The sequence below is a fragment of the Paenibacillus sp. PastM-3 genome (assembly GCF_029893965.1).
In the GTDB taxonomy this organism is placed as follows: Bacteria; Bacillota; Bacilli; order Paenibacillales; family Paenibacillaceae; genus Paenibacillus_AQ.
Map to the genome: position 1 here is coordinate 1 of NZ_JARXXP010000008.1, position 56850 is coordinate 56850.

The window sequence follows — 56850 nt, forward strand, 5'->3', positions numbered from 1 at the left end:
TTCGCGGAGCGTCCACCCAAGTGAATACGTACATCCTACTCCAAACCAAGGGCCGTCCCAAGTAGCCATTTCATGGCTTTTGGGACAGCCCCTTCTCAAGGTTTTTTTTATTTTAGGCGCAGCCTGAGTGCGAGAAACTATTTTAAGTGGAAAAACGCTATCTAATTCCCCGGTGAAACCCTGTTTCCGGGAAACTAAGTGTAAAAGTGCTACTTAATATTAACGAAATTGCCCCTAGAGCAATAAACAGCCTGAAATAGGTTACGTTTATCCAACTATTCGTTCTAAATCACGGGAAATAGTTAAACTAAGTGGCGAAAATCCAACTAAATGAGTAGGCGCGGATGATTACTGTTAGCAATAAGCATGAGGCCGAAGCCTGCTCCACACAAAATAGATAAGCCTTCTGCAGTCCACCCGGACATGCGGGAGGCTTTATTTTATTGATACTGGATTACCCAAACCAATCTAGCACCGAAAGAATAGAGTATAGCAGATGATCCTGCGGCAGCTGCGTTTTAGTTATGTGCGCAGCCCGGGGATGGACAGGTTCACCCGGTTATAAACAGCCCTGATAACCAAAACCAGACCACAATAAACGGGGTGATATGGATGGATTTGAATGCATTGACTGGCCTATTTGCCAACAATAACGGTTCAGTCGTGCTAAATGTCCTTTTATCAGTTGCTTTAATTTGGACTATCCGGCAGATGGCAGGCAAAGAGAAGGTCATTCAGAATTACCAGAAACGGGATGAGGAGAACGAGAAACAGCTGAATGAATACAACCGTTCCCTGGTCAAGCTTTTAATTGAAAGAGAGGCCCTGGAACGCGCGAGAGCCGATAAAACCAATGGTGAGGAGGTCGTTAACAAGTGAAGCTCCTCGATATTTTTAAGAAAAACGAAGTCAAGCCCAGCTCTGTAAAGCGGGAAATTGAGAACCTGGGCAGAATCCGGGAGGCCTATGAAATGAATGATCTTGAAAGCCTGTTAGATCTGCACCGTAACGGCCTGGGCAAGAGAGGAGATGATTTACATGGCCATCGTTGATTTGATTCTTATTACTCTGGAATTAGCTGTTTTTATTGTGTTTGCCGCTTATGTGCTGAGATATCGTAAATTTTTTATCGGAAAAGGCCCGAACCGGACGTATAACCTGTATCTCCGGAGTGTATGGATAACTTATTTCATGGTTTCGCTGCTGTGCCTTAACCTGTTGTGGGGGCGGCTGAACATTGTTTTTGGTTATAACGTGGACAGCCTATCCAATACAATCAGAGAGCTGGTGATGATTCTGACGCTGATCCTGCTTCTGTTTGCCGGACTAACGCACAAGGAACTGTGGGACATTAACGAGCAGGATAAATAGGTTATGAGATCTGCTGAAAAAGGTGTAAAATGAAAGGAATGATGGCAGCGCCTGGAGGAACGGCGGAATATGTATCGAGTAGGAATTATCGGGCCGGCGGGCTCCGTCGAACGGATTGCCAAGCTGGCAGAAACGTTCGCGCAGGAAATCGAATTCATATCATTTATCTATGCAGAGCCGCGTGAGACGGGCCAGGCCTATATGTCCCTGATTCCAGACGGCTGGCTGCCGCCGCAAACGTCATAGATTCGTTTACTCATGCGAAGTAAATGCCTGCGGAACGCAGCCATTACAAGCAGGTGAACTCTTGCCTGTGTGTGCTTATAGAGAAACCACGGCAGGGATGGCAGGTAGTCATGGATAGCAATGAGGCATTCGCGGCTGCCGGGGATTTGCAGAAATTCAAGCCTGCTTAGACAGGACTTATCCTGCTTCGTGAGGACCCCGCCGGAGATCCGGTAAATACTGCTAGCTGCGCTGCTCCGCTCCGGCAGATAAGTCAATTCAAGGATTGCGCAGCGGCTGGCCCGCAGACAGACACGGTATCTGTTCCCGCCGTCATGATCAATCCGGACCAGCGGCTTCAGGATGCTGCCCAGCCATTCCAGATAGTAGCGGGCGGCCCAGCCGGCATCCGTATTTCCGGGCAGAACTACGCGCTGGACCGAGCGGACGTCTGAGGCCGGTTTTGTTTTTTTGCGGGACGGCGGCTGGACCGCTGTGCCGGTGCCGGGATGCGTGTCATTCCGGGGACCGGCCTCAACCGCTGCAAGCAGCGTCATGCCGGCGCCCGCCAGCTCCGCCGGTACCGGAATGGCGGTGTTCTCCGAACGCCCGGCCATCCGGCTGGACGACTGTCCGGTACGCAGTACCGTAACCGGCAACCCGCAGGAGCGGAGGATTTGTTCCGCCTCCAGGCTGCTGTGCAGATGACGGGAGCATTGCCCGGGCGGGATATTCCGGGAGGCAGGCCCGCTCAGACAGACAATATGCCGGATGCCGTTTATACAAGCTGCCCGGGCGAATATATCCGCCTGTATGGCAGCCATATCAGCAAAGCTTGCCTGGGTCAGCCTGGCCTGTGACATAACGGGAGGAACGAGATAGATGGCATAGTCTGCACCTTGCAGCGCGGCAGTGGCAGACGGTAAGGAGAACAGGTCGCAGGGGCGTTGTTGCACTTGCGGGCACAGATTTGTCTGGTCTTGGTACACGTCACCATTGTCTGCCAACACAATTAGATCACAATGCTCCGTCAGCAACGCCAGCAGATTATGATCGGTGTATCTCTCCGCCCCGGCTAAAGCGATAACAGGCCTGCGTCCGGTGCCGGCCCTGTGCTCCCTTCTAATGCGGGATATCTTGTTGTCTGTACGTTCCGCTGAATTCATTAGTTATCCCTGCTTCCATTCCGTTTCAGTTTCTTGTTTCATTATACAAGGGATTGCGCGGTGCTGATCATTTGGGGCTATAATGGGCTCATAACACAACCATTCTGAACAACAGGGGGGCAGACCGGATGAATGAATTACAGCAAGCCGGGCAACGGCTGGAGCTCGCCACCTTCGCCGGCGGCTGCTTCTGGTGTATGGTCAAGCCATTTGACGAGCTGCCGGGAATCATCTCGGTGATGTCGGGCTATACAGGCGGGCACACCGAGAATCCGACTTATGCCGAGGTCGGGACGGAGACGACTGGACATATTGAGGCAGTGCAGATTACCTTTGTTCCGGAGCTGTTTCCGTACCGGCGTCTGCTGGATATTTATTGGCAGCTGATTGATCCGACAGACCGCGGCGGCCAGTTTATGGACCGCGGGCATTCCTACAAGTCTGCCATCTTTGTTCACAGTGAGGAGCAGCGGGCAGCGGCAGAGGCCTCCAAGGCTGCACTTCAGGCAGAAAAAAGGTTTAAAGGACCGGTTGTAACGGAGATTCTGCCGGCGGCACCGTTCTACCCGGCTGAAGCTGAGCATCAGGATTACTATAAGACGCATCCGCTGGATTACAAGCTGTATCTCAAAGGCTCGGGCCGTGATGATTTTCTGAAGCGGCACTGGCAGAGGGGCGAAGACCGGGAACGGCTGCGTGCCCGGCTGACTGCCCTGCAATATGAGGTTATCCGGAACAAGGGTACAGAGCCGGCGTATGACAATGCCTATTGGGATGAATACCGTGAAGGCATATATATTGATGTGCTGAATGGAGATCCGCTGTTCAGCTCGCTGGATAAATTCGATTCCGGCACCGGCTGGCCGTCCTTTGCCGCACCGCTTGAGCCGGGGCTGATCCGCCGTGAGGCAGACTTAAGCCGCGGGGCAGCGCGGACTGTGCTGCGGAGCAGGTTAAGCAGAGCCTATCTCGGCCAGCTGCTGTATGACGGCCCGGAGCCTGCGAAGCTGCATTACCGGGTCAATTCAGCTGCGCTGCGTTTTGTCCCGAGGGAGGAACTCGCGGCGTACGGGCTGGAGCGTTATCTGGGGCTGTTTGCTTCAGAGGATGCTGGCCGGGAATGATCCGCCGTCTGAATGCCAGATACCAGCCTCGCCTGTTTACAAGGAAACCTGATCTCTACTAAGAGATCGGGTTTCTTTTTGCATTCTCTTAAAGGTTCAATAGATTCTCAGGCATTGCTTAAAATATGACAAAACCTGCGGATTTTCAGGTAGACTTGCCAAATAAGGTATAATAGGAGATAAGCATTATTTGTAATGCGCATACTGAAGGAGTGACTCAATGTATCCTAATCAGCAAAATGCAGGAGAGCGCCTTAAAATGATAGCCGAGCAGCTTGCAGAAGAAGTTACCTTGCGTCAATATGAACGTCAGCCTGAATTAAGGCAGCGCTTTGGTCCTTCCGGAATAGCCAGGACCAGGCAGGATTCCCTATATCATCTTCGTTATCTTGCACAAAGCGTTTCGCTGGAAAGCCCGCTTTTGTTCATTAACTATATTATTTGGCTTAAAGTACTGCTCATGCAGTATAAGATTACGGCTGAGGATCTGCGCCTCAATCTGGAACTGATGAAGGATGCAATCAGAGTCAAGGTAGAGCCGCCGGATAGAGAGCTGATCCTAAGCTACCTTGATATGGGTATGTATCATATGCGCGGGGAAGAGAGAGTGCCTTCGTTTCTGCAGCCGGATCAGCCCTATTTCCGGGAGGCGGAGCAATACCTCCGGCTTCTGCTGGATGGAGAACGGCGCCAGGCTGCGGAATTAATAATGAAGCTGTATGATGAAGGCATGCCGGTCCAGGATATTTACCTGCATATCTTCCAGCAGAGCCAGTACGAAACCGGGCGGCTGTGGCAGCTGGGTCAAATCACGGTCGCCCAGGAGCATTACTGCACAGCCTGTACCCAGAGCATTATCTCCCAGCTGTACCCCCGCTGGATTCAGGCACAGAGCGGCCGCAAGAGGCTGGTTGCAGTCGGTGTAGGTGAAGAGCTGCATGAAATCGGCCTGCGGATGCTGACGGACTTTTTTGAAATGAAGGGCTGGAATACCTTCTACCTGGGCTCCAACATGCCTGCTGAAAGCCTGATACGTTATTTGAAGGAACAGCCTGCCGATCTGCTGGCTGTTTCGGTTACGATGACCTTTCATGTGTCTGAGGTCGTCCGCCTGATTCAAGTGATCCGCGGTCATGCGGAGCTTGACGGCCTAAAGATCATGGTCGGAGGAATGCCTTTCAATGTAGACAGGGATTTGTGGAAAAAGGTCGGCGCAGACGGCTACGCCCCTGATGCCGGGAGCGCGCTCGAGATCGCAGCACAGCTTGTTCCCGGTACCTGGAGCCAGAAGAACTGATACAGAAGGCGGGGTACTATAATGATCGGCAGTGAGCAGGAAATCAGTGTTCTAAGGAAAACGATCGAATATGTGTCAGAACAGTTAATTGCAGGCAAGCATAGAGAAGAGCAGGCTTTGGCCGAGTTTTCCGCCATGAACAATGAACTCATTACGATGCACCGGCTGCTGGCCAAAAATAATGCAGAGCTTAAAGCGCTCAAGGAGGAAGCGGAAGCAGCGAGCAGGGCAAAAAGCCTGTTTCTGGCTACGGTCAGCCATGAAATCCGTACACCGATGAACGGAATCCTGGGCATAACCGAGCTGCTGGAGGCTGAGGACGTTACGGAAGAACAGCAGAATCATCTGCAGGTAATCCGGGAATCGGCACAGTATCTGCTGCAGATGATCCGGAATCTGCTTGATTTCTCCAAAATTGAAGCCGGGAAAATGGAAAGGAGCAGAGTCCCCTTCAGCATACGGAAGCTGGTTGAGCATGCGTTTCGGCTGCTCTCTCCTGCAGCGGCAAAGCAGGAAAATACCTTAACCTATCACATCCAGAACGGGGTTGCGGATCAGCTGGAAGGAGATTCACCCAAGATAATGCAGGTGCTTATTAATCTGCTGGGCAATGCTGTGAAATTTACGCAGAACGGAAAAGTAGAAGTTACAGTGAGTCTGGTCTCTGAGGAAGCAGTACGCCAGCGGTTATGCTTTGAAGTAAGGGATGAAGGGGTTGGCATATCACCTGAGGATCAGGGCTCCCTGTTCCGGCCGTATTCACAGGTAAGCAATGACCCGGAGCTGTCTGCCGAGGGAACGGGACTCGGGCTGTCCATCTGCAAGTCCATGGTAGAGCTGATGGACGGAACCATTATGGCGGAGAGTGTGCCCGGAGCCGGCTCGGTTTTCCGTTTTGAGCTTCCGCTGGATAAGCCGTCCAACCTTCCGGAGCCGAATCCGGCTGGCGGGGCAGCCCTGCCGGTGAGCGGTTTCAGCGTGCTGCCGGTGCTGGTCGCCGAGGATAACGGACTGAACAGTGCAGTGCTGCTGCGGCAGCTGCAGAAGCTGGGGGTAACGGATGTCCACCTGGCCCGCAACGGCAAAGAAGCAGTGGACGCCTGGCAGCGGCAGGAATACGGGCTTATTCTGATGGACAGCAGGCTTCCGGTCATGAACGGTGAGGAGGCGGTCCGCACCATCCGCCGGCTGGAAGCATCCGGGGCAAGGGCGCGGGTTCCGATTATCGGCGTGACCGGGGATGAAGGCGAGGAGAGCCGAGCGCAATTTATTGAGGCAGGTCTCGATGATTGGGCGGTTAAGCCGCTGAATCTGCAGATGCTGAGCAAGCTGCTGGTTAAATGGTACAGCATGAAGCCGTATATTCCCGTCCTGCAGGAGGAGACCCTGTCCGGCATCCGGGAGATGGACGATGAAGACGAGCCTGAGCTGCTGCGTATGCTGATCGGGATTTTCAAGAAGGATACTCAGCAGCGGCTGGCTGCACTGGAGGATGCTGCGTCCAGACAGGATCTGACGGAAATGGCGGCAGCGGCCCACAGCCTGAAGTCAGGCAGCCTGAGCATCGGGGTGCAGTATTTCGCCCATCTGTGTGCGTTGGTGGAACGCCATGCCGGAGCAGAGGAATTCGAGCCCGCTGTACGGCAGCTGCCGAAGCTGGAGACTGCATATGAAGAAGCCTGCAGGGAGCTGGATAAGCTGCTGTAGAGCTTCCGGCTGCAGAGAGCAGAAGGTACCGGTTACCGGGAACTTCTGCTCTTTTTGCTGGCGGCGATCATATCCGTGCAGCGGAAGAATAGGATATAATAAGGCATTTTCATGGCCAGGGGCATCGAAGAACGCATGCCGCAAGGATTAGATCAGATGGAAGCCGGTACCTCTTGCTAGGTATGGGCTTTTTCTAATACGCAGAAGCAGGTGACGCCCGTGCCGGAAAAAAACAGTACCGCAGTAGTTGTCCAGGGCCATTCGCTGACCCTTGCGGAAGTCGTCAGGGTTGCACGTTATCACCATCCTGTGGAGCTTGCGGATGAGAGCTGCCGCAGGGTGGAGCAGACCCGCAAGTATGTGGAGCGGCTGCTTCTGGAGAAAAAAGTGGTGTATGGCCTGACTACAGGCTTCGGCAAGTTCAGCGACACATACATCTCCCCGGAGGATACGCAGCAGCTGCAGCTTAATCTGATCCGCAGCCACAGCTGCGGAACCGGAGCGCCGCTTCCGGAGGAGACGGTCCGGGCCATCCTGCTGCTGCGGATTAACGCCTTGGCCCTCGGCTATTCCGGAATCCGCCCGGAGGTCATCTCGCTGATGGCCGGCATGCTGAACCGCGGCGTTGCACCGGTAATCCCGGAGAAGGGCTCGCTCGGCGCAAGCGGTGACCTGGCCCCGCTGTCGCATATGGCGCTGGTTCTGATCGGCGAGGGCGAAGCGTATGTTCAGGGCACACGCCTGCCCGGGGCAGAGGCGCTGGCGCAGGCCGGGCTTGCGCCTATCGTACTGGAGGCCAAGGAGGGGCTGGCCCTGATTAACGGGACGCAGGTCATGACGGCGGTCGGCGCACTGGCCTGCTGGGATGCCATGAACCTGGCCGACTGGGCGGACTGCACGGCAGCGCTGACCTGTGAGGCTCTGCTGGCGGTGCGGGACGCCTTTGATCCGGCGGCCCATGCTGTCCGGCCGCATAAAGGGCAGCAGCAGTCAGCCGGCAACATCCGGCACCTGACCGCCGGCAGCACCCTGATGACCAATCAGGGCGAGAAGCGGGTGCAGGATGCCTATTCCCTGCGCTGTGCGCCGCAGGTGCACGGAGCGAGCCGGGATGCGCTGGCCTATATTGCGGGGAGGCTGACGACCGAGCTGAATTCGGCCACGGATAATCCGCTCATCTTTACCGAACTTGCGCGGGTCATTTCCGGCGGGAATTTCCACGGCCAGCCTGTCGCGCTGCCGATGGACCATCTGGCCGTCTGTGCGGCGGAGCTGGCCAGCATTGCGGAGCGGAGGATCGAGCGGCTGGTTAATCCGCAGCTGAATGAAGGGCTGCCCCCGTTCCTGACCCGGAACGGGGGACTGCAGTCCGGCTTCATGATCGCCCAGTATACTGCTGCTGCTCTTGTGTCGGAGAACAAGGCTCTGGCCCATCCGGCCAGTGTGGATTCCATACCCTCCTCGGGCAATCAGGAGGATCATGTCAGTATGGGCACCATCGCTGCCCGCAAAGCAAGCCAAATCGTTGATAATGCCTATACCGTGCTGGCAATTGAGCTGCTGTGCGCGGCTCAGGCCCTTGATTTCCGCGGTCCGCAGCAGCTTGGACGGGGAACGAAGTGGCTGTATGACCGCTGCCGTGAGCTGGCGGCTCCGGTGAAGGAGGATCGTGTGCTATCCGGCGATTTTGCTACGGTTGTGCAGTGGATGAAACAGCCCGGTGTGCTGGCCGGGCTGTTTGCCAAGGTGACCTTTGACTCCTGTGTGGAGTAAATCCGGGGGAGCACCCGAAGGAATAAGGAACGGAGGGAGAGCAGCCATATGAGCCGTAACGAGGAGAGAATCTGCCGCGCCCCCAGAGGAAGCGCGCTGAATACCAAAGGCTGGACGCAGGAAGCAGCACTGCGGATGCTGATGAACAATCTCGACCCCGACGTGGCGGAGCATCCGCAGCAGCTGATTGTCTATGGCGGCATCGGCAAAGCAGCCCGCAGCTGGGAGGCCTACGACGCGATTGTCCGGTCGCTGAAGACACTGGAGAACGACGAAACCCTGCTGATCCAGTCCGGCAAGCCGGTGGCGGTATTCCGCACCCATCCGGATGCTCCGCGCGTCCTGCTGGCGAATGCCAATCTGGTTCCGGCGTGGGCAACCTGGGAGAGCTTTCACGAGCTGGACCGCAAAGGCCTGATCATGTACGGGCAGATGACCGCCGGCAGCTGGATCTATATCGGCACGCAGGGTATCGTGCAGGGCACCTATGAGACCTTCGCCGAATGCGCCAGACAGCATTTCGGCGGCACACTGAAGGGGACAATTACGCTTAGCAGCGGCCTCGGGGGCATGGGCGGCGCCCAGCCGCTCGCCGTGACTATGAACGGCGGTGTGTTCATCGGCATCGAAGTGGACCGGACACGGATCGCGAAGCGGATTCAGTCCGGGTACTGTGATGCTGTGGCAGAGACACTGGAAGAAGCGCTGGCCATGGCTGAGGCGGCCCGCAGCGCAGGCCGCCCGCTCTCCATCGGCCTGCTGGGCAATGCGGCGGAGCTGCTGCCGGAAATAGCGGCCGGCGGCTTTGTGCCGCAGGTGCTGACCGATCAGACGTCAGCGCATGATCCGCTGAACGGCTATGTGCCGGCCGGCTTCACTGCCGAAACCGCAAGGCAGCTGCGGGGCAACGACCCGCAGGCGTACATTGCCCTGGCCCGCAGCAGCATTGCCCGGCATGTTGAAGCGATGCTTGAGCTGCAGGGCAAAGGGGCTGTCACCTTTGACTACGGCAACAATATCCGGCAGGCGGCATACGATCAGGGCGTCAGCCGGGCTTTTGATTTTCCCGGATTTGTTCCCGCCTATATCCGTCCGCAGTTCTGCGAAGGGAAAGGGCCGTTCCGCTGGGTAGCCTTGTCGGGTGATCCGGAGGACATCAATAAAACCGATGCTGCGATTATCCGGGCTTTCCCCGGGAATGAGGGTCTGCAGCGCTGGATTACTTTAGCCGGGCAAAAAATCGCCTTCCAGGGCTTGCCTGCCCGGATTTGCTGGCTCGGCTACGGCGAGCGGGCCGCGTTCGGCAAGATCCTCAACGATATGGTTGCTTCCGGGGAGCTGTCTGCTCCGGTGGTCATTGGCCGGGATCATCTGGACGCCGGCTCCGTGGCCTCGCCTAACCGGGAGACGGAGCGCATGCTGGACGGCAGCGATGCCGTGTCCGACTGGCCGCTGCTGAATGCGCTGGTCAACACGGCCGCAGGAGCCGGCTGGGTGTCGATCCATCACGGGGGCGGAGTGGGGATGGGCTATTCGCAGCATGCCGGGATGGTGGTTGTCGCAGACGGCACGAAGGAGGCAGAGACCCGGCTAGAGCGGGTGCTGACGGCAGATCCGGGTATGGGCGTGGTCCGGCATGCGGATGCCGGCTATCCGCTGGCCGCCGAAACCGCCAGAGCCCATGGCATCCGCATGCCCATGCTGGAGCCGGAGGAGGAGCGGAATGATCCACATTGATGGCGCCGCGCAGATTGCCACGCTGGGCGGGGCAGGCATGAAGCCCAAGATTGGCAGGGAGATGGCAGAGCTCGGTCTGATTGAGGACGGCGGAATAGTCATTGAGAACGAGAGGTTTGTCTTCGTGGGCAGCAGCGGGGAGGCCAGGCGGTATGTGGAGCAGCACTCCGGGGGGAAGCCGGTCACGGTACTGTCTGCTGCCGGGAAGACGGTGACTCCGGGCCTCATTGATCCGCATACCCATCTGGTGTTCGCCGGCTCACGGGAATTCGAGCTCACGCTCCGGCTTCAAGGGGCTAAATATCTGGATATCCTGCAGGCCGGAGGCGGAATCCTCTCTACAACAGAGCGTACCCGTGAAGCCTCTGAGGAGCAGCTGATGGCCGAAGCGGAGCGGCGGCTGGACCGGTTTCTGGCCCACGGGGTCACGACGGTTGAGGCAAAAAGCGGCTACGGGCTGCGGCTGGCCGATGAGCTCAAGCAGCTTAGAGTGGCCCGAAGACTGAATGAGGTACATCCGGTAGAGCTGGTGTCCACCTTTATGGGCGCGCATGCAGTACCACCGGAGTATAAGGGGAACACGGATGCTTTTGTCCGGACAGTAATAGAGGAAATGATTCCGGCGGTGGCCCGGGCAGGGCTGGCGGAATACTGCGATGTGTTCTGCGAGGAAGGGGTGTTCACCGTGGAGCAGTCCCGCGAAATCCTGATGGCGGGCAAACGCTGGGGGCTGAAACCGAAGCTCCACGCTGACGAGCTTGTATCCGGAGGGGGGGCGGAGCTGGCCGCCGAGCTGGGTGCTGTCACCGCCGACCATCTGCTGCATGCTTCACCCGAAGGCATCCGCCGGATGGCCCTGAAGGGAGTAATTGCCGTGCTGCTGCCGGGCACCGCCTTTTTCCTGATGGCTCCGCCGGCCGATGCGCGTTCAATGATTGACGCCGGTGTGCCGGTCGCCTTGTCAACGGACCGCAATCCGGGCTCCTCACCGACGGAATCGCTGCCTTTTATTATGAATCTGGCCTGCTTAACGATGAGAATGACCCCGGCTGAGGTGCTGACAGCCTGTACCCTTAATGCGGCTCATGCGATTGACCGTGCTGCGGATACCGGCAGTATTGAGGCCGGCAAGCAGGCCGATCTGGTCATTTTCGATGCGCCCAATTATCAGTACCTGCAATATCACTACGCGGTGAATTTAACGGATACAGTGCTGAAAAAAGGCAGGATTGTTATCCTTGACGGAAAGAGGGTGACGGCATGAGCGGGATGCAGGTGAAAGAACTGCGGATCAATGCGGTCAGGCTGCAAAAGAATATCGAAGCGCTGGCCCAGTTCGGGCTGAATGAGGCTACCGGAGGCCTGGACCGGACGACGTTCACCGCGGCTGAACTCGCTGCCCGCGAATGGCTGGAGGATCAGCTGTTCCGGCTGCAGCTTGAGGTCAGGGTGGATGAGGCGGCCAATATCTGGGGGCGGCGGAGCGGATCAGAGGATGCGCTTCCTGTTATTGCTTTTGGCTCCCATATCGATACCGTGCCTAACGGAGGCAAATATGACGGGGCGCTTGGTGTGCTGCTGGCACTGGAGGTGATGCAGGTGCTGGAGGATCACAACGCCGTTACCCGGCATCCGCTGGAGCTGGTGTCCTTCAGCGCTGAAGAGCCGAATCCCTTCGGGCTGTCCACCTTCGGCAGCCGTGCAGTTTCCGGCAAGCTCAGCCGGGACGATCTCACAGGTGTGCGCAACGGGCAGGGGCAGCTGCTGACTGAGGCGCTGCGGCTTGCCGGAGGGAACCCCGGACGTTTTGAACGGGCCCGGCGCAGTCCGGAGGAGCTGGCAGCGTTCCTTGAAGTTCATATCGAGCAGGGTAAACGCTGCTGAACCGGGGGGTCCCGGTCGGAATTGTGACCGCTATAACCGGTATTTACCGGGAGGAGGTAACGGTCTCGGGAGAAGCCAACCATGCGGGAACCACTCTGATGGAGGACCGGAAGGATGCGCTGATGGGCGCGTCCGAAATCATGCTGGCCTTTGAGCAGCTCTGCCGCGAGCATCCGGCAGATGAAGTGGTGGGCACCGTCGGCCGGATCAGCAATGAGCCGAACGCCGCGAACATTATCCCGGGGCAGACTGTTTTTCATCTGGAAGTCAGAGCAGCGCAGCAGGAGCAGAAGCGCTGGGTTATGGAAGCCTGGGGTGTGCAGGCTGCATCTATTGCAAAGCGCCGGGGGCTGTCGCTGGGCCGGCGGCTAATCCTGGATCAGCCGTCCCAGCCGATGGCCCAGCTGCTGATCCGGCTGCTTGCCGCCCAGGCCGGCAGGCTTGGCATTAAGACTTATGCGCTGGGCAGCATGGCTGGTCATGATGCCGCGCACATGGCGTCTCTGACCAGCGCCGGCATGCTGTTTGTGCCCAGTCTGGGCGGAAAAAGCCACTGTCCTGATGAAGAAAGCCGGATCGAGGATATTGAACAGGCCGGAAATGTGCTGCTGCAGTCCATTCTGGCGCTGGATGTTGAATTGAGCCCATAACAGGCAGGGGGGAGCCGCTTGCGGACGTTATATTCGGCAGATGCGGTATACACGAAGAACCAGTTCCGGCCAGACCTTGCTGTGCTGGTCGAGAATGGCCTGATAGCAGAGGTAGGCAGCCGGGAGGTGCTGCTGCAGCGGTATCCGGATATCCGGCACATCCGCTGGGATGGAAAAGCGATTGTTCCCGGCACGATCAACGCCCACAACCACTCTTTCCAGAGCCTGCTGCGCGGGATTGCCATAGATAAGCCGTTTCTGGAATGGCGGGATCAGGCACTGTACCGCTATTCCCCGCTGCTGGATGAGGAGGCGGTTTATACCGGCGCCCTGCTGGCCTTCGGTGAAATGCTGCGTTATGGAGTAACCACAGTCTGTGATTTCTTCTATGTGCACGGCGGCGGTACGGCGCTTGATGAAGCTGTCATCCGGGCGGCGAAGGATCTGGGTATCCGCCTGGTATTCGCCCGGACGATGTATGATTGGGATGGTGCTCCGGTGGCCTACCGCGAAACGGTTCCTGAAGCGGTGGAACGGACGAGGCGGCTGGCTGTGAAATACCAGGGCAATCCGCTGGTTACGGTTCATCCGGCTCCGCACAGCCCGCATGCAGCTTCCCCGGAGATGATCCGGGCCGGACACCGGCTGGCGCAGGAGCTGGATACGCCGTTTCACATCCATGTTGCCGAGGAGATGTTCGAGGTTGAGGAGATGCTGCAGGCCTACGGGCTTCGCCCGGTGCATTACCTGGATTCACTGGGGGTACTGGATGAGAGAATAATCGCTGTTCATCTGGTCTGGCTGGAGGATTCTGAGATTGAGCTGATCGGCCGGAGAAAAGGAGCTTTGGCCTACTGCCCGTCCAGCAATATGTTTCTGGCGGACGGGGTGACCCGCATTCCCGACCTGCTGAGGGCCGGTGTCAAGGTTGCGCTCGGCACAGACGGCGGCTGCAGCAACAACCGGATCAGTGTGTTTGAGGAAATGCGCATGTGCTCGCTGCTTCAGAAGGTCAGCCGCATGGACGGTACCTGCATTACCGCCGGTCAGGTCTATGAGATGGGAACTTCACGCGCCGGTGAAATACTGCGGCTGCCGGCCGGTTCCCTGGAAACCGGCCAGTATGCGGATTTTGTTGCGCTTGATGTCCATGACCTGTCACTTGCCCCGCGGCAGGAGCTGTTCGCCAACATGGTCTACGCCATGCAGCCGGGAGCGATTTCAACGGTTGTTGTAGGCGGCAGGGTTGTGGTAGGCGGCGGAAAGCTGCTGACTGTACCGGAGGCTGCTATAGGCAGACGGGTGGATGAGCTGTTCGGAAAATGGGGCAGACGGGGATGAAATTGCTAATGTGCAGGTGCAGCTCCTGTCATTAACAGGGCTGCGGCTCTCCGGCGGAGCTGCTGCCCTGCCTGCCTTTCCGTTTCAAAAGTCCCGGTCTGCGGCTATAATCTAATTAGATCGGTTGTCCGCCCCGGGCGGAAGAAGGAGCTGCCATGTACATAAGATTACTAAATCCGGACGATGCGGAACAATACCGCGGGCTGCGGCTGCAGGCGCTGCAGCTTCATCCGGAAGCCTTCCTCAGCACCTATGAAGCAGAGAAGGAAATGCCGCTGGAGGTTACAAGCCGCAGGCTGGAGCCTGCGGAGGACAAGTTCACCCTGGGCGGGTTCACCGGGCAGGGTGAGCTGGCCGGCGTAGTTACTTTTATCCGGGAGAGCAGGGAGAAGCTCCGCCATAAAGGCAGTGTCTTCGCCATGTATGTGACTCCCTCAGCCCGCAAGCAGAAGCTGGGCCATTCCCTGATGAGTGAGCTGATCACGCGTGCAGGGCAAATGCCGGGGCTTATGACGGTGAATCTGACCGTATTTTCGGACAACCAGCCGGCAAAGCGGCTGTATGCTGCTCTTGGCTTCACATGCTACGGCACGGAGCGCAATGCGGTAAAGCTGGACGGGCGGTATCTGGATGAAGACCTGATGACACTGGAGCTGGATTCAGGGGAGCAGTGGCAGGAGCAGGATAGGGAGCGGGATAGGCACCAAAAAGACGGCCCGGTCATAAACTAAGCTGCCCGCCGCATAAATTGGGCCTATGAAATTCTGTCCTGACAAGAGGAGGAAATAACTTGGAGACTGCGCTGCTAGGCAGCTTTTTATCTGCAATGGCAACGGTGCTTGGTGCGGTACCCATTCTGTTCGTGCGGAGATTGTCAGAGCGCTGGAAGGATATACTGGTCGCTTTTACCGCGGGAATTATGGTATCTGCTTCGACCTTCGGCCTGATGCCGCAGGCGATTGAAGAATCGGGGATTACTGCACTGACGCTCGGGCTGATCACCGGGGTGCTGCTGCTTGACCTTATTGAAAAAAACATTCCGCATATCGATGTCGAAAACAAACCCGGCTTTGCCAATATGGATTCCAAGGCGCTGCTCGTCATGATTGCACTGTTTATCCATAATATTCCCGAAGGCCTGAGCACGGGCTTCAGCTATGCCAGCGAGGAGGCCAGTCTCGGTCCCATGGTGGCGATCGCGATCGGGGCGCAGAATATGCCGGAAGGTCTGATTCTCGCTGTCTTCATGATGAACTCCAAGTCTACCCGGTGGAAGGCGCTGGGAGTCGCCACGCTGACCGGACTTATGGAGATGGTGTCGGCGGTTGTCGGTTATTTCACAGCAAGCTCGCTGCAGCATGCAGTAGGCTACGGGCTGGCTTTTGCCGCAGGAGCGATGCTCTTCATCGTCTATAAGGAGCTGATTCCGGAGAGCCACGGGCACGGATATGAGCGGCCATCGACCTATTCCTTTATTTTCGGGCTGCTGGCGATGGTGTACATTACGCAGATTTTCGGCTGATCCGGCCGGGAGAGCCTCCGCATTTGCATCAGGCCTGCAGAGCCGATATACTGTACGCATTCGAAGGCTTAAGGTAGGGAGTGGACAGGATGGACAGACTTATACAGCAGGCTTCGTTATCTTTTGTTCTATTGATTCTTTCATATCTCAGTATGTATTACGCGTTACCCAAACGCACGTCTTTTGCGCGCTATAGTGTACTGGTACTGCTGTTGGCGAGCGGTGCTCCGCTTGCAATCCTGCTGGTGCAGGAGAGCCTCCGGGAGGCTGCCGATGCGAATATCGGGCTGGGGATGGCTTTCTTGCTGACCTGGGCAATTACGGGACTGGTGTTTCTGGTGTCGCTGGTCTTCTGGATTCTCCGTTTGCGGAAAAGAAGATAGCAGGGCCCAGAGACGTTACCGGATTAACCCGCTTTCAGCATAAAAAGAGGGCGTCTGTTCAGCTGGTATTGCAGCTTGGCGAATCTAACGGACTGTAATGATGCTATTTCCCCATTTGGCACACTTCTGCAGGCTAACGGACCGGGGCGCCTTTATTTACCGGTCTGCTGGCGATTTTTCTGCGAATCTGCACGTTTAAGAGCGCTGGTGTCCGTTAGCTTGCGGTCATCCCGGTTATGCCTTGGATAACGGCAGCTCAGTCCGTTAGCATGGAGCATGGGCCCGGCGGTTATCAGTAGACGAAAGCCTGCAAAACTTCAATGTCCGTTTTATAGAGTTTTAGCTTAGAGAGTACCAGCACAAAACAGGCTATCCCGCTGCATGATGCAGTTTATGGGATAGCCTGTTTGTTGTTACCGGTTATGAGGCTTGTTCACCGGGCCGGCTGGTTGCCCCGGCTTGCCATGCTACACATTGCCTAGCGGTGGGCCGTATAGACACTCGCTTTGCTGGCCTGGCGGACGGCGTCCGCTTCGGCGGCGGTAAGCGGCGCTGCTTCGGCCGCGGCAATGTTCAGCCGCAGCTGCTCAAGGCTGCTTGCACCCGGGATGACAGCTGCAACCGCCGGCTGTGACAGCGGGTAGAGCAGCGCAGTCTGCGTAAGGGTCCGGGAAGGAGGAGCCTGCTGTGTCAGCCGGTCCTGCAGCGTTGCCAGCTCCGGCACAGAATAATCCAGATAATCCTTCTCCAGCCTGGAGCGGCCGTTATCGGTCAGGATGCCGCGCGCCAGCGGACCGCGGGCAATGAGGCTGATGCCATGCTGCTCAAGCAGCGGCAGAACCGACTCCTCCGGACGCCGGTCAAGAATGCTGTATTGGCTCATCACACTTACAATACCCGAGCGTTTCAAATATTCGCGGACCACAGCAGGACGGATGGAGGAGATGCCGTAATAACGGATCAGCCCTTCCTGCTTCAGCTCTTCAAAGGCCTCAATCGTCTCGTCGATATTATCTTCCATCGTTCCGCCATGGAGCTGATAGAGGTCGATGTAGTCGGTCTGCAGTCTGCGCAGACTGTCACGTACCGCGGATTTGATATAGGCTTTGGACGCATCCCACGACCAGCCGTCCTGGCCGGGAATCCGGCGGTTGCCGACCTTAGTGGCCAGAACAACGTCACTGCGGCGGCCGCGTATGGCGTTGCCTACAATCTCCTCATTGCGGCCCGCATCATACAGATCGGCTGTATCAAGGAAGTTGATCCCCTTATCCAGCGCCTCATGGATGATGGATACAGCCGGTGCCTCCTCGGTTCCCAGAGACATACAGCCCAGCCCCATAGCGCTTACATATAAATCGGATTGCCCTAACCGGTTCTTGTTCATGATGCATCCCCTTCTGTGCGGTTTTGTGTCCATTATAGCATCCCTGATGCAGAAATCGGCAAATGTCCCTGCCCGGCCTTCCGGCCGTGCAGGGACATTTGCCGTCTTTATATTGATGTATCTGCAGTCATCCTTGCGTTTATCACCGCAATTATCCGCGCAGAATGGCTTCGATTTGCTCCAGCTCTTCCTTGCTGAGCTCGGGAGCGTTCAGGGATGCCACTGCGTCCTCAATCTGGCTCACTTTGCTTGCACCAATCAGCGCAGAGGTTACTTTACCGCCGCGAAGAACCCAGGAGAGGGCGAGCTGTGACATCTTTTGTCCGCGGGCTGCTGCAATATCATTCAGCTTGCGTACCTTGCCGATCACCTCTTCGGTAATCTCCTTCTCGGAGAGGAACACGCTTGGTCCGGCTGCGCGGGAATCCGCTGCAATTCCGTTCAGATAGCGGTCGGTCAGGATGCCTTTGTACAGCGGAGAGAAGGCGATGGTGCCGATGCCTTCTTCAGCGAGCACATCCTGCAGCTCATCCTCAATCCAGCGCGACATCATTGAGTAGTTCGGCTGGTGGATCAGGCAAGGTGTGCCCAGACGGCGGAGAATCTGCGCCGCTTCGCGGGCTTCCGCCGGCCGGTAGTTGGAAATACCGACATACAGCGCTTTACCCTGGCGGACGATGAGATCCAGCGCAGCCATGGTTTCCTCCAGCGGAGTATTCGGGTCCGGACGGTGATGGTAGAAAATATCGACATAATCCAGGCCCATCCGCTTCAGGCTCTGATCCAGGCTGGACACCAGATTCTTCTTGGAGCCCCATTCGCCGTATGGGCCCGGCCACATATAGTAACCGGCTTTGGTGGAGATAATCAGCTCATCGCGGTAAGCGGCGAGATCCTGGCGGAGAATCCGGCCGAAGTTCTCTTCGGCGGAGCCTGGTGGCGGTCCATAGTTGTTGGCAAGGTCAAAATGGGTGATGCCCAGATCAAAAGCGCGGCGAACCATGGCCCGTCCGTTTTCGAACAGGTCGTTGCCGCCGAAATTATGCCACAGGCCGAGCGAGATTGCCGGCAGCAGCAGGCCGCTGCGGCCGCTGCGGTTATATTTCATGTTGTCATAACGTTCAGGACTGGCGATATACATGTGAGATCCTCCTAATAGTTGTGATGTGTTATTCCTCATAACGGAAGATTTTACGGCTTAACTGACACGTTCTATTGTAGCGGAACCACGGGGCAAAAGCGTATGTCAGCATGGAAGATGTTTATAGCACAATGTCGTTATTCGCATGGCGGCTGCGGTAGTCCTTGGGGGAGCAGCCTTTGACCTTTTTGAACATCCGAGAGAACAGCAGGGGGTCCTGGTAGCCGACCGAACGGGCAATTTCACCGACGGTGCAGCTGCTCTCCGCCAGCAGCTCGCAGGCTTTGGCGATGCGGAAATTCAGCAGATACTGCTGCGGCGGCAGGCCGACCGTCCGTTTGAACAGGGCCGACAGATATTTGCGGTCCAGCTTCAGGGAGGAAGACATCATCTCTACGGTGATATTTTCACAGTAGTGGGCATGCAGGAAATGAAGACATTCCTCGACATAGGAGCTTTTGGCACGCGGAAGCCGGACATTGTCCTTCGCTGCCGGGGCTGTACGCAGCAGCATCGTAAAGAACTCATACATGATTGCTTTAAGCGGCAGGTCGAGTCCCTCAGCCGTATCCGCTTCTGCAGTCAGCCGATCGTAAAGGGCAGGCATCAGCTGCTGATCCATCGGAAACACGGGCTGCTCCGGCGACAGAGAGGTCCGGGACAACAGGGATTCAATCTCTTCTCCGGTAAAAGCAACCCATGAATAGGTCCACGGCTCCGTGCTGTCTGCTGCATAATAAGTCACGATATGGGGATAGGTCAGAAAAGCCTGTCCGGCCTGCAGCCTGTGCTCGGCTTCCCCGACGGCAACCCTGCCGGTGCCTTCATGAATAAAGTGGATTTTGTAAAGGTCACGGACGCCGGGACCGACGGTGTGGCCGGGCGCACAATGCTCGAAGCCCCAGTAATGCAGATGCAGATCGGGGCTGCTGCGCAGCGGCCGCTGCGGATTATATTTAAATATGGCCATCCTTCAGCCTCTTTTCCTGTGTAAAGTGGTCTTGGATATATGCGTATATAGTCACCATTATACAATAGTTTTACAGCGGCGTAAGACAACGCAAAAAGTCCCGGCGCCCTTCCGATGACGGAAGCGGAGCGGGGACTTTTTCCAAAAGATAAGAAAGTATATATTTCACGCTATCCTTGATCCTTATCTTTCTCGCAGAAACGGATACCGTCCTATTTAGGACGGCGTAGCCGTTTCTACTTGGTTAAGCGTTTATAAGTTGTCGGGGTTATTTCCTAATGGAGCGGCCGTTTGAGGGGAGAAAGTCCGGCGTTATAACGTCAGGCTTCCATTTTCAGCATAACCAGCTCTTCCACCGGCTCGCCGCCTACCAGATGCTCCTCCACAATGCGCGGAACGTCGTCCGTTGTTACATTGTAATACCAAACGCCGTCAGGGTAGACGATGACAAAGGGACCGTTGCCGCACAGTCCGAGGCAGCTGGTTTTGTTGATTTTGACCGTTTTGTTGATTCCCTGCTCGACCAGCTGCTCCTTGAACGCCTGCATGACATCCTCGACCTCCTGATTGTTGCAGTGCTCACTGCAGCAGAACAGCAGATGCTTCTTCAATACCTTTAAACGCATATTCATGGGTAGACCTCCTTGGTCATGTAAAAATGGGTGACATATCTTACGAGGAGTATAGTCCCTTTTGCGGGTGGTGTAATGGGGTTGAAGCGATTGTTCCAAAAGGCTTAACAAATGGGCTGATGCCGTAAATATTGTGTGATCTTACCTGACTTTTACAAGGGAAATATGATGGAAATGTGTCGGAGGATAGGATTTCCAGTGCAAATTCTGTTTCGAAAATATATTTGAGGAATCGTTCAAAATTGAAAAACTTTCAGTTTCGCGGATAAGGGAGTGGTTAATTAAGAAATGTGAAAGAGTGGCTAAGCATATCAAATAAAAGCTATCAGGAGGGAATCGTTATGAATAAGAAAATTGTAGGTGTGTTCCATACCGAATATGAGGCTTCGCAGGCTATTGAAGATCTGAAAAGTCAAGGATTTCTGACAGAGGACATCTCCGTGATTGCCCGTAATAAACGAGATGTCGAAGCCATTAGTGAAGAGACAGGAACCAAAGCTCCGGAAGGCATGGCCTCCGGTGCAGCAACCGGCGGATTGCTCGGCGGGGTGACCGGACTCCTGGCAGGGATTGGTGCCTTGGCTATCCCGGGGATCGGACCGATTATTGCTGCGGGTCCAATTGCCGCAACACTGACAGGGGCGGCCATCGGAGCCGGTACCGGCGGGCTGGTAGGCGGCCTGATCGGCCTTGGCATTCCGGAGGATGAAGCGGAAAGCTATGAAAATGATGTAGACGAGGGGCGGATTCTGGTCATGGTAGATGCGGATGATGCACGTGTTAACGATGTGTACACCGTATTCCGTAACCATAATTCGGCCAATGCCGAAAGATATATTGAAGATAACAGCACGAACGGTTCGTATAGAGATGTCGCTGATCATTCAGTGTCAGATGTCGTGGATGCTGCCTTTAACGGCTCAGGTCTTGAAGGACGGACAGACACCGGGCTTGATACAATGAATTCTGCTCCGGTGCACGATCTGCCGGATAACCGGGCGCATGAGGACTTAAACCGGCCGGGAATGAAGGCTGATTTGTACTCCGGAACGCCTGACGGCATGGGCAAGGATGCAGACAGCAGAAGCTCGCTTGCTTATGAAGGCGAGGATGAAGAAGCCCGTAAGCTCCGTCTGCGCGAGGAACAGCTGGATGTGTCCAAAAACAGGGTGCAGGCCGGTGAGGTCAGCGTGCGCAAGGAAATCGTGGAGGAGCAGAAGACGATCAACGTTCCTGTATCCCATGAGGAAATTGTGATTGAGCGGCGCTCGGTCAACAATGACTCCAGCCAAACGCCAGTCGGAGCCGATGAAACCATCCGTATCCCGGTCAGCGAAGAGCAGGTCGAGGTTCATAAGAACACGGTGGTCACCGGTGAAGTGGACATTCACAAGCGTGAAGTTCAGGGCACTCAGCAGGTAAAAGATACCCTGAAACGCGAAGAGGCCCGTGTCGATAAGACGGGGGATGTGAAAGTGAATACCAGTGATGAGCTGCTGAGAGACAGAGACCACAGCCGCACGCGTTAAGCGGCGGCCAGACTTACAGTGTTATAACTAATAAAAGGGTTTGCCCGGGTCCTGCTGGACCCCGGGCAAACCCTTTTTGCTGCGTTCCGCAGCAGTCCGGCTGCCGCTGAGGTATATGCGGCAGGTCCCGGAGCCTGGCGGCAGCCTACATAAAAGCAACGTTCTGGCGGTCTGAGACACCCTGCGGGATTTCCTTGCCGGGCAGGAAATGAATGCTGCGGATATAGCGGATCGTCTTGCTCTGCGCCCGCATGATAACTGAATGCGTCTCGGCGCGTTCCTTGCCGATGAAGCGGACACCATTCAGGAATTCGCCGGAGGTAACGCCGGTCGCAGCGAAGATGACATCGCCCGTGCCGACCATGTCCTCCATCGACAGCACGCGGGCCGGGTTATCCAGACCCATCATCAGGCAGCGCTGCAGCTCGAACGGTCCTTCCGGCAGGAGCCGGCCCTGCAGCTCGCCGCCGAGGCATTTCAGGGCAGCGGCGGCGAGTACGCCTTCCGGCGCTCCGCCGGAGCCCATGTACAGATCGACATCGCTGTCGGGAAGCGCCGCGGCGATCGCTCCGGCCACATCGCCGTGGCCGAGCAGCTTGATCCGCACACCCAGCTCGCGCAGGGTGCTGATCAGATCTTCGTGGCGCTTGCGGTCGAGCACCATTACGGTCAGCTCGGACAGCGTCTTGCCGGTAATCATGCTGGCTTTGCGCAGCGTAACCTCGGCGGAATCGTCCAGGCTGAGCTTGCCGGCCAGCTCGGGGCCGCAGGCCAGCTTCTCCATGTAGATGTCGGGCGCATGCAGCAGGCTGCCGCGGTCGGCAATCGCAATGACCGACTGGGCATTATGCAGCCCGCAGGCGACTACCTCCGTACCTTCAAGCGGGTCAACGGCTACATCTACAGCAGGCCCGTTCTTGGTGCCGACACGCTCTCCGATATAGAGCATCGGGGCTTCATCCATTTCGCCTTCGCCGATCACGACGGTTCCGTCAATGGAGACAGAATCAAACATGGAACGTATGGCAGTTGTGGCGGCATCATCCGCCGCATTCTTGTCGCCCCGGCCAATCCAGCGTGCTGAGGATAAAGCGCCCAGTTCCGTTACCCGTACAATCTCCAGTGCCAATTCGCGTTCCATATGTTTTCCCTCCATTTATAGGTTGTAGGTTTGGTGTACATCACATCCGCCCGGCGGGCCAAGGGTTAAAGATGTCCCATAATGATGCCGGCGGTTTCCTCAATGGCCTTGTCGGTAATGTCGATCACCGGACAGCCCAGCTTCTTGAACAGCACTGCGGCGTATTCCATCTCTTCATGGATGCGCTCAAGGCTGGCGTATTGCGAGCCCGCAGGCAGACCCAGCATCTTGAGGCGCTCGGAACGGATCTTCAGCATATATTCCGGCTCCATTGTCAGGCCGATAATCCGGCTCGGCGGCAGGCTCAGAAGCTGCTGCGGCGGAGCGATCTCCGGTACAACCGGATAATTGACCACCTTCTTGCCCCGGTGGGCAAGGAAGATGCTGAGCGGTGTCTTCGAGGTCCGGGACATGCCCAGCAGCACGATGTCGGCCTTCAGCATGGCGCCCAGGTCACGGCCGTCATCGCAGGCAACGGTGAACTCAATGGCCTCGATCCGCCGGAAATAGTTCTCGTCCAGCTGATGCAGCAGTCCGGGACGGGCCTGCGGCGCGTCATCGAAGGTGTCGATGAAGGCCTGCATCATCGGGCCCATAATATCGACAATCCGCAGGTCCAGCCGGACCGCTTCCTCACGGATCATCTCCCGGAGCTCGGGCTGCACCAGGGTATAGGCGACAAAACCCTGCAGCTGCGCCGTCTCCTCCATCAGCTTGCGCAATTCATCCTCATGCCTTACATTGCCGTATCTCCTGATCGTGACACGCTGATTCTGGAACTGGTGGATAACGGCCTGCACTACTGCTTCTGCCGTATCGCCTATTGAATCCGAGCATATCGTGATGTAGTGCGAAGATTGCTCCATGCGTTTCTAATCCTCCCGTTATCCTTTGGCTTCGAGATCGAGGAGAAGCTTAACGATGGAAGTTTTGGTCAGCCGGCCCGTTACCTGAAGTCCCGGGACGGTATCTTCCGCGCCGCCGGGTACGACCACCGGCAAACTGTCTACCTCGTGAAAAATCATTTTATGTGCAGCATCCAGCACCGGCTCATCGGGCGATACCGTTACTACCTTAGGCATACGGGTCATAACCATGCTGACCGGCATGGATACCGCACCGGGATTGCCGAGCGTTACCTTCAGGAAATCCTTGCGCGAGGCCACTCCGGCCAGCCTGCCGTCCCCGTCGCAGATAATCAGGGTGCCGACATCCTGCAGGAACAGGGTGACGACGGCATCCTGGATCGTGGTTGTCTCACGGATGACCACCGGGATGCTCTGGATATCCTTGACCTTCGTTTCCCGCAGCAGATAGCCGCTGCCCAGATGCGCCACAGACCGCTGACCGGGAAAATAGCCGACCTTCGGCTTGGCGTCAATGTACTCCAGCATGACCAGAATGGACAGGTCGTTGCGGATAGTCGGCCGGCTGAGGTTCAGGCTTTCGGCGATCTGGTCGCCGGAGATCGGTGCGCGTTTTTTTACAATTTCAATAATTTGCAGTTGACGGGATGTCAGTTCGATTGCGGGTCCCTCCATTTTCCGGATATTATCAGGTCTCTCCTAAGGGAAAAGGAGTACCATTGGCCGATTCCCCCTCTCATTCAGACGTCTTAATGGTAATAATACCCCTTAACTTATTTATATAATACGCAATATTGATCACTAATGCAACATATAGTACGTCATAAATAAATTTAGTGAGTGAAAATTGCTTTATTTCTGTGCAGCAGCATCGAGTGGAGGGACAGGCAGGACAGCCGGTGCCGTTTTCTTTTTGAATAAAAGCACCTTCAGAGCCCCCGCATTAACCAGTACGGTTCCAGTGATGATGGTGAACACGCCAAGTAGCGTAATCCAGGTAACGGCCTCATTATAGAACAGGTAACCCACACCAACGGCAATCGGCGGCGAGATATACAGCCAGGTGGACGGGAACACCGGATTTGTCTTGGCAACGAGCCAGTAGAACAGGGTATGTCCGACCATGGAGCCGATCACGGTCAGATAGAGCAGGGAACCGGCGGTTTTAAGGGAGAGCAGAGTTTCCGGATGCCATGGTTCGGCAGCAAGCGATAAAAGAAACAGCAGAACACCCCCGTACATCATCTGCGCGGCATTCAAGGCAACGGGCGAGACGCCGGAAAAGGCATTGATCACTTTTTTGGAATAAATCGCCCCGGCCGCGTAGCAGCATTCCCCGATCAGCACAACGATACAGCCGGTGATCCATAGCGGGGACACGTCCACAACAAGGCTTGGCAGCACGAGCAGCAGAACGCCGGTGAAGCCGATGATGCAGCCGTAAAGAGAGTAGGAGGGCGCTTTTTGGCGGAGAAAAGCAGTCTGCATGAGCAGGATCATCATCGGCCCGGTAGCCGACAGTACGGCGGCAAGTCCTGACGAAACATATTGCTCGGCCCAGTACAGTGCGGAGAAGGTGCCAAAGGTCAGGGCGGCTCCGGTAATCAGCATTTCTTTGCGCAGGAGCAGGGAGAAGCTGGCTTTGCCTTTGATGACCATCCAGAGAAACAGGACAGCACCGGCGAGAAAGAAACGGATTCCTGCGGAGAAGAAGGGCGGGAGCCCGGCGTCCACTCCGATTTTAATAGCAAGAAAGGTAGTGCCGAAGATCAGACAGACGAGCGAATAAGCCAGCATAATCATGAATAGTTCCCCTTTTTGAATGTAATATGGCAGTACGGTGAAGCATTTTGGTTAATCATAACGGGCCGGGCACAGAACAGTTAATAAGTAACAGAACAGATGACGGACCGGATGCTGTACAATAGGGGAAATAACAAGGGCTGCGGGCTGCAGGCTGCGGCTGTAACGCTGTCTCTGCAGAAGATACGGGCTGCGGGAATTGCTGAGGGGAGTGCAAAAGCTATGAAACAACCGGCCAACATGGAGCAGAACCATCCGCTTTTCCGGCAGGTTTATGATTATATGGTGAACCGGATTGTACGCGAGGAATGGAAGGTGCATGACAAGCTGCCGTCGATCCGGGTGCTGGCCGAGGAGCTGCAGGTGCACCGGCTGACTGTCTTTAAGGCGTACCGGGAGCTGGCTAGCAGCGGCAGGGTCTATGTAAAAGATAAATCCGGCTATTATGTTGCACCTGCCGGTATGCTGAGGGAAGAGCCGGCGGCAGAAGCTGCCGCCGGAGTACCGGCCTATTCGCTGACCAATCCGATGTCCGATATTCAGCGTATGCCGGTTCAGTACCAGTTCTCGCAGGCGCTGATTGATCCGGGTCTGCTGCCGAACCTGTTCCTGTCCGATTATGTCAAAAAAGTGTTCGACCTCTATCCGAAGGTCATGGGCACGTATTCCTCCGTCCAGGGTGATCCTGAGCTGCGCAGCGTGCTGAGCCGGCATTATCAGGAGCACTTCAAGCTGCAGCTGTCGCCTGCTGAGCTGCTGATTACCTCGGGGGCCCAGCAGGCGATCAATCTGATCGCGGGTCTTGTACTCGGGCCGATGGATTATGTGCTGGTGGAGCGGCCTACATATAGTGTAGCTCTTGATATTTTCCGCCGGGCGGGTGCACGGCTGCTGCCGGTTACGATCACGCCGGAGGGCTATGATCTGGAGGCGGTCGAGGAGCTGATGCGCACCTGCCGGCCGCGGATGTTCTACATCAACCCGACCCATCATAATCCGACCGGCCATACGGTGCCGGCGCGCCAGCGCAAGCTGCTGGTGGAGCTGGCCGAGCGGTACCGCTGCCTGCTGGTCGAGGATGACCCCTTCCGCGACATCTATTTCGGCGAGGTGCCGCCGGCGCCGTTCTTCGCTTACGATACGGAAGGCTGGGTCATCTATATCAGCAGCTTCAGCAAATATGTGGCGCCGGGCCTGCGGATCTGTGCAGTGGCCTGCCGCCATCCGTTCATGGAACGGCTGATTACGGCCAAATCGATGGCAGACAACGGTTCGCCGCTGCTGAACCAGAAGATCTTTCTGCACTATTACACGTCGCCGCGCCTGCAGCAGCATCTGGGCAAGCTGCGGATTGCGCTGCAGGTACATAAGGAGATTATGGAGGAAGAGCTGGCCGGCAGCGGCTGGGAATGGACCGCGCCGGAGGGCGGGCTGAACCTGTGGATCAAGCTGCCGGAGTCCGTCTCGGCCGCCGCGCTGCTACAGCGCAGCATGGAGCAGTCCATCTCCTTCGTCCCGGGTGAGCTGTGCGACCCGCTCGGGGAGATGACCTCCTGGCTGCGGCTCAGCTACTCCTTCGCCAGCGAGAATGTGCTGCGCGAGGGCATGCGCAAGCTGATGCTGCTGGCGCGGGAGCTGTGAGGTGCGGGGGCGTTCGAGCGGGTGAGGTTCCGTTGAAGGGGCCGTGGCAGACCGGATAGACCGGACCGATTGGGCAGACCGGACAGACCGGACAGACCGGACAGACCGAAAGACCGGGCAGACTGGACCGATTGGACAGACCGATAGACTGAAAGACTGAAAGACTGGGCGCCGGGGCTGTGGGAGATGTGAGGGACAGGGACAGGGACAGGGATGGCTCTGAGCCGGCCGGAAACGGGGCTGGAGGCCGGCCGCGGGGCGAAAGAAATCAAAGGCAAAAATGCCTTTGAATTGTCCAGAAAGGAGCTGTGGAGTGGAATGAGAGGCAAAGCTGCCTCTGAATGTCCGGAATTTAGCTGCTGATCTGTACGACAAATTTTATCTGATCCGTACAGTAACCGTAACCGTAACCGTAACCGTAACCGTAACCGTAACCGTAACCGTAACCGTAACCGTAACCGTAACCGTAACCGTAACCGTAACCGTAACCTGTCATAACGTGGTATTCCTCGCAGCAGCACTCCATTCAAAGTAACCAGCCACAAACAAATCGCGCCCTGTCTGGGTGAGTAGACAGAGCGCGGTTTTGTTTATTTGTTTAGCCGTAGTGAAGCGTGTTCCGTAAGCCAGGCTAACAGTGTGTTTACACTTTCCTCCGGCGTCTGACCGGCTGTGTTGAGCGTCATCTCGGGACCGGTCGGTATCTCATAAGGATCGGAAATGCCGGTGAACGAAGGAATTTCGCCACGGCGGACTTTGGCATACATTCCTTTGACATCCCGGGCTTCGCAGACATCCAGTGGACAGTCTACATAGACCTCGGCAAAACGCGGAAGAGTCCGGCGGGCATAGTCGCGCATCTCCGCATAGGGACTAATGAGTGAGACTACCGTAACCACACCATGGCGGTTCAGTATTTCAGCAAGGTACACCGCCCGGCGGATATTCTCAAACCGGTCCTCCCGGCTGAAACCGAGGCCTTTGCCGAGGGTGCGCCTCAGCTCGTCTCCATCGAGCCACTCAGCGGCAATGCCTAGCTTGGTCAGCCTGTCCGTCAGCATAGAGGCGATGGTCGATTTGCCTGCACCGGACAGACCGGTCAGCCAGATCGTCATGGCTTGACCTGCGGCGTCAGTTGTCCTCCCGTCACCAGTCACACCAATCCCGGCATCCGTCTGGCTTACCGAACCAACAGTAGTCACAATAGTCGCATCATCCGCCAGGCTTACCGAACCAACAGTAGTCACAATAGTCGCATCATCCGCCTGGCTTACCAAATCAGCTGTAGTCACTATAGTTTCACTATTCAGCCAGTTGGACGCGCCGGCAACCCCGTTATCAACCCGGTGTGCAGCATCATGGGAAGCTGCTCCCGGCTCATCTTTTTCTTGAGCTGCTGCCTGACCGCAAACCGCCCCAGTCCCATCATCCCCCAGAGCCGCAGCACCGTCATGACCCAATCCTGCACTTTGGCCATTTGTCCTCATCCCGTCACCTCCGTTAGTCCGTAGGGTATCCGCTCCAGCAGGCCCGGGCCGTAGATCTGCTCCAGCTGGAGTTCGGGCATATGGATGTAGCCGATATAGCAGTCGCAGACCTTCATCCGGCAGCTCCGCTCGGCGGCGAGCCCCTCAAGTCCGTCACGGTAAAGATTGCCGGTAACACCGCGGTCCTTATAACAGCGTTTTACTGTACCGGCTCCCTGGACATAAAATACATTTTTGCCGGCGTTGCAGCTTCTGCCCAGGCTCTCATAGTCGGCGGCATTAATGTGAAAATGCGGGTCGATACCGCTAAGAAAGTCGAGATCCTCCGGTGTGTAATAATCCGGCTTGTCCTTGTAGGCGTTCACCCACAAATAGATCTCCTCCGGCAAAGCGGCCCGCAGCGAAGCTATCGCCGGAAAAGCGCTGCGGATTCCCACACTGCCCACACTAAGCGGGATCCCCTGCTGATGGACGGCCATGCACTGGGCCAGAAATTTGTCCTCATTAACCTGGCCCGGGTGATAAGTAGCCCAAAAGGCAGCAGTAGCAGGGTTCAGCTCCGGCAAAAAAGCAAGGTTAGCCGACAGATTGGTCTGAATCGCCACCTTATCCACATGCGGGAGGTGGGAAAGGGTGACAAGCGCATCCCTGTACCAGCGGTGGATCAGTCCTTCGCCATAGGGATTGAAAAAGATGGACAGCCGGTGCCCCGCTGAACCCTGCTCCGCAGCCCAATGGACAAAAGCCTCAACACCTTCGCGGTCTTTGGCTAGTGTTGCTGCGCTGTCTCTGGTTTTGCCGAACGGGCAGTAGGGGCAGTCATAATTGCAGGAGGTGAGGGCACCCCGGTAGTAGAGAACGGCATTCATGGCAAAATAAATCCTTCCATGCGCTCCCGGATGTCACCGGAGATGAACCAGTCGCCGATTGAGTCGGAGTAACCCAGACCCTCAGAGGTTAAGCGCAGAATGCCGTCCCGATCCCGGCCCGGAGCGGCCCGGTTATTTCCATCCTGAACGACATCCCGTGCATCACTCTGACTCACAGGCTGATCCCCGTCCTTATCCTCCCGGCGCCCTTCGTCCTGAGCAGTATCCCGGATATTCTCCTGATCAAAATGCAGTCCGCTGCTCTGAGCTTCCCGGTGCTCCTCATCCCGGGCGTCACTCTGATCCCCGTTCCGGCTCCCACTTGGTGCCTCAGCCCTATTTCCGCCCCGATCCTCACGCTGCTCCACACCCTCGGCCTCATACTGCATCTCACCCAAGCCGCTCTCAAGCAGCAGGCCAAGCTCAGGGAAGTCGTCCCACAGTGAAGTTGAGAAGCGATCGCTGTAATCAGCCAGCCGCAGCCCCTCACTGTGCAGGATGGCCTTCAGGATGAACCGCCGTTTCTGCTCGGCCAGACTCAGCACGATGCCGTAATCAGCCGTGTCATAACGCTCCGCTGACACGTAGTCGGCAATGATACTCTCCGTTGCCTTGCGGCTGACCCCGTAGCGGGAGGCATAATGCACCTCACGGGTGTAGGAACGTGCGCCGCAGCCAAGCCCGATCATCCCTTCCTCCTGGCAACTGTAGTCAAGGATGGCCTTGTCTGTGCCCGCCTCTTCTTTGGCGAACCGGCGCATCGAATACTGGCGGTAGCCGTGTTCAGCAAGCACCCGGCAGGCGGCAGTATAACACTCATGCCGCAAATCCTCGTGGTGCAGCAGATCGCCGGGCTTCACAATCGTATGCTCGCGGGTGTAGAGCGGATAGATAAAAATCTCCTGCGGCTCATGCAGCAGCGCCTGCCCCAGCGAATACAGCCAGGAATCCACCGTCTGGCCCGGCAACCCGTAAATCAGATCAAGATTGAGAATCGGGAACTGGTATTTTCCTAGCAGCTCCAGCGCCTGGTATACCACCTCGGGATTTTGCGGACGGTATATAGCTGCCGACTCGGCAGCAACAAAGCTCTGGATACCCATGCTGACCCGGTCAACCGTGTTGTCTTTAAGGATGGACAGCTTTTCTTCCGTAATCGTCTCAGGTGAGGTTTCCACCGAGATCGAGGCCCGGGCGGTGTCCAGCCCCATGATTTCCCGGGCAATTAGGAACAGCCGGCTCAGCTGGGGTGCAGCCAGCAGGGTCGGCGTACCGCCGCCGATTGCAAAGCGGGCATAAGGCTTATGGCCGGTAAAAGCCGACCACTGCCGGGCCTGCCGCTCCAGCGCATCGACATAGCGGGCGTGAACATCGGCGCGCTTGTCCGGCAGTGTGAACAGGTTGCAGAAGCCGCAACGCGCGCCGCAGAACGGGATATGCATATACAGAAAGAATGTTTCCGCAGGCTCATTCCGCCATAGCTGATCCAGAGAAAGGGGAGGCTGAAATTCACGGTAAGCGGTTTTGTGCGGATAAGAATAGAGATAATTGCGGTACGGATTAGAAGTAATCTGCTTTTTCCATTGCTCGGCCTCCCCCGAAGAGAGAGAAGGTCTTACGTCATTTGTACAGGGTTGCTGCAAAAAGTTGCCGGTAGACGTCATACGTTTCTCCTTTCATCCGGATTGAACCGGTAAACGGTAAGCCACTATGCCAGGTTATAGGATGAACTCCCGGTAAGGGACATTCCATACCGTCTCATGCGCCAGGCGGTGCCCCTCATAGCCGTCCTCCCCGTAGGCGGTGCCATGGTCCGAAAAAGCCAGGCAAAAAACCGGATTGCCGCGTTCCCGGAACCGCGCGAACAACCGTCCCAGCTCCCCGTCGGCATAACGCAATGCGGCACGCTGGCTGTCTACGGAATCTTTTCGGGCACCCGGCAGGAACATATGGTTAGGCCCGTGAATGGCAGACACGTTGAGGAACAGGAACAGCCGCTGATCCAGCGGGGTGTTGTCCAGTACCTTCAAGGCATGATTCACCTGATGCTCCGTGGAGCGCGGATTAGTGACACCGAAGGTCATCCGCCAGTAGCTATGCTGGAAATAGCCGGGCAGGATGCGGGCCAAGGGCACTTTTTTGGTGAAAAAAATAACCCCGCCGATGCACACCGTACGATAGCCCTCTCCGGCAAGCCCGGATACAAGATCCGGAGTGTCGAACAGCCAGGTGTGGGGATGGGTTTTCATCCCGGTGTTTTTGGAATGGAACAGCCGCACATGCGAGGCCTTATCCGTGTTAGCGGGAGTCGGCAGAAAACCGCCGAAGAAGGCATGATGTGCGGCGTAGGTGAAGCTGCCGGGGGTATGCCGTTTCTCCCAGGAGCCGGTGCCGCACAGATTGGGACAGTTCGCCTCCTCCAGGACAGCAGCGTCGTAGCGCAGGGTATCGAGAGTAATCATCAGAATATCATGGGTGCCGACGATGGCGTTCATATCAGTCATGACTGTTAATAGCACCCTTTCTAGTGGCTATATTCCTGTATTCCTTCAGCTTTTTCATTTCCCATTCATAAGTGCTGAAGCCTTCGTATTCAACATCGTACAGCAGGTCGCCAAAAGGGTTCACATCAGCCACATAGGTGCGCTTTACGCCGCCTGACCCGGAAGAGACAAGAACATCAATTCCTGCGACCGCCGAGCGGGGAAAAGCGGCCAGCGCCTGCACAGCTGTGCGCCGTACCTGTTCCTGCTCCGCCTCCGTCAGTCCTGCCTCCAGAGGTGTCATCCGCCGGCTGCGCAGGTGCAGATTCGTAATCGGTGTCGTGCTGACCCGGGCTACCGAATGGCCGGCTTCACCAAGGACGACCAGCTGGCGGATATCGAAGGAATCCCCGGCTAATCCGGCCTTGGGAATCCATTGCTCGGCATATGCCCCGTGGCTGTACAGCCAGTTGATGATTCCCTTCAGGACTGCAGAGTCTGTGTAGCGCCGCAGCTTCCCGGCATTATAGTACACGGGGGGACGGGTAATGTACTGCTCGACCCCGATTGTGGTCACAGCCAGCTCGGCCCCCGTGGCCGGATTGATCTGATAAGCAATGACACCTGAAGCGGCCGAGCCGCAGGCCAGCTTGATGAAGACCCGGTGCATCCGCTCCGTCAGCATCAGCTCCCGGAGGGATTCATAGCCGCTAGGCGGCTGACTGCCGCCTAGCGGCCGGGGAACCGGAACGCCCGCTGCTGCCAGAAGCTGCTGCGTCCGGCGTTTGTCCGTCATCGCGGCAATATCGCCGGGATGATTCTGCCAGCGGGCAGCCGGCAGCAATGCGGCGGCTGCCCGCTGAACTCTGGCCAGCAGCCGGCAGTAGCCGCGGAACCACTGGGACGGATGATGCAGCACGCCCGGCATCTCCTTCAGCCGGCCGGCGGCCCGGACGCTGAGCGGGTAGGGATCGCGCTGCTGCCCGAAGGGGTGCAGCGAATCGTCCTGCTCCCCGGCATCCGGGGCGCCGAGAGCAATAAGGGCCCGCTCGGCTTCGAAGCTGCCGCCGGGCGACTCCAGCCGCAGCAGCGGGGCAGCCTGTGCGGCCGGCATGTGCTGCTTCACTTGCCCAGCCGTCAGTTCGACTGGTGCTTGCTGCTCCAGCAGCTTCGCCAACCGGCCGCCCGGCATCTGCCGCTCCAGCAGCTCACCCAGCGAAGCACCCTGCAGCAGCTCAAGGTAAGGAATGAGCAGAGCAGGGGGCAGTCCAAGCCTGCTGCGTGCCTGCTGAATCCCGCCGGAACGCTTGTCGCCGGGGCTGCAGAGCAGGATCAGCGGCTGCGCTTCCTGCATCATTCAGTGATGGACGGATAACGCCAGTCTTCATCGTCATCGCTTTTCTGCTGGTCGCTGACATCCACCGGCAGACCGCTGGCCCGCCAGCGGGTAATCATATTGTCCGACATATAATGATAGCTCAGGTTCAGCGCCTGCAGCTTTTTGATCCGCTCACTGGCTAACAGCGCCTCCGCGCCTTTGTCACTAAGCGTTCCAAGGGAAAGATCAAGCGTATGAAGCTGGTCGAGGATCGGTGCATCAGCCAGGGCTTCGGCGATCTCGTCCTGAATCTCGCTGTTTTTCAGTCCCAGATAGGTCAGCTGCGGGAATTTGCCCGGCTCAATCAATGGAAGGAGATCCTCAAGGCTGCCGTCAAAACCGTAATTATCCACGCCAAGGTACAGCTCCAGCCTGCGCAGATTCGGCAAAGAAGCGGCTGCGATCTCGGCGAGCACTTTTTTACTGAGACCGCCTGTAATAATAATCAGTTCCTCGAGCTTGTCATGCTGCAGCTTGCTGAGGCCAAGATCTGTCCCGCCTTGTATGGTGAGTGATTGAAGCTCCGGGTAGGCAGGGAGCAAGGGGGAGAGATCCGTCTGCGTAATCCACGAAATTTCACATTCCTCATAGCTCATGTCCCCGATAAACAGCTTGCGCAGGGCCGGAAAGCTTCCGCTGTGCTTAACAAGAGCCTCCACAACCTCATCCGAGCTGTTCTCGTAGGCCTGGCCCCAATCCCCGATGATGAGGCTGGTCAGCTGCGCAGCTTCAGGGCTGGCGCTTAGGCGCTCAATCTCCGTATTCATTCGTTGGCCGTCTTCATATTCGTCGTATCCGACAGCAAGCTTTACTTCCGTCATCAGTAATCCCTCCCGGAAAATGTTGGATTCAGTTTCACCCTAACATCTGGGCAAAAAGGAGTCAAATGGCCTGGGAACGGTATTTCAGCTGATGAACGCCAAACACCCGCCCCTCCCTGTTACGGTAGAAGCGGGTGTGAATGATAACTCAGGCCCAGCCGAGCAGCCGGACGATCTGTGCGATCGCAAAGGTGACACCGATGGCGATACCGAGCGGAATGACGGCGGATAGCACCGCCCATTTCAGGCTTTTGGTCTCTTTGTAGATATTGACCAGCGTGGTGCCGCACGGATAGTGAAGCAGCGAGAACAGCATCATGTTCAGCGCGGTCAGCCAGGTCCAGCCGTGGCTCAGAAAAAGCTCCTTGATGCTGCCGATGCCCTCAACGTCAACCATTGCACCTGAGGACATATAGCCCATGAGCAGGATCGGCAGCACAATTTCGTTGGCAGGCAGCCCGAGTATGAAAGCCATAATGATGAAGCCGTCCAGACCGAGCAGCTGGGCAAAAGGATCAAAAAATGCCGCCATATGATTAAGCACACTGTCGCCGCCGATAACTACATTGCCAAGTATCCAGGTGAGAATGCCGGCCGGAGCGGCAACGACAATGGCGCGGGTCAGCACGTTCAGTGATTTTTCCTTGGAGGAGCGGACAATTGTCTTCCAGAACTGCGGGCGGCGGTACGGCGGCAGCTCAAGTGTGTAATGGGTCGGCACGCCGCGCAGCATCGTTTTGGACATGACCCAGGATACCGTCAGGGTGACGGTGATGCCAACCAGCACAATTCCCATCAGAACAAGCGCAGTGGAGAAGGTGCGCAGCGCACCTGTTGCTGAGGCACCAACCATGAACAGCGAGGACAGCAGGATCAGCGTCGGCCAGCGCCCGTTGCACGGCACGAAGTTGTTGGTGAGAATCGCCAGCATCCGCTCGCGCGGCGACTCAATAATCCGGGTGGAGAGGATGGCGGCGGCGTTGCAGCCGAACCCCATCGACATGGTCAGGGCCTGCTTGCCGTGTCCGCCGGATTTTTTGAACAAACGGTCCATGTTAAAAGCCACCCGCGGCAGATAGCCGAAATTCTCCAGCAACGCAAACACGGGGAAAAAGATCATCATCGGCGGCAACATGACGCTGATAACCCAGGAGGTGCCGCGGTACAGTCCCAGAACAAGTACGCCGTGCAGCCAGGCAGGTGCATTCACCGCTGTGAAGCCGGAGGTCAGATACCCTTCGATCCAGCCGAAAAAAGAAGCCAGCCAGCCGGACGGGTAATTCGCCCCGGCGATCGTAATCCAGAACACAAGGCCAAGCCCGGCAAGCATAATCGGGAAGCCCCAGAGCTTCGAGGTAACGATCCGGTCAAGCTTGTAGGTGCTGCTGAGCTTCTTTTTATCCTGATAGTTGACCGCCTCACGGCAGATGCCTGCTGATACCCCGTAGATGCCGGTGACAATCTCATCGCGGATTGCGCCCTTGTCGGCCAGCTTCCGGGCTGCTGCCAGCAGGGAATCCAGCGGATCAGAACCCTTAATGGCATGCGGTGACTCCATGGCCGGTCACCTCCTTATGTGCAGGACTTGTGCTGCGCCCCATATGGGCTTTGAGCGAGCTAAGCAGGCTGCTGTCACCGTCCAGCAGCCGCAGGGCGATCCAGCGGGCAGGATAACGGGAGCCTAAAGTCTGCTCTACCAGCGGCAGCAGCTCGGCAATGCCCTGTTCGATTTCATCGCTATAGGTGATCCTCAGCGGCTTGCCGGTAAAAGCGCCTGTCGCCACGCGCTCCAGCTGATCCAGCAGCTCTCCGATTCCAATCTGATTGCGTGCCGAGATGGCCACGACCGGAACGCCGAGCTGCTTGGCGATGGCTTTTAGATTAATGCTGATTCCAAGCTTCTTCGCTTCATCAATCAGGTTGATGCACACTACGGCTCGGCCTGTAATCTCCAGCACCTGAAGGGCGAGATTCAGGTTACGCTCAAGCGACGTAGCATCCAACACAACCAGCGTCACATCCGGCTGCTCAAAAATAATATAATCCCGGGCAGCCTCCTCATCAGCGGAGTTAGAATACAGCGAGTAAGTACCCGGCAGGTCAACAGCACGGTAGACATGCTGGTTGTGGGTAAATTCGCCCTCAGCGGTAGTCACCGTCTTGCCCGCCCAGTTGCCGGTATGCTGGCGCAGTCCGGTCAGCAGGTTGAACAAAGTGCTTTTCCCCGTGTTGGGATTGCCTGCAAAAGCGACAGTATAATGGCTCATAACTCCTCACCTCCAAGCAGTTCCCCGTAGATCAGCGAGCTTTCTTCCCGGCGCAGGGCAATCGTTGTATTGCTTACCCGGAATGCGACAGGATCTCCAAGCGGGCTGCGTCGCAGCACCTCCACGGTATTGCCGGTGACAAAACCGAGGTCAAGCAGTCTTCTTCGCAGTACGCCCTGAACGTCAATGCCGCTGATGCGCAGCAGGCTGCCGTTCGATGCTTCAGACAATGGAATAGCGGCTCCAGCCATAGCAGCTCCTTCTTTCCTTATGTTTTTTATGTTTTATGTGTATAGAGTTTAAATGAGCATCTATTATGCACAGGTGATAAAATATTGTTCCTTGCCACAATATTAGTATATGTAAACAAATTTGTCCTTGCAACAATAAAGTTTCCTCAGGGAAAGACGGGTGAGGGTAACCAGCCCATTTTACAACCCTTCCCATGCTTCTACAGAGCAAAGGCGGGACTGAAGGGGAAAGGCTGCAGGTTCCGGCTTAGGCGGTGAGGTGGCGGGGTGAAGAGTAAAGAAGGTGTGTGACCGGTCTGGTGGGATGGCGGTGCTGAAGGAGGTAAAGTTACTGTTCCGGCTTGGGCGGTGAGGTGGCGGGGTGAAGAGTAAAGAAGGTGTGTGACCGGTCTGGTGGGATGGCGGTGCTGAAGGAGGTAAAGTTACTGCTCCGGCTTGGGCGGTAAGGTGGCGGGGTGAAGAGTAAAAAATGTGTGACCGGTCTGGTGGAATGGCGGGGTTGAACGAGTAAGGGTTCTAGTTCCTACCTGAGTCGCGGGAGGGGGAATGGAAGGCAAAGAGTACCTGTTTCGTAAGGTTGGTGTGGGTGAATAACCGGATTTTCCGGCTTCATATGGGATGATTGAGCAGATAAGTAGTTAGCCAGCTGGCGCAATAGTCCGATCATGGTTTAGTTGGATTTTCGCCACCTAATTGTTTGTAATAGTTACTCAAATCAAATTTAGTTGGAAAAACGCTACCTAATTCGGGCAAAATGCTGCATCATGGGCTGATTCGGCTGATTTAAGTGTACTTTTTCCATCTAATGTCTTCAGTCTGGCCGATTTCGCTGATTTAGGTAGCATTTTTCCACTTAGTTTATAGTGAGCGCCAGCTGAGCCGAAATGAAGGGCAAAAATGCCCTTGATTCCGGCCTGTGCAGGTAAACTGCCCGCAGGCTGCTCAGCTGCCAAAATCCAGCGTTCTGCCGTTTTCGGCTAATGTCTTCGTGTTGCTGAGGATTTGCCACCAGGCACTGTCACTTGGCGCGTAAGAAGGATCATCCGGATGCCAGCTGTCATGAATCAGTGTCAGCTTCGTGCAGCCGCCGATGGGCGACAGCAGCCAGGAGATAACAGATTCATAGGGTTCACCGTCCTTTACATAGGAGGGGCCGGCCTTATGCGTGAACCGCAGTGCCTCCTGCGGCTTGTACTCCAGCACGGTGCCATATACATGCACTGTCTCATCACCATCGGTTCCCGGCCCTACATACTCAAGCGGTTCTCCTTCGGTGAAGCTTGAGCGGATAGTGCTGCCATAGTAGATCTGGCTGACTTTGTCTGGAGCAACGAGACAGTCCCAGACTGCAGCGGGCGCCGCGCCAATGTAAAATTCATACTTTAATGCCTTCATTATTATTTCCTCCTCCATGTTCCTCCGATTCCTCGGATTTCTTATTGTTCCTCAGTATGCTTGCAGCGTACCTCTTTCACACGGACACGGACAATATACCAAAAAATCACTGACAGCTGCGGTCAGTGATTCCGGATAAACGTTATGACTCCGTGTAATAAGCGGAGATATCGGCTGCTGCTGCAGCGAGCTTCAGCTTTAGGGCTGCAGGCTCAACAATCTGCAGCGATCTGCCGTAGGGCAGCAGGAAGTAGGGCGCGTAGCTGAGCAGCATGGTCTCATCCAGCTGGAAGACGGCCTCTCCGGGAGAGCGCTGCTGCAGCGAATGTCCGAACAGCCAGTGGCTGCACAGATCGTTCAGCACTTCTTCGCTGGAGGCAATCACAACCCGGACAAGCGCAGCCTGCTGGTCAGGACCCGGCAGAAGGCTGTCCAGCAGAAACTGCCTTGCCGAGAAGCCCTCAGGCCGGATGAAGACACCGCCGCTCCGTTCAAGCTGCCCAATCCGGTCCACTCGGAAGCTGCGGATCTCCCCGCGCTGATGACAGAAGCCGGCCAGATACCAGCGGCCCTTCCAGTGCACCAGCCCGTAAGGGTCGACGGAACGCCGGGAGGCTGCCTGCCCGCTGCCTTTGCGGTACTCCATCTGCACGGTCAGCCCGGCCGCGGCGCACGTCTCCAGCTCCGCCAGCAGCGGAGTCAAAGGCACAGAAGGGGCATGGAGCATCTCCATGCCGGATTTATGGCGCTGCATCTGCAGCAGCTGTTCATCATTGCTGTAGCGCTTGAGCTTGGCGATAGCGCTGCCGAGCGCCCCGATGTACGGGTAGCCGCTGCCTTCGGCGAACGCGGCGGCCTGTACAAGCGCCCGCCGCTCATCGTCATCGAAGAAGAGCGGGGCGGCGCTGAAATGCTCCGGCAGCCGGAAGCCGCCGCCCGGTCCGGCATCGGCAATGACCGGCACGCCGCTGGCACAGAGCGCATCAATATAGCGGTAGACGGACCGCACACTGAGCTCAAGGGCTTCGGCCAGCTCGGCGGCGGTTCTTTTGCGCTGCTGCAGCATCCAGAGGATAGACAGCATGTAGTCAGCTTTGGACATCGGGCACAGGCCTCCCGTTATTCAGGATGGGATTACCGGGTAACGACCAGCGCGTTGCTGATCAGCCGTCCCGGGGTAGTCAGGTATTTACCGTTGTAATACAGGCCGCTGGAGGCCCCACCGTCCAGATTCATTGCCTGGTAAGCGCCGGTCTGCTTCATGATCTGGGCCAGCTGCGGGATGGTGGCCCCGCCGGTAGTCAGCAGAATCAGCTTGTGGTCACGGGTGATGCCCAAGGCACTGCGGGCTCCGCCTCCGGTGAGAATTTTCGGGTCCTTGAAGCCTTCGGCTGCGACATTCAGCGAGACACTGCCGTTCACCAGCAGCCGCGGACCGGCCTGCAGTGCGCCCTCAATGCTGCCGCTCTGGAATCTGGCGCTGAATTCGCTTCCCGGAATCAGCTCCGCCAGCAGATTGCGGTCATAGGCAAACACAATCCGCTTGTCGCCGGGGCTGTTCTTCAGCATTTTACCGCCGCTGATAATATACCCGTAAGGGGCTTTGTACGCCCCGTCAGTATAGGCGTCAAAAAAAGTGCCGTTGATCGCTGCGACAGCCCCGCTGCGTTTGGCAATGCTGCCGAGCGCTTCCGTCTTGCCGACCGTATTGCCGGCCAGCACAGCGTCAAGGCGGACAGAAGGATGCATCAGGGGAATGGTGACGGTCTGCACGCTGAATGATCTGGAGCCGACCTTGTATGTATGCTTCGCGCTGACGGCTGCCGGCGCATCCGGTTTAATCAGTGAGCCGCTTAACACCGGCAGGATTGCTTCTTCTCCGGCGGATGACAGGGTGACGGAACCCTGCTCTTTATTCCACTTCAGTGCAATTCCCATTGCCGTACTGACCACGGACAGCGGCACATAAGTTGTACCGTTTGCGCTGAAGGGCAGGGCAGTCAGGGTAACAGATTTCCCGTTGACGGTTGCCCGGGCCTGTCCTGCTTTAAGCAGAACCGAAGCCTTTTCTCCGTATACTTCAATCTCATTAGTACCTGCATTCAGAACCGAGTGGATTCCGAACAGGCCGTTCAGGAACCGCAGCGGAATATAGGACTGGCTGGCTTTGTCCACAAAGACGGCGTTTTTGGGGGCTGCAGAAGCAGATGCGGTTGAACCGGACTGAAGGGACGGCAGGGCGGACAGCATAAGCAAGAGAATGAGGCAAACGGCGGTACATTTTTTAAACATGAACAGAATCTCCTTTGACTCCAAACAGTATTTCCTGTAGATCAGGATGAATATGGAACCTGCCCCAGAATGATGCATCCGGAGCCACTTAATCATAGCGCTGCCTATATATATCGTCAATTTACAGAGGAAGGGTTAGTGTGTCCTGACGCATGCGTCCTAAGCAGGCTTTTCGTATATAATTTAGGGAATCGATTTCAATCTGTAAAAAGGCGGTTTCACCCATGACAATGACAACAACGATAGGTCTAATCCGGCACGGCAGCACTTTATGGAATAAAGAAGGGCGCATCCAGGGACACACGGATAATCCGCTTGATGAAGAAGGCCTGCAGCAGGCAGCTGAAATTGCCGGCCGGCTTAGCGGGGAGGAGTGGGAGCTGATCTACTCCAGTGATATGCTCAGGGCGAGACAGACTGCAGAGATTATTGCCACCAGGCTAGGCCTTCCCGTCGCAGGGCTGTTGCCCGGTATCCGGGAGATGCACGGCGGTCTTCTGGAGGGCACGACGGAACAGGAACGAGTGGAGCGATGGGGCAAGGAATGGAGAACACTTGAGCTTGGCCTGGAGACCAATGAGTCAGGCCGGCTCCGGGGAGGCAGGGCTATTGAGGAGCTTGCCGCGCGTCATCCGGGCCGGCGTATACTGGTGGTCAGCCACGGGGCGATTCTCCGAAGTACGCTTGGCGGACTTGTGCCTGAGCTGGATTTGAGCCGGCTGCTGAAGAATACTTCGCTCACCCGGATCATACAGTCAGGCGGAGCCTGGGCCTGTGACCTTTACAACTGTGTGGAGCATCACAGCATTTAACCGGGATCTGCGCTGCCGTTAGCACCATCCAAAAGATTCCATAGAGAATCAGACCCCGCCTGCCGATAATAAGCATAATACGGTTCACCTGTCAGATTAACGTCTTTGCTTAATTTAGAAGTAAAAGGGAGTGCTCCTATCATGGAAGAAGCGCGAAATTATATGTATACTATATTCTCAGTTCTCCTCGCAGCAGTGACAGCCTACTTCGTCCTCCAGACCGGACGGAATTTCGCGGCCAGAAGCCAAAAAGCCCGTGCGCTGCGCACGAGCCTGATCATTCTTATGCTCAGCTGCGGATTATGCGGCATGCATCTGTTCGGCCTGCAGGCTGTACCCGGATTTAGCCCGGCCGGCGGCAGCCTGCTTGCGCCGTTTGCGTTTTACTCGCTGACCCTGGCTTTTATGATCTGGCTGTTCCACCGCACAGGCCTGATCATGGCTGAAAGGGAACACCTTAAAGAGCTGGCTTACAGGGATAGTCTGACCGGCCTGTTCAATAAGAACGGCATGGATCATTTCTGGGATCACTGCAAGCCTAATGCGCAGCTGGCTGTATTATACCTCGATCTGAACCGCTTCAAGTCGATTAATGACAAGCTCGGCCATCATGTCGGTGATTTGCTGCTTCAAGCGGTCGGCGGCACGCTGCAGCAGTTTTCCTGCAAGGGCAGGCGGCATATTTTCCGGATCGGCGGCGATGAATTCGTCATCATTGCCAAGCGCTGCAGTTATAAAGAAGCCGAACAGCTTGCCCTTAAGGTCCTGGAGAAAACAACCCGTATCTACCAGCTGGAGCATCATGAGCTGTTCGTGTCGGCCAGCGTCGGCATTACGACGAGCCAGGGCCGGGTTGATCCGGGACGCCTGCTGAAGGAGGCTGATTCCGCCATGTACAATGCCAAGCAGCTGGGCAGAGGCCGGTATGCCGTCCATAAGCAGGGCAATGTTATCCAGCCGGTAAGCTGGCTGGGCAGCTCCAAAGCGAATTAAGTGCAGCCTTTAACACAAAGAGTCCGGGCAGCGCAGCCGATTTACCGGCTGCAGCCCGGACTCTTTTTACAGGCAACATTACCCCTGTCTGTCAGCCAGCAGTCCGGCCAGCACATCCGGATAGTTGGTGATAATGCCAGCGACTCCGGCAGCTATCAGGGATTTCATCACTTCACGATCATTGACGGTCCACGGGTGGTAAACCTTGCCCTGCGCGGCCGCCTCGGCTACGAACTCCGGCAAGACGACAGGATGATAAGCATGCAGCGCATCCGCATTCAGGCTGGCCGCGTAATCCCACGGACGGTACAAGCCTTCCGAATACAGAATCCCTGTGCGGATGTCCGGAGCAAGGGATTTACAATAGGCCAGCGAGTAGTGATTGAAGCTCGACAGCACCACACGTTCACTCATGCCGTAATCCCGCACTGCGGCGATAACCTTTTCCTCCATCCCGGGATACAGGAATACCCCGTTCTTTAGCTCAATGTTGAGCACGGTATCCCGGTCCTTCAGCAGATCCAGCAGCTCCTCCAGCACAGGCAGACGTTCGCCGGCGAATGCCGGCCCGAACCAGGAACCGGCATCCAGCTCCAGCAGCTCGCTAAGCGTCTTGTCCTTTACCAATCCGTCAGCTCCGGCTGTCCGGCGAAGATGCTCATCATGTATAATGACCAGTCCTCCGTCAAGCGACATCTGGACATCTGTTTCAATTCCTGTAGCTCCAAGCTCAAGCCCTCTGCGGAATGCCGCCATCGTATTCTCTGGGCAGACTGCGGATGCGCCGCGGTGCCCAAAGTTGATGATGCTGTTCATACGTTGTTTTCCCTCCGGCTTATGGATTTCCTGCTACTGCTTGCTACGGGCATCTATTCTCTTACTCCACATCTCCGTGCGAAACCCTGTCCGCCTCAATCAATTGTGCCCGGGCCCGGGAGTTACGCCGAAACAATCTCGCGGATGGCTTCATGCACATGCTGAACCTCTGAGAAGGCCAGGGTGTATTCCCGGTCCGATTTTCTGGCCGGGGCTATACCGGGAAGGAAAGGGATGGAGAGAACGGGTGTGTCGGCGCTGCTGAGATAGATTTTGAGTGTAAGCTCTTTAACCTCCTCTTCATCTGCCTGAATGGCATCTGTACTGTGCACGGAGTTTATTACAGTGTCCGGCCGGCCGGATCGATCCCCGTTTTTATTGGCGCTGCTTGTGATCCGGCATGTCTTGCTGACTTTCGTGAGGGTCAGGGCATTCTCGATGATCTCTGAACCCAGTATGGTGTCAAAAGTGTACAGTTGCGCCGTCGCATGCTCTGCCTTGCCGGGATTGCAGCTGCCGATGGCCAGCGTTCTGCCGGCTTCATCCAAGGCGATTATATGCGACTGGTCGGGGGTGACGAACCGCCGGGGAAAATTCAAATTAAAGGAGCCGACTGCACGGGCCAGCCTGGTCAGATTGGATGAGGGATAAGAGAGCCTGCACTTCAGCACCGCAGCCGCCAGCAGCAGGCTTACCCCCAGTACGGCGAACATGTACATCAGGAAGATCAGCATATTTACGCCTCCTACAAGTTTTGTGAAGGTTGCTAGTATTAGAATATGCCGGGGAAGCGTGAACAAATGCATAGCTGCAGACTGTGGAATCATTTATTCTTTTTTGTAGGCCGCGAGAGGCGGTAATCAATCAGAGAATGCAGGAGATGATCGGCTTGATCGTAGACACACTGGGACATTTGCTAGAGAATGAGGCTGCTTACGGGGATAAAATCCGGGCGGGGCTGCGCTTTTTGCGGGATACGGATTTCAGCGGACAGGCGGCAGGACGCCATGAAGTTAATGAGAGCATGTTCTATTTCATTAACGAATATGTAACGAAGGATGCTGGGGAATGCTTCTGGGAAGCGCACCGGATTAATCTGGACCTGCACTATATTCTTGAAGGTACAGAGCGGATCGGCTATGCGGCCATTGAACAGCTGTCGGTAAAAGAGGAATACAGCGCTGAAAAGGACGCAGTATTCTTCACGGGTGAGCTGCAATCTGCGGTAACCGCAGGGCCCGGAACACTGGTGGTCTGCTATCCGCAGGACGGCCATATGACCGGGATCGAAGCAGGCAGCAAGGAAGCGGTGCGCAAGGTTGTGCTGAAAATTAAGCTGTAGGATGCAGCCGCAAAGGTTATGTGATTGAGGGAGCCGGACAGGCTCCTTTTTGGCGTTGTCCCTGTTGCACTGGTGCTGTGGTCGTCCAGCATTTGTTTTTGCTAACAGGGTTAAGGTACGATAGCCTTAGAATACGACCTGATTATCATAATCTGCAAAAAATCAACCACACGCACAAGGAGCCGCACTTATGAGCATCTATCTCGAGCTTCCGGATGTGGACAAGCATTTTCCTTTCCGCAGCCTCATCTGCGGCGGGGACGAGCTGTGCTATCCGCACTGGCATAAAGAAATCGAAATGATTTACGTAACTAAGGGAAGACTAAATTTGGGAATAAATGATACTCCAATCCGTATGGAGCAGGGGGAAGTGCAGTTTATCAACGGCGGGGACGTGCATTATTTTCTCGCTTCGCCGGAGAGCGAACGGGTAGTGCTTCAGTTCGACTTGAGTCTGTTTCAGGAGCTGGCAGCCACCTGCGGCAATGATTTCTCGCTGCGTGAGGTGTTCACGGCGATGGAGCATTCCAGCTCAGGCTGGCCCCGGGAAACAGCCGGGCGGATCATCTCCCTGATCGAAAGTATATATGAGGAGGACACCCGGCGCGGGGAAGGGTACGCCTATCTGATCAAAGCCCGTTTATTTGAGCTGCTTACCGTGATTTTGCGGGAAGTGCCCAGGAATAACGCCGGCAGGCTGCCGAAGTTCTCGGAGGACACCCTGTCCCAGTCCCGGGAGATGCTGGAGCGGCTGGAGCGGATTTTTATCTATGTCGAGCAGCATTACCAGGAGCCGATTACCCTTAATGAGGTGGCCCGGCATATGGGCTTCAGCCCTTATTATTTTACCAAGCTGTTCAAAAAGCATACCGGCATGACCTTCGTCGCCTTCCTTAATGAATACCGGCTGAACAAAGCCAAATGGATTCTGCTCAACGAGGACCTGCCGATGTCTGCCGTAGCCGAGTCGGCAGGGTTTGGCAGCGTGAAGACGTTCCACCATTTTTTCAAGTCGGCAACCGGCATTTCACCGCTGAAATACCACAAGACAATATTCAGGAATAACAGGGCAAGAATGCAGGAAGAAAGCGCTTCGCAGAGTTTGTATGATTAGAGGCAGAGAGTTCACAACAATGTTGGAGGGAAATCAGGGATGACCTTAAAAGTGGGAATTATCGGCTGCGGCGGCATCGCAACTGGCAAGCATATGCCGGCACTAAAGAAAGTGGAAGGCGCTGTCATGGTGGCTTTTTGCGATATCGTGCCTGAACGGGCCGAGCAGGCCAAAGCGGAATTCGGAGATGAGAACGCAGCGGTCTACACAGACTATAAAGAGCTGCTGAAAGATACAACTATAGATGTGATTCACGTGTGTACCCCGAACATTTCCCATGCGGAAATTTCGATTGCCTCGATGGAGGCCGGCAAGCACGTCATGTGCGAGAAGCCGATGGCAAAGACGACTGCAGAAGCACAGGCCATGATTGATGCTGCCAAGCGTACCGGCAAAAAGCTGACCATCGGCTACCAGAACCGCTTTAGATCGGATTCGGCTTACCTGCATAAGGTATGTGAAAACAACGACCTCGGCGAAATCTATTACGCCAAAGCCAAGGCCATCCGCCGGCGTGCGGTACCGACCTGGGGCGTATTTCTGGATGAGGAAGCGCAGGGCGGCGGTCCGCTGATCGATATCGGCACCCATGCGCTCGACCTGACGCTGTGGATGATGGACAATTACAAGCCGAAATATGCGGTGGGCAATGCTTATCACAAGCTGTCCGGCCGCAAAAATGCCGCCAACGCCTGGGGCCCGTGGGACCCGGAGAAATTCACGGTTGAGGATTCGGCGATCGGCTTCATTACCATGCAAAACGGGGCGACCATTGTGCTCGAAGCCAGCTGGGCGCTGAACACCCTGGATGTCGGTGAAGCGAAGACAACGCTTTGCGGCACAGAAGGCGGAGCCGATATGGAAAAAGGCCTGCGCATCAACGGCGAAGAGTACGGCAAAACCTACGAGAAGCATATCGGGCTGGATGCCGCGGGCGTGGACTTCTACGACGGTGCGGGCGAAGATCCGGCGCTGGTTGAAGCCACGCAGTGGATTGACAGCATTATTAATGATACAGAGCCGGTTGTTAAACCGGAGCAGGCTCTGGTGGTAACCCGGATTCTGGAGGCGATTTACAAGTCGTCCGAGACAGGGATGCCGGTATTTTTTGAGGATTAAGTAAGTTGAACTTAGGTCAATCAATATAAATCAATTTAGGAGTGTGTCCTATAGTGACAAGAGTAACCGTATGGAATGAGTACCGTCATGAGCTGCAGGAAGAGCACATCCGCCAGGTGTATCCGCTGGGCATCCATGCGCAGATCGCCGGATTTCTTGAGGAAGCCGGATTTGATACGGCAACCGCAACGCTGGATGAACCGGAGCATGGCTTGACGGAAGAAGTGCTGAATAACACGGATGTACTGGTATGGTGGGGCCATATCGCTCATCAGGAGGTTAGCGACGAGATCGTGAACCGGGTCTATAACCGTGTGCTGCAGGGAATGGGACTGATTGTGCTGCATTCCGGCCACATGTCCAAAATCTTCATGAAGCTGATGGGCACCAGCTGTGATCTGAAATGGCGCGAAGCGGGCGAGAAGGAACGCCTCTGGGTGATGGACCAGAGCCATCCGATTGCCGAAGGCATCGGCGAGTATATCGACCTGGAGCAGGAAGAGATGTACGGGGCGCATTTTGACGTGCCGGCACCGGAGAGCCTGGTCTTTGTCGGCTGGTTCGAGGGCGGCAACGTGTTCCCGAGCGGTTCGACCTACCGGCGCGGCAGCGGCAAAATCTTTTATTTCCAGCCGGGCCATGAATCCCATCCGACTTATTACCATAAAGAAATCCAAAAGGTTATCATCAACGGCGTAAACTGGTGCGCACCAACCAAGCGCGATTATCCGGTGTACGGCCATTCCCAGGCTCTGGAGCCAATTCGCGAAAAGGTGGGCGTATAAATGAAATTAGGCGTATTTGATCCCGTATTCGGCAGCTTGACTCTTGATGAGATGCTTGATAAAATCGCGGCTGCCGGCCTGAATGCCGTAGAGATCGGCTCGGGCGGCAACCCCGGCAATCCGCATTGCCCGACTGATGAGCTGCTGGCCAGCGAAGAAGCCCGTAAGGCTTACCTGGAAAAGTTCACGAGCCGCGGTATTATGATCAGCGCATTCAGCTGTCACAACAACCCGATCTCGCCGGATAAGGAAGAGGCCCGTCAGGGCGACGAGATTCTGCGCAAGTCGATCAAGCTGGCTTCGCTGATGGGGGTTCAGGTTGTAAACACCTTCTCCGGTACTGCCGGAGACAGCGATGACGCTAAAGCGCCGAACTGGCCGGTTACACCTTGGCCGACTGTGTACAGCGACATTCTGACCTGGCAGTGGGAGCAGAAGCTGATCCCGTACTGGAAAGAGATCGGCAAGCTGGCAGAGGAGCATGGCGTGAAGATCGGCATCGAGCTGCACGGCGGCTTCCTGTGCCATACGCCGTACACGATTCTGAAGCTGAGAGAAGCGACCTGCGATGCGATCGGAGCTAACCTTGATCCGAGCCATCTGTGGTGGCAGGGGATTGATCCGGTAGGCGCGATCAAGATCCTCGGCAAAGCCGGAGCGATCCACCACTTCCATGCCAAGGACACATACCTCGACCAGGACAACATTAACATGTACGGCCTGACTGACATGCAGCCTTACGGCGATGTGCAGACCCGGGCGTGGACGTTCCGCTCCGTCGGCTGCGGCCACAGCCTGTCCGAATGGTCGGATATCATGAGCGCGCTGCGCACCTACGGCTATGATTATGTGGTGAGCATCGAGCACGAAGACCCGCTGATGTCGGTGGACGAAGGCTTCCAGCGTGCCGTAACCAACCTGCAGTCGATCCTGATCCGTGAGCAGCCGCTGGATATGTGGTGGGCTTAAATAGTGTAAAGAAGCCGTTCCCGGGAGGGACGGCTTTTTGATCTGGAGCTAACTATACTTGATATAATATATGAAGCTATATTTATAAAATTCCTATGTAATGATGTTAAAGCCTCCTGCCGGGAGGCTGTTTTTGTTATGAGGTAAGCTTTATCAGCAACTATGATGGGCAGCTTGCAATAAATAAAGCGGCTTTGCTCCCGTGTTACGGGACCAAAGCCGCTTCTTTTTGTCTGCTGCTACAGCTTCTTATAATAAAGCACTGTTGTGTCCAGTCCGCCCTCAGCAGAGATGGCAAAGTCCGGGATTCTGCCGGCCTCTATGTATCCGCGCGAAAGATAGAGCAGGTTCGAGGGATCCCCTTCCCGCGTATCGAGGACGATCAGGGTCCGGCCGTGTGCAGCCGCAGCCTGCTCAGCCGCATCGATCAGCATTCCCGCGATGCCCTTGCGGCGGTGATCGGGATGAACCATCAGCTTGGCCAGCTCGGCCCGGTGTGCTCCATTCGGCTTAAGCGCCAGATGGAGCTGAACGGTGCCGGCAACCGCTTCACCATCCATAGCAACCCAGAGGAGTACACCGGGACCGTGCACGCCCTGCCAGTATGCAGCGGCCTCCTCTTCAGCGAGCGGCGGCAGAAAACCGATCGAAGCGCCGTCCTCCACCGTGTCGATCAGCAGCCTGTTTAACTCGTGCAAGACAGGCGGCGTTAAGCCGTCCAATGGAATTACAGAAATAGTATCGCTCATGGTAAAAGTCCTTTCTGATTATCAAATGAAGGGATACAATCCTTTTAATTTTTACATAAGATTCATTATACCGGTGTCATTAAAGTTTACAAATATATTTTTTTGTCAGTGAAACTATGATATATCTGCGTCAGATATAAAGGTGATTCTGACGGGCTTTTTGACTCCTTAACTGGTTTGCGGAACAGGAGATGCCAGAGTCTTGCAGCGATTTTACCCATGCAGGGCCTGACGTTATCCCTTATAATAAATGAAATTTATAGCCTTCCAAGGGGGATGAAGAATGCGGCGGTGGAACAATCTCACGTATCAGAGCAAGCTGATGCTCGCCTTCTTCCTGTTAGGTATTATCCCGTCAATGGTGATTGGTACGATGGCGTACTTCAAATCGGTCGGGACACTGGAAGCGCGGGTGAATGAGGATCTGGGTGTTATTGCCGGCCAGCTGAATGCAGCGATCCAGCGGCAGGTTGAGGATGTGGACCGGTTCAGCACCTTTCCTTATTTTACACCGGAAATCTTTCAGATTCTGAATCAGCCGTACGTGCCGCGCGACCAGTGGAGCTATCAGGAGATTGAGAGCCAGCAGCAGTTTGCCAAGCTTCTCGTCACGTATCCTTCGATCTTTTCCACGATTCAGGGTCTCGTCTTCTACAGCAGCACAGGAAACATTTACGGGTACAGGGTCAGCGACAGGTCATCCATTAATGAGGCGGTCAGCCCGGAGAATGAAGAGTGGTATCAGGAGACGCTCAGCCGTGACGGCGGAATCGCCATATCCGGGCTGCGGCTGGAACGGCAGTTCAACAGCGCCCCTTTTCAGACGATCACGGCTTCACGGGTGCTGCTCAATGATGATTTTTCGGCGGCGGGTGTGGTGGCGGTCGATATCCGGCCTGATTTTATGGACAAGATTGTCCGCTCCTTTCAAATGGAGAGCATGCATGTAATGGTTGCTGATGAAAAAGGGGAGTTGATCTACTCTACGCATACGGCCGACAACCAGCGTTTTCTCAGTGCAGCCAGAGCCCAGGCCGTTCACAGCGGTACGGGGCGCGGCATGATTACCGTTCCTGCACTTGGCGACGGGCTGGATGCAGCTACCGGCGTGTATGCCTACAGTGAATACCTTGGCTGGACCAGCTATCTGCTGATCGACCGCGATGAGCTGCTGGAAGATGCCAACGTTATCCGAAATTTCACGATGATCCTGGTGCTGGTTATAACGGTGCTGGCAGGGCTGCTGTCGCTGCTGCTGGCCCGCGGGCTGGCGAGGCCGATCCGCAGCCTGATCTCCTCCATGCGTGATGTGGAGCGGGGGTTGTTCGTCACTCCGGCGGCACCGCCGGTGCAGGGCGAAATCGGCCAGCTTCATCACAGCTATGTCACCATGGTGAAACGGCTCGGTATACTGGTCGAATCCATCGAAGAGAAGGAGCGGCAAAAAAGAGAAGCCGAGCTGTATGCGCTCAGGGCGCGGATCACGCCGCATTTTCTGTTTAACACGATTAACTCGATCCGCATGCTCGCCGTGCTGCAGCAATCCGAAGGAATTGCCCGCCTGCTCCAGTCGCTGAACAAGCTGCTGCAGGCCAATATGAAGCTGGACAGTGAGCTGGTTCCGCTGGAGGCTGAGCTTGAGCTGCTGCGGCATTATATGCGTCTCATGGAGCTGAGGTATACGAACCGGTTTGAGGTGGAATGGAGCGTAAGCGAAGAAGTACTTGGTGCGAGGGTGCCGCCGATGATTCTGCAGCCGCTGGCGGAAAATGCGATTTTTCACGGCTCGCTGCACAGCGGCGGCGGGCTGCTGCAGATTGAGGTCGGAGCGCAACGGAGTCCGGATGAAAAGGAGCTGCTGATCTGGATCGGTGACAACGGCCAAGGCATAGATCAGGAGAAGCTGGCTGTGCTGAACGGCGGAGGGACACCGCCATCATCCGGAAGGCCCGGTGACAGCATCGGAATCGCCAATGTGCGCGACCGCATCCGGCTCCGCTACGGCGAGCCGTATACGCTAAAGCTTACGAGCGCACCTGGAGCGGGAACGAGGGCGGTGCTGCATCTGCCGTACAGAACGGAAGACGGTCAGGATAGTCTGAGCAGATTGGGGGAGCAACAATGATGTGGAATTTGCTTGTGGTGGAGGACGAAACCATTGTCCGGCTGGGCCTCAGATATATGCTGAACTGGGATGAGCTGGGGATTGTCTGGAAGGCTGAGGCATCGAACGGTCTTGAAGCGCTACAGGTGCTTGAGGATGAGGATATCCATATTGTTATGACGGATATCCGGATGCCGGGCATGGACGGACTGGAGCTGGCACGCCGGATTAAGGAGCAGTACGGTAAGGTGCAGATTATCTTTTTCAGCAGCTTCGAGGATTTCCCTTATGTCAAAGAAGCCGTGCGGATTGGAGTCGTGGATTATTTGCATAAGCCGACGATGGCGGAGGAGGAGATCGCGGCTGCCCTGCACAAAGCGGCTGCAACGCTGAAGGAGCTGCATCAGGAGCAGCAGCACGTGAACTATACGGACAAAGACCGCGAAGAGCTGCTGCTCCGGCTGCTTACAGCAGAGGCTCTGCCGGCAGACCTGCCGGAGAAATGGCGGGAGCTCGGACTGGAGCAGCGTTACAGCAGGGGCTGGCAGCTGGCAGTGCTGCGTATGGCCCGGAGCGCTGCAGCAGAACCGGCCGGACCGGCCCGCTTCATGTCCTTTCGTTATTACCTCGAAGAATATACCTCCCGTGAATGGGGCGGCCAGCTGCTTAATGTGGAAGACAGGGAGCTGGTCTGGCTGCTGCCGCTGGATGCGGTGCACGCGGATGGCGGAGCGATGCGGAGTTACCTGGAGCAGCTCGACCAGGGGCTGGATAAAATGCTCGGCATCCGGCTCGCTTACACCTACAGCGGTGTTCACCTGACAGCCGGGGAACTGCCGGGGGCCTACCGGGCTGCAGCCGCACAGGAACCGGAAACCGGCGGACGGCATAGCGGAGTGATCCGGCTGGCAACGGCTTATATTGATGAGCATCTGCTGGAGGACCTTACGCTTGCCGGAACGGCCGAGCATATCCACATCAGTGTAAGCCACCTGAGCCGCCTGTTTCTGAAGGAGACCGGACAGCATTTCAATGAGTATGTTACGGCCAAAAAAATGCTGCTGGCCCGCAGGCTGCTGCGGGAGAGCAACGACAAGGTGTACGAGGTGGCGGAAAAGCTGGGCTATGCCAATCCGCATTATTTCAGTAAATTGTTCAAAGATGACACAGGGATGACGCCGCTGGAATTCCGCAATCAGTAGCTGATGAACAGCGGAACAACAAATCTTTGCGTGAAAAAGCAATTTTCATCTATTTTTCAGCCGGTTGCAGCTAATCAGCCCGATGAATAAGCCAAACTGAGCAATAATTAGCTGTAAACCAGCAATTAGGCACGGTATTTAACCTGACGCATAAGCGGTAATATGGGCTTAAGAAAGTTACTTTATGTCAGGGAGGCTAACATATGAGTAGAAAAAAAGGGTTCTGGCGGTCATCGTTATGGAGTCTCAGTCTATTGGCCGTTCTTGCCGGCTGCGGCAGCAATGCCGCATCGGACAGCAACACTTCAGCGGCAGGCACAGCCACAAATGCAGCAGGCGGCGATGCCGAGAAAGAGCCGGTTGTGCTTAAGCTGACAACCTGGAATCCGATCAGCCAGACGGTTGTTGATAAATTCCAGGAAAAGTACCCTTACATCACGATAGAACATGACAAGGTGTATGACCAGTTCCGCGAAATCATCCGTACCCGGATTGTATCCAAGTCGGATATGGATATGCTCTGGCTGTTCCCTAACCAGGTGGCCGAGTTCTCGAAAGAAGATGTCCTGATGGATATTACCGGCAGCCCCTGGCTGGATAATTACCTGGAAGCAGCCGTAAAGCTGGGCACAGTCGACGGCAAAACCTACGGCGTTCCCTATAACAGCCAGCCAATCGTAATGTTCTACAATAAAACGCTGTTCGGCGAGCTTGGCCTTGAGATTCCGAAGACATGGGATGAGCTGCTCGCTGTCAGCGAACAGATTAAGGCCAGCGGCACCGCACCTATGGTCATCGGCAGCAAGGACGGCTGGGCCACCCAGTTCATCACCACCTCCCAGTTCGGCCTGTACCAGCACGACAACCCGGATGTCTTCGCACAGCTGGCCAGCGGGGAGAAGAAGTGGACCGATCCGGAGTTCAGCACTTATTTTGACGGGATGAAGGAGCTGGCGGATAAAGGCTATCTGCTGGAGAACTCCGTCGGGCTAAGCTACGACCAGGTGGCCCAGGTATTCAAAGAAGGCAAGGCGGCGATGTGGCCGATGGGCGAATGGGGCTACAGCGAGAACTTTGATGCCGACTTCTCCGCCTTTGAGCTGGGCGCGTTCCCGATTCCGGTTAACCGCGGCGACCAGCCGCTCGTAACGAATCTGGTATCTGATAACCTGCTGGTCGGCGTGTCCTGGAGCAAGCATCAGGAAGAGATCAAGCTGTTCATGGAATTCGTCGCTGACCCGGAAATCGCCAAAATCTGGTCCGATGAAACGAAGCAGGCCGTAACGGTCAAGGGCGGCACCTCCGAAACCTACAGCCCGCTTGCATCATCGCTGCAGCCGCTGGTGGATGCCAGTGAAGCGCAGATTTTCCCGAGCATGACCTCATCCATCGAGCCGGTCATGTTCCCGATCTTCCAGCAGATTCTGCTGAAGCAGGATGTGGATACAGCTAAACTGCTGGAACAAATGCAGGCTGCACAGGATAAAGATATCTAGAGCTTTTTAAACAACAATAGCACAAGAACAGAAAAGAATAGCGGAAGATCAGAACAAGGACGACTGTGTCTTTCGCTAGCTTTTCTTTTTTTTACCCATTTTAGGGTGAAGGATGGAGGCGCAACATGAAATTCATGAATTTCCGCAACTATATAATGTTCATTCTACCAGCGCTTCTGATCTATCTGCTGTTTTTTGCCGGACCGATCTTCAGCGGCCTGTATTACGGATTCACGGACTGGAACGGCTTTTCGTTCAAGGCGGATTGGGTGGGGCTGGAGAACTTCCGGGAGGCTTTCCGTGATCCGCTGCTGCTGACCGCGCTGAAAAATATGCTCATTCTCTCGGTTGTCGTAATCGTGCTGCAGCACAGCGCCTCAATTCTGCTGGCCGTGCTGCTTGATCAGAAGCTAAAAGGGATTGTCTGGATGCGGGCGGTTATTTTCTTTCCGGTCATTCTGAACACCGTCGTCATCGGTTATGTGTGGAGCTACATGTATGCGCCGATGGTCGGGTTTCTGCCGAAGTTTTTTGACGCAATCGGTTTACACGGACTGGCCGCCCTGGACTGGCTGGGTGATCCTTCCTTAGCGATTTACGCGATTGCCCTTGTTATGGTCTGGCAGTACACAGGCTACTCGATGATGATCTATCTGGCCGGCCTGCAGTCTGTATCAGGTGAAATTTATGAGGCTGCGAGCATTGACGGTGCCGGGCCGTGGAATAAATTCTGGCGGGTCACCCTGCCGCTGCTGATCCCTTCTATTATTGTCAACACCGTGCTGTCGGTCATCGGCTGCATGAAAATGTTCGAGCATGTGTTCATCATGACCCAGGGCGGACCGGCCAACTCGACCCAGACCTTCGGCATCATGATCTACCAGTATGCCTTCAAAACCTCGCAAATGGGCTACGGCACCGCGATGGCGATGATTCTGTCCGTGATGATTCTGGCTGTAACCTATGTACAGATTAAACTGCTCAGCCGTATGGAGGTGGCGAATTGACAACAACCCTGCAGAAAACCTCAATTTATACCGTGCTCATTATCGCCCTGATTATCGTGCTGGTGCCGATGGCGGTGCTGGTCTCCGTCTCGCTTCAGACGCCATCGACGGTCAATCCGCTGAGCCTGCCCAAAGATCCGCAGTGGAGCAATTACTCGGAGGCCTTCAAGACCGGCAATCTGCTTCCGTACTTCGGTAACAGCATTCTCGTATTGGTTATGACCACCGCCGCCGCAATCGGCGTTTCCGTACTGGCCGCTTATGGCCTGCACCACGGCAAACGCTACAAATCGGATGCCATGTCGACCTTTTTCCTGATGGGCCTCATCCTGCCGGCATTCTCCGGTACGATTCCGGCATTTCTGGTGCTGCGCCAGGTAAATCTGCTTAATACGCATATCGGACTTTCCCTGATCCAGATTGCTTCGGGACTGGCTCTGCCGATCTTTCTGTATGTGAATTTCTTCAAAACCGTTCCCACCGAAATTGAAGAGGCGGCGCTGGTGGACGGCTGCGGGCCGTGGCGGACGTTTGTGCAGATTATTTTTCCGCTGACGTTGCCGATTACAGCTACCTGTGTGATTGTGGTGGCGATCAACTCATGGAACGACTTCTTCAACCCGCTGGTCTATCTGTCCTCGCCGGAAATGCGCACGCTGCCCGTCGGACTAATGGCCTTCAAAAGCCAATACAACACCAACTGGCCGCAAATGTTCGCCGGTGCTGCACTGGTGGCGCTGCCGATCATTATCCTGTACCTGTTCGTACAGCGTTTTATTATAAAAGGTCTGGTTGGCGGAGCTGTTAAGGGGTAGCGGGGAGTAGGAAGGGCGTGCGGATTATCCGGGATGTGCGGGAGCCAGTGAGGGGATGCGGAGGATGCCTGGGGTGCCGGGAATACCGGGAATACCAGGAATACCGGAAATACCGGATCGGATTTAGGTGGATTTTTGTACCTTAATTTTGCTGATTTTCGTGGTTTGCAGGAATTAGGTGGAAAAAAGCTATCTAATCTTGAGCTTAGTACGCATATTGCATTAAAACTGCGGATTTAAGTGATGTTTTTCCAACTAAATTCTGTTTGGGCGCATATGGAGTGAAATTAGGCTGCTTTTTTCCAACTAATTTCTTCCTTCCAGCCTTTCGCAGAAAAGCCCGCTACGGAAGGTACAGGGTACAACCGAATTAAATGGCTAAGGGGGTGGGCTTAATGGACGCTGGGAAAAGGGGGCAGATTCCCCTGCACGGACTGGTCGTTTCCTGCCAGGCACTGGAGCATGAGCCGCTTCACGGCAGCCATCATATGGCGGCAATGGCCAGGGCGGCGAAAGAAGCAGGAGCGGCGGGAATCCGTGCCGGCGGTGCTGCCGACATTAAAGCGATCAAGGCGGAGACGGGACTGCCGGTAATCGGGCTGGTCAAAAAACAGACCGAAGGCTGCGAGGTCTACATCACTCCGACGCTGGAGGCTGCGCTGGACATCCATGCAGCCGGTGCGGATATTGTAGCGATCGACGGGACGGGCCGGCCGCGGCCGGACGGCCGTTCCCTGCAGGAGACAATTGCCGGACTGAAGCAGGCCGGAGTAGCTGTAATGGCCGATATTGCAACGTTTGAGGAAGGTGTGCAGGCGGCGGCGTGGGGGGCCGATTATATCTCAACCACGCTTAGCGGCTATACCGCAGAGACTGCAGGCACAGAGCTTCCTAACCTTGCATTGCTCGAAAAGCTGGCCGCCGCACTGCCGGTTCCGGTTGTGGCCGAGGGCGGAATCAGCCAGCCGGAGCAGGCGGCGGAGGCACTGCGCCG

Annotated in this window: 57 protein-coding genes (1 of these 57 only partly in view); 31 read left to right on the forward strand and 26 right to left on the reverse strand. The window is 56.0% G+C overall.

The genetic code is table 11. The annotated features are described in order from the left end of the window. Positions 1–612 precede the first annotated feature (612 nt). The 4 genes from M2108_RS13740 (at position 613) to M2108_RS13755 (ending at position 1617) form a co-directional block, all read left to right on the forward strand. Positions 613–879, forward strand: a complete 267-nt coding sequence (locus M2108_RS13740; protein WP_277547273.1) for a hypothetical protein — start codon at positions 613–615, stop codon at positions 877–879. Continuing rightward, positions 876–1052 (forward strand): hypothetical protein, encoded by a 177-nt coding sequence (locus M2108_RS13745; protein ID WP_157889913.1) that lies wholly within the window; start codon positions 876–878, stop codon positions 1050–1052. Before M2108_RS13740 ends, M2108_RS13745 begins: the two co-directional genes overlap by 4 nt. Then, a complete protein-coding gene (locus tag M2108_RS13750) occupies positions 1039–1371 on the forward strand; it encodes a hypothetical protein (protein WP_277470165.1) in 333 nt (110 codons plus the stop codon). Before M2108_RS13745 ends, M2108_RS13750 begins: the two co-directional genes overlap by 14 nt. A gap of 69 nt (positions 1372–1440) precedes the next feature. Further along, positions 1441–1617 (forward strand): hypothetical protein, encoded by a 177-nt coding sequence (locus tag M2108_RS13755; protein WP_277470164.1) that lies wholly within the window; start codon positions 1441–1443, stop codon positions 1615–1617. Here M2108_RS13755 and M2108_RS13760 read toward each other — a convergent pair. Further along, a complete protein-coding gene (locus tag M2108_RS13760; protein ID WP_277470163.1) occupies positions 1569–2762 on the reverse strand; it encodes a Rossmann-fold NAD(P)-binding domain-containing protein in 1194 nt (397 codons plus the stop codon). The two genes, M2108_RS13755 and M2108_RS13760, sit on opposite strands and share 49 nt — an antisense overlap. 128 nt (positions 2763–2890) lie before the next feature. Here M2108_RS13760 and msrA point away from each other — a divergent pair, with 128 nt between their 5' ends. The 12 genes from msrA (at position 2891) to M2108_RS13820 (ending at position 16180) form a co-directional block, all read left to right on the forward strand. Continuing rightward, positions 2891–3886: a peptide-methionine (S)-S-oxide reductase MsrA gene (msrA, locus tag M2108_RS13765; RefSeq protein WP_277470162.1), complete on the forward strand. Its 996-nt coding sequence runs from the start codon at positions 2891–2893 to the stop codon at positions 3884–3886. 259 nt (positions 3887–4145) lie between these two features. Beyond that, positions 4146–5183: a cobalamin B12-binding domain-containing protein gene (locus M2108_RS13770; RefSeq protein ID WP_277470161.1), complete on the forward strand. Its 1038-nt coding sequence runs from the start codon at positions 4146–4148 to the stop codon at positions 5181–5183. Positions 5184–5204: 21 nt separating this feature from the next. Next, entirely contained in the window at positions 5205–6890 is a 1686-nt protein-coding gene (locus M2108_RS13775) for an ATP-binding protein (RefSeq protein ID WP_277470160.1), read from the forward strand. A gap of 219 nt (positions 6891–7109) precedes the next feature. After that, the gene (hutH, locus tag M2108_RS13780; RefSeq protein ID WP_277470159.1) at positions 7110–8663 is read left to right on the forward strand and encodes a histidine ammonia-lyase; all 1554 of its coding nucleotides are present in this window, start codon (positions 7110–7112) and stop codon (positions 8661–8663) included. Between the two features lie 48 nt (positions 8664–8711). Next, entirely contained in the window at positions 8712–10400 is a 1689-nt protein-coding gene (hutU, locus tag M2108_RS13785) for a urocanate hydratase (RefSeq protein WP_277470158.1), read from the forward strand. Further along, complete coding sequence (hutI, locus tag M2108_RS13790; protein ID WP_277470157.1) at positions 10387–11664, forward strand: imidazolonepropionase; 1278 nt, start codon at positions 10387–10389, stop codon at positions 11662–11664. Before hutU ends, hutI begins: the two co-directional genes overlap by 14 nt. Beyond that, positions 11661–12284 carry a M20/M25/M40 family metallo-hydrolase gene (locus M2108_RS13795; RefSeq protein WP_277470156.1) on the forward strand — a complete coding sequence of 208 codons (624 nt, stop codon included), beginning with the start codon at positions 11661–11663 and terminating at the stop codon, positions 12282–12284. The genes hutI and M2108_RS13795 overlap by 4 nt, the downstream gene beginning before the upstream one ends. A 23-nt stretch (positions 12285–12307) precedes the next feature. Continuing rightward, entirely contained in the window at positions 12308–12934 is a 627-nt protein-coding gene (locus tag M2108_RS13800) for a M20/M25/M40 family metallo-hydrolase (protein WP_277470155.1), read from the forward strand. Positions 12935–12952: 18 nt separating this feature from the next. After that, entirely contained in the window at positions 12953–14275 is a 1323-nt protein-coding gene (locus M2108_RS13805; RefSeq protein WP_277470154.1) for an amidohydrolase family protein, read from the forward strand. Positions 14276–14430: 155 nt separating this feature from the next. Then, positions 14431–15006 (forward strand): GNAT family N-acetyltransferase, encoded by a 576-nt coding sequence (locus M2108_RS13810; protein ID WP_277470152.1) that lies wholly within the window; start codon positions 14431–14433, stop codon positions 15004–15006. 59 nt (positions 15007–15065) lie between these two features. Next, entirely contained in the window at positions 15066–15797 is a 732-nt protein-coding gene (locus M2108_RS13815; protein ID WP_277470151.1) for a ZIP family metal transporter, read from the forward strand. Between the two features lie 89 nt (positions 15798–15886). Continuing rightward, a complete protein-coding gene (locus tag M2108_RS13820) occupies positions 15887–16180 on the forward strand; it encodes a hypothetical protein (RefSeq protein WP_277470150.1) in 294 nt (97 codons plus the stop codon). Positions 16181–16658: 478 nt separating this feature from the next. On the opposite strand, the gene M2108_RS13825 is transcribed toward M2108_RS13820, so the two are convergent. The 4 genes from M2108_RS13825 to M2108_RS13840 form a co-directional block, all read right to left on the reverse strand. After that, positions 16659–17567: an aldo/keto reductase gene (locus tag M2108_RS13825; protein ID WP_277470149.1), complete on the reverse strand. Its 909-nt coding sequence runs from the start codon at positions 17565–17567 to the stop codon at positions 16659–16661. Positions 17568–17718: 151 nt separating this feature from the next. Beyond that, positions 17719–18708: an aldo/keto reductase gene (locus M2108_RS13830; RefSeq protein WP_277470148.1), complete on the reverse strand. Its 990-nt coding sequence runs from the start codon at positions 18706–18708 to the stop codon at positions 17719–17721. Positions 18709–18829: 121 nt separating this feature from the next. After that, entirely contained in the window at positions 18830–19678 is an 849-nt protein-coding gene (locus M2108_RS13835) for an AraC family transcriptional regulator (protein WP_277470147.1), read from the reverse strand. A gap of 320 nt (positions 19679–19998) precedes the next feature. Further along, on the reverse strand, positions 19999–20310 hold the full coding sequence (locus tag M2108_RS13840; protein WP_277470146.1) for a (2Fe-2S) ferredoxin domain-containing protein: 312 nt from the start codon (positions 20308–20310) through the stop codon (positions 19999–20001). Positions 20311–20651: 341 nt separating this feature from the next. Between M2108_RS13840 and M2108_RS13845 the strand changes: the two genes are divergently transcribed. Beyond that, positions 20652–21839 carry a YsnF/AvaK domain-containing protein gene (locus M2108_RS13845; RefSeq protein WP_277470145.1) on the forward strand — a complete coding sequence of 396 codons (1188 nt, stop codon included), beginning with the start codon at positions 20652–20654 and terminating at the stop codon, positions 21837–21839. 145 nt (positions 21840–21984) lie between these two features. Here the strand turns inward: M2108_RS13845 and glpX are convergent, their stop codons facing one another. The 4 genes from glpX to M2108_RS13865 form a co-directional block, all read right to left on the reverse strand. Continuing rightward, positions 21985–22980: a class II fructose-bisphosphatase gene (glpX, locus tag M2108_RS13850; protein WP_277470144.1), complete on the reverse strand. Its 996-nt coding sequence runs from the start codon at positions 22978–22980 to the stop codon at positions 21985–21987. A 65-nt stretch (positions 22981–23045) separates the two neighbouring features. Beyond that, positions 23046–23846, reverse strand: coding sequence for a pyruvate, water dikinase regulatory protein (locus M2108_RS13855; RefSeq protein WP_068720778.1), 801 nt, complete (start codon positions 23844–23846; stop codon positions 23046–23048). An 18-nt stretch (positions 23847–23864) separates the two neighbouring features. After that, positions 23865–24521, reverse strand: coding sequence for a helix-turn-helix transcriptional regulator (locus M2108_RS13860; protein WP_090720283.1), 657 nt, complete (start codon positions 24519–24521; stop codon positions 23865–23867). A 177-nt stretch (positions 24522–24698) separates the two neighbouring features. Next, a complete protein-coding gene (locus M2108_RS13865; protein WP_277470143.1) occupies positions 24699–25649 on the reverse strand; it encodes a DMT family transporter in 951 nt (316 codons plus the stop codon). Positions 25650–25871: 222 nt separating this feature from the next. On the opposite strand from M2108_RS13865, the gene M2108_RS13870 reads away from it, so the two are divergent. Next, entirely contained in the window at positions 25872–27290 is a 1419-nt protein-coding gene (locus M2108_RS13870) for an aminotransferase-like domain-containing protein (RefSeq protein WP_277470175.1), read from the forward strand. A 352-nt stretch (positions 27291–27642) separates the two neighbouring features. Here M2108_RS13870 and M2108_RS13875 read toward each other — a convergent pair whose 3' ends face one another. The 14 genes from M2108_RS13875 to M2108_RS13940 form a co-directional block, all read right to left on the reverse strand. Further along, positions 27643–27786: a hypothetical protein gene (locus M2108_RS13875; RefSeq protein ID WP_277470142.1), complete on the reverse strand. Its 144-nt coding sequence runs from the start codon at positions 27784–27786 to the stop codon at positions 27643–27645. A gap of 94 nt (positions 27787–27880) precedes the next feature. Continuing rightward, on the reverse strand, positions 27881–28777 hold the full coding sequence (gene cysC / locus M2108_RS13880) for an adenylyl-sulfate kinase (protein WP_277470141.1): 897 nt from the start codon (positions 28775–28777) through the stop codon (positions 27881–27883). Further along, on the reverse strand, positions 28774–29646 hold the full coding sequence (locus M2108_RS13885) for an STM4011 family radical SAM protein (RefSeq protein ID WP_277470140.1): 873 nt from the start codon (positions 29644–29646) through the stop codon (positions 28774–28776). Before M2108_RS13885 ends, cysC begins: the two co-directional genes overlap by 4 nt. Continuing rightward, entirely contained in the window at positions 29643–31310 is a 1668-nt protein-coding gene (locus M2108_RS13890; protein WP_481856911.1) for an STM4012 family radical SAM protein, read from the reverse strand. Before M2108_RS13890 ends, M2108_RS13885 begins: the two co-directional genes overlap by 4 nt. Positions 31311–31364: 54 nt before the next feature. Then, a complete protein-coding gene (locus M2108_RS13895; protein ID WP_277470139.1) occupies positions 31365–32150 on the reverse strand; it encodes an STM4013/SEN3800 family hydrolase in 786 nt (261 codons plus the stop codon). After that, a complete protein-coding gene (locus tag M2108_RS13900; RefSeq protein ID WP_277470138.1) occupies positions 32143–33486 on the reverse strand; it encodes an STM4014 family protein in 1344 nt (447 codons plus the stop codon). Before M2108_RS13900 ends, M2108_RS13895 begins: the two co-directional genes overlap by 8 nt. Further along, on the reverse strand, positions 33483–34328 hold the full coding sequence (locus M2108_RS13905; protein ID WP_277470137.1) for an STM4015 family protein: 846 nt from the start codon (positions 34326–34328) through the stop codon (positions 33483–33485). The genes M2108_RS13900 and M2108_RS13905 overlap by 4 nt, the downstream gene beginning before the upstream one ends. A gap of 148 nt (positions 34329–34476) precedes the next feature. Further along, positions 34477–35886, reverse strand: coding sequence for a nucleoside recognition domain-containing protein (locus tag M2108_RS13910; RefSeq protein ID WP_277470136.1), 1410 nt, complete (start codon positions 35884–35886; stop codon positions 34477–34479). After that, positions 35864–36595 (reverse strand): FeoB small GTPase domain-containing protein, encoded by a 732-nt coding sequence (locus tag M2108_RS13915; RefSeq protein ID WP_277470135.1) that lies wholly within the window; start codon positions 36593–36595, stop codon positions 35864–35866. The genes M2108_RS13910 and M2108_RS13915 overlap by 23 nt, the downstream gene beginning before the upstream one ends. Further along, positions 36592–36846, reverse strand: a complete 255-nt coding sequence (locus tag M2108_RS13920; protein WP_277470134.1) for a FeoA family protein — start codon at positions 36844–36846, stop codon at positions 36592–36594. Before M2108_RS13920 ends, M2108_RS13915 begins: the two co-directional genes overlap by 4 nt. Positions 36847–37586: 740 nt before the next feature. Next, a complete protein-coding gene (locus M2108_RS13925; protein WP_277470133.1) occupies positions 37587–37799 on the reverse strand; it encodes a hypothetical protein in 213 nt (70 codons plus the stop codon). Then, complete coding sequence (locus tag M2108_RS13930) at positions 37789–38241, reverse strand: SRPBCC domain-containing protein (RefSeq protein WP_277470132.1); 453 nt, start codon at positions 38239–38241, stop codon at positions 37789–37791. Before M2108_RS13930 ends, M2108_RS13925 begins: the two co-directional genes overlap by 11 nt. 142 nt (positions 38242–38383) lie before the next feature. Next, entirely contained in the window at positions 38384–39343 is a 960-nt protein-coding gene (locus M2108_RS13935; RefSeq protein ID WP_277470131.1) for a helix-turn-helix transcriptional regulator, read from the reverse strand. Between the two features lie 32 nt (positions 39344–39375). Further along, positions 39376–40533, reverse strand: coding sequence for a phosphodiester glycosidase family protein (locus M2108_RS13940; protein WP_277470130.1), 1158 nt, complete (start codon positions 40531–40533; stop codon positions 39376–39378). Between the two features lie 224 nt (positions 40534–40757). Between M2108_RS13940 and M2108_RS13945 the strand changes: the two genes are divergently transcribed. Both M2108_RS13945 and M2108_RS13950 read left to right on the forward strand, forming a co-directional pair. Then, positions 40758–41345 carry a histidine phosphatase family protein gene (locus M2108_RS13945; RefSeq protein WP_346780562.1) on the forward strand — a complete coding sequence of 196 codons (588 nt, stop codon included), beginning with the start codon at positions 40758–40760 and terminating at the stop codon, positions 41343–41345. A gap of 141 nt (positions 41346–41486) precedes the next feature. After that, the gene (locus tag M2108_RS13950) at positions 41487–42338 is read left to right on the forward strand and encodes a GGDEF domain-containing protein (protein ID WP_277470129.1); all 852 of its coding nucleotides are present in this window, start codon (positions 41487–41489) and stop codon (positions 42336–42338) included. 78 nt (positions 42339–42416) lie between these two features. Here the strand turns inward: M2108_RS13950 and M2108_RS13955 are convergent, their stop codons facing one another. Then, positions 42417–43154, reverse strand: coding sequence for a glycerophosphodiester phosphodiesterase (locus M2108_RS13955; RefSeq protein ID WP_277470128.1), 738 nt, complete (start codon positions 43152–43154; stop codon positions 42417–42419). Positions 43155–43276: 122 nt separating this feature from the next. Then, positions 43277–43888 carry a hypothetical protein gene (locus M2108_RS13960; protein ID WP_277470127.1) on the reverse strand — a complete coding sequence of 204 codons (612 nt, stop codon included), beginning with the start codon at positions 43886–43888 and terminating at the stop codon, positions 43277–43279. 146 nt (positions 43889–44034) lie between these two features. Here M2108_RS13960 and M2108_RS13965 point away from each other — a divergent pair, with 146 nt between their 5' ends. From M2108_RS13965 to M2108_RS13985, 5 genes are all read left to right on the forward strand, one after another. Next, complete coding sequence (locus M2108_RS13965; RefSeq protein WP_277470126.1) at positions 44035–44496, forward strand: NanQ anomerase/TabA/YiaL family protein; 462 nt, start codon at positions 44035–44037, stop codon at positions 44494–44496. Between the two features lie 190 nt (positions 44497–44686). Further along, entirely contained in the window at positions 44687–45610 is a 924-nt protein-coding gene (locus M2108_RS13970) for a helix-turn-helix transcriptional regulator (RefSeq protein ID WP_277470125.1), read from the forward strand. Positions 45611–45649: 39 nt separating this feature from the next. Then, on the forward strand, positions 45650–46729 hold the full coding sequence (locus M2108_RS13975) for a Gfo/Idh/MocA family protein (RefSeq protein WP_277470124.1): 1080 nt from the start codon (positions 45650–45652) through the stop codon (positions 46727–46729). Positions 46730–46782: 53 nt separating this feature from the next. Then, positions 46783–47514 (forward strand): ThuA domain-containing protein, encoded by a 732-nt coding sequence (locus tag M2108_RS13980; RefSeq protein ID WP_277470123.1) that lies wholly within the window; start codon positions 46783–46785, stop codon positions 47512–47514. Then, on the forward strand, positions 47515–48483 hold the full coding sequence (locus M2108_RS13985) for a sugar phosphate isomerase/epimerase family protein (RefSeq protein ID WP_277470122.1): 969 nt from the start codon (positions 47515–47517) through the stop codon (positions 48481–48483). It abuts the gene before it with no gap. A gap of 239 nt (positions 48484–48722) precedes the next feature. Here M2108_RS13985 and M2108_RS13990 read toward each other — a convergent pair whose 3' ends face one another. Continuing rightward, positions 48723–49232 carry a GNAT family N-acetyltransferase gene (locus M2108_RS13990; protein WP_277470121.1) on the reverse strand — a complete coding sequence of 170 codons (510 nt, stop codon included), beginning with the start codon at positions 49230–49232 and terminating at the stop codon, positions 48723–48725. A 283-nt stretch (positions 49233–49515) separates the two neighbouring features. On the opposite strand from M2108_RS13990, the gene M2108_RS13995 reads away from it, so the two are divergent. From M2108_RS13995 to M2108_RS14020, 6 genes are all read left to right on the forward strand, one after another. Beyond that, positions 49516–51357: a cache domain-containing sensor histidine kinase gene (locus M2108_RS13995; protein WP_277470120.1), complete on the forward strand. Its 1842-nt coding sequence runs from the start codon at positions 49516–49518 to the stop codon at positions 51355–51357. Next, a complete protein-coding gene (locus M2108_RS14000; protein ID WP_277470119.1) occupies positions 51354–52538 on the forward strand; it encodes a response regulator in 1185 nt (394 codons plus the stop codon). Before M2108_RS13995 ends, M2108_RS14000 begins: the two co-directional genes overlap by 4 nt. Before the next feature lie 203 nt (positions 52539–52741). Next, complete coding sequence (locus tag M2108_RS14005) at positions 52742–54034, forward strand: ABC transporter substrate-binding protein (RefSeq protein WP_277470118.1); 1293 nt, start codon at positions 52742–52744, stop codon at positions 54032–54034. Positions 54035–54159: 125 nt separating this feature from the next. Then, positions 54160–55041 carry a carbohydrate ABC transporter permease gene (locus M2108_RS14010; RefSeq protein WP_277470117.1) on the forward strand — a complete coding sequence of 294 codons (882 nt, stop codon included), beginning with the start codon at positions 54160–54162 and terminating at the stop codon, positions 55039–55041. Beyond that, positions 55038–55856, forward strand: a complete 819-nt coding sequence (locus M2108_RS14015) for a carbohydrate ABC transporter permease (protein ID WP_277470116.1) — start codon at positions 55038–55040, stop codon at positions 55854–55856. The genes M2108_RS14010 and M2108_RS14015 overlap by 4 nt, the downstream gene beginning before the upstream one ends. A gap of 395 nt (positions 55857–56251) precedes the next feature. Next, positions 56252–56850 carry the 5' portion of an N-acetylmannosamine-6-phosphate 2-epimerase gene (locus tag M2108_RS14020; RefSeq protein ID WP_277470115.1) on the forward strand. 109 nt of this gene lie beyond the right edge of the window, so the window shows 599 of its 708 coding nt (coding positions 1–599); its start codon is at positions 56252–56254; its stop codon lies off the right edge, out of view.

Coding starts and splice junctions, on each gene's coding strand:
- M2108_RS13830 (WP_277470148.1), bottom strand. CDS start 18,708: ATGTATATCGCCAGTCCTGAACGTTATGACAACATGAAATATAACCGC.
- M2108_RS13995 (WP_277470120.1), top strand. CDS start 49,516: ATGCGGCGGTGGAACAATCTCACGTATCAGAGCAAGCTGATGCTCGCC.
- M2108_RS13945 (WP_346780562.1), top strand. CDS start 40,758: ATGACAATGACAACAACGATAGGTCTAATCCGGCACGGCAGCACTTTA.
- M2108_RS14005 (WP_277470118.1), top strand. CDS start 52,742: ATGAGTAGAAAAAAAGGGTTCTGGCGGTCATCGTTATGGAGTCTCAGT.
- M2108_RS14010 (WP_277470117.1), top strand. CDS start 54,160: ATGAAATTCATGAATTTCCGCAACTATATAATGTTCATTCTACCAGCG.
- M2108_RS13900 (WP_277470138.1), bottom strand. CDS start 33,486: ATGATGCAGGAAGCGCAGCCGCTGATCCTGCTCTGCAGCCCCGGCGAC.
- M2108_RS13875 (WP_277470142.1), bottom strand. CDS start 27,786: ATGACAGGTTACGGTTACGGTTACGGTTACGGTTACGGTTACGGTTAC.
- glpX (WP_277470144.1), bottom strand. CDS start 22,980: ATGGAACGCGAATTGGCACTGGAGATTGTACGGGTAACGGAACTGGGC.
- M2108_RS13920 (WP_277470134.1), bottom strand. CDS start 36,846: ATGGCTGGAGCCGCTATTCCATTGTCTGAAGCATCGAACGGCAGCCTG.
- M2108_RS13740 (WP_277547273.1), top strand. CDS start 613: ATGGATTTGAATGCATTGACTGGCCTATTTGCCAACAATAACGGTTCA.
- M2108_RS13940 (WP_277470130.1), bottom strand. CDS start 40,533: ATGTTTAAAAAATGTACCGCCGTTTGCCTCATTCTCTTGCTTATGCTG.
- msrA (WP_277470162.1), top strand. CDS start 2,891: ATGAATGAATTACAGCAAGCCGGGCAACGGCTGGAGCTCGCCACCTTC.
- M2108_RS13935 (WP_277470131.1), bottom strand. CDS start 39,343: ATGTCCAAAGCTGACTACATGCTGTCTATCCTCTGGATGCTGCAGCAG.
- M2108_RS13750 (WP_277470165.1), top strand. CDS start 1,039: ATGGCCATCGTTGATTTGATTCTTATTACTCTGGAATTAGCTGTTTTT.
- M2108_RS13885 (WP_277470140.1), bottom strand. CDS start 29,646: ATGAATGCCGTTCTCTACTACCGGGGTGCCCTCACCTCCTGCAATTAT.
- M2108_RS13975 (WP_277470124.1), top strand. CDS start 45,650: ATGACCTTAAAAGTGGGAATTATCGGCTGCGGCGGCATCGCAACTGGC.
- M2108_RS13755 (WP_277470164.1), top strand. CDS start 1,441: ATGTATCGAGTAGGAATTATCGGGCCGGCGGGCTCCGTCGAACGGATT.
- cysC (WP_277470141.1), bottom strand. CDS start 28,777: ATGAGGACAAATGGCCAAAGTGCAGGATTGGGTCATGACGGTGCTGCG.
- M2108_RS13760 (WP_277470163.1), bottom strand. CDS start 2,762: ATGAATTCAGCGGAACGTACAGACAACAAGATATCCCGCATTAGAAGG.
- M2108_RS13890 (WP_481856911.1), bottom strand. CDS start 31,310: ATGACGTCTACCGGCAACTTTTTGCAGCAACCCTGTACAAATGACGTA.
- hutU (WP_277470158.1), top strand. CDS start 8,712: ATGAGCCGTAACGAGGAGAGAATCTGCCGCGCCCCCAGAGGAAGCGCG.
- M2108_RS13960 (WP_277470127.1), bottom strand. CDS start 43,888: ATGCTGATCTTCCTGATGTACATGTTCGCCGTACTGGGGGTAAGCCTG.
- M2108_RS13810 (WP_277470152.1), top strand. CDS start 14,431: ATGTACATAAGATTACTAAATCCGGACGATGCGGAACAATACCGCGGG.
- M2108_RS13770 (WP_277470161.1), top strand. CDS start 4,146: ATGATAGCCGAGCAGCTTGCAGAAGAAGTTACCTTGCGTCAATATGAA.
- M2108_RS13930 (WP_277470132.1), bottom strand. CDS start 38,241: ATGAAGGCATTAAAGTATGAATTTTACATTGGCGCGGCGCCCGCTGCA.
- M2108_RS13825 (WP_277470149.1), bottom strand. CDS start 17,567: ATGAACAAGAACCGGTTAGGGCAATCCGATTTATATGTAAGCGCTATG.
- M2108_RS14000 (WP_277470119.1), top strand. CDS start 51,354: ATGATGTGGAATTTGCTTGTGGTGGAGGACGAAACCATTGTCCGGCTG.
- M2108_RS13915 (WP_277470135.1), bottom strand. CDS start 36,595: ATGAGCCATTATACTGTCGCTTTTGCAGGCAATCCCAACACGGGGAAA.
- M2108_RS13840 (WP_277470146.1), bottom strand. CDS start 20,310: ATGAATATGCGTTTAAAGGTATTGAAGAAGCATCTGCTGTTCTGCTGC.
- M2108_RS13775 (WP_277470160.1), top strand. CDS start 5,205: ATGATCGGCAGTGAGCAGGAAATCAGTGTTCTAAGGAAAACGATCGAA.
- M2108_RS13795 (WP_277470156.1), top strand. CDS start 11,661: ATGAGCGGGATGCAGGTGAAAGAACTGCGGATCAATGCGGTCAGGCTG.
- M2108_RS13965 (WP_277470126.1), top strand. CDS start 44,035: ATGATCGGCTTGATCGTAGACACACTGGGACATTTGCTAGAGAATGAG.
- M2108_RS13870 (WP_277470175.1), top strand. CDS start 25,872: ATGAAACAACCGGCCAACATGGAGCAGAACCATCCGCTTTTCCGGCAG.
- M2108_RS13820 (WP_277470150.1), top strand. CDS start 15,887: ATGGACAGACTTATACAGCAGGCTTCGTTATCTTTTGTTCTATTGATT.
- M2108_RS13910 (WP_277470136.1), bottom strand. CDS start 35,886: ATGGAGTCACCGCATGCCATTAAGGGTTCTGATCCGCTGGATTCCCTG.
- M2108_RS13955 (WP_277470128.1), bottom strand. CDS start 43,154: ATGAACAGCATCATCAACTTTGGGCACCGCGGCGCATCCGCAGTCTGC.
- M2108_RS13985 (WP_277470122.1), top strand. CDS start 47,515: ATGAAATTAGGCGTATTTGATCCCGTATTCGGCAGCTTGACTCTTGAT.
- M2108_RS13990 (WP_277470121.1), bottom strand. CDS start 49,232: ATGAGCGATACTATTTCTGTAATTCCATTGGACGGCTTAACGCCGCCT.
- M2108_RS13950 (WP_277470129.1), top strand. CDS start 41,487: ATGGAAGAAGCGCGAAATTATATGTATACTATATTCTCAGTTCTCCTC.
- M2108_RS13905 (WP_277470137.1), bottom strand. CDS start 34,328: ATGACGGAAGTAAAGCTTGCTGTCGGATACGACGAATATGAAGACGGC.
- M2108_RS13860 (WP_090720283.1), bottom strand. CDS start 24,521: ATGGAGGGACCCGCAATCGAACTGACATCCCGTCAACTGCAAATTATT.
- M2108_RS13835 (WP_277470147.1), bottom strand. CDS start 19,678: ATGGCCATATTTAAATATAATCCGCAGCGGCCGCTGCGCAGCAGCCCC.
- M2108_RS13845 (WP_277470145.1), top strand. CDS start 20,652: ATGAATAAGAAAATTGTAGGTGTGTTCCATACCGAATATGAGGCTTCG.
- M2108_RS13855 (WP_068720778.1), bottom strand. CDS start 23,846: ATGGAGCAATCTTCGCACTACATCACGATATGCTCGGATTCAATAGGC.
- M2108_RS13895 (WP_277470139.1), bottom strand. CDS start 32,150: ATGACTGATATGAACGCCATCGTCGGCACCCATGATATTCTGATGATT.
- M2108_RS13865 (WP_277470143.1), bottom strand. CDS start 25,649: ATGATTATGCTGGCTTATTCGCTCGTCTGTCTGATCTTCGGCACTACC.
- M2108_RS13970 (WP_277470125.1), top strand. CDS start 44,687: ATGAGCATCTATCTCGAGCTTCCGGATGTGGACAAGCATTTTCCTTTC.
- hutI (WP_277470157.1), top strand. CDS start 10,387: ATGATCCACATTGATGGCGCCGCGCAGATTGCCACGCTGGGCGGGGCA.